This is a genomic window from Streptomyces sp. ISL-36, assembly GCF_018614205.1.
Taxonomy (GTDB): domain Bacteria; phylum Actinomycetota; class Actinomycetes; order Streptomycetales; family Streptomycetaceae; genus Streptomyces.
Genome location: NZ_JAGGOS010000047.1, coordinates 1 through 57,671, shown reverse-complemented (window position 1 = coordinate 57,671; position 57,671 = coordinate 1). Strand labels below are relative to the sequence as shown.

The 57,671-nt window shown below is 69.4% G+C and carries 47 protein-coding genes, 1 tRNA gene and 2 pseudogenes (1 of these 50 running past the window's edge); 25 read left to right on the top strand and 25 right to left on the bottom strand.

Going from position 1 to position 57,671, the window contains the following annotated elements:
- The 3 genes in view from J7E93_RS13020 to J7E93_RS13010 are tightly spaced (at most 17 nt apart) and all read right to left on the bottom strand, a layout consistent with a single transcriptional unit that may run on beyond the window.
- Positions 1–215 carry the 5' end (the start) of a restriction endonuclease subunit S gene (locus J7E93_RS13020; protein ID WP_215068703.1) on the bottom strand. It extends 1,000 nt beyond the left edge of the window, so the window shows 215 of its 1,215 coding nt (coding positions 1–215); it begins with the start codon at positions 213–215; the stop codon falls past the left edge of the window.
- Complete coding sequence (locus tag J7E93_RS13015; protein WP_215068701.1) at positions 208–1,830, bottom strand: class I SAM-dependent DNA methyltransferase; 1,623 nt, start codon at positions 1,828–1,830, stop codon at positions 208–210. Before J7E93_RS13015 ends, J7E93_RS13020 begins: the two co-directional genes overlap by 8 nt.
- Positions 1,831–1,847: 17 nt before the next feature.
- Positions 1,848–3,989, bottom strand: coding sequence for a hypothetical protein (locus tag J7E93_RS13010; protein WP_215068699.1), 2,142 nt, complete (start codon positions 3,987–3,989; stop codon positions 1,848–1,850).
- A gap of 233 nt (positions 3,990–4,222) precedes the next feature.
- Between J7E93_RS13010 and J7E93_RS13005 the strand changes: the two genes are divergently transcribed.
- The 7 genes from J7E93_RS13005 to J7E93_RS12980 all read left to right on the top strand — a co-directional run bounded on the left by J7E93_RS13005 (position 4,223) and on the right by J7E93_RS12980 (position 12,935).
- Entirely contained in the window at positions 4,223–4,855 is a 633-nt protein-coding gene (locus J7E93_RS13005) for a hypothetical protein (protein ID WP_251066467.1), read from the top strand.
- A gap of 310 nt (positions 4,856–5,165) precedes the next feature.
- Positions 5,166–7,625: an AAA family ATPase gene (locus tag J7E93_RS13000; protein WP_215068697.1), complete on the top strand. Its 2,460-nt coding sequence runs from the start codon at positions 5,166–5,168 to the stop codon at positions 7,623–7,625.
- Positions 7,622–7,996 carry a hypothetical protein gene (locus J7E93_RS12995; RefSeq protein ID WP_215068695.1) on the top strand — a complete coding sequence of 125 codons (375 nt, stop codon included), beginning with the start codon at positions 7,622–7,624 and terminating at the stop codon, positions 7,994–7,996. Before J7E93_RS13000 ends, J7E93_RS12995 begins: the two co-directional genes overlap by 4 nt.
- Positions 7,997–8,103: 107 nt before the next feature.
- Positions 8,104–9,195, top strand: a complete 1,092-nt coding sequence (locus tag J7E93_RS38345; RefSeq protein ID WP_374105380.1) for a hypothetical protein — start codon at positions 8,104–8,106, stop codon at positions 9,193–9,195.
- Positions 9,093–11,273, top strand: coding sequence for an ATP-binding domain-containing protein (locus tag J7E93_RS12990; protein ID WP_374105379.1), 2,181 nt, complete (start codon positions 9,093–9,095; stop codon positions 11,271–11,273). The genes J7E93_RS38345 and J7E93_RS12990 overlap by 103 nt, the downstream gene beginning before the upstream one ends.
- 133 nt (positions 11,274–11,406) lie before the next feature.
- Entirely contained in the window at positions 11,407–12,081 is a 675-nt protein-coding gene (locus J7E93_RS12985; RefSeq protein ID WP_215068693.1) for an HAD family hydrolase, read from the top strand.
- Positions 12,078–12,935, top strand: a complete 858-nt coding sequence (locus tag J7E93_RS12980; RefSeq protein ID WP_215068692.1) for an NAD(P)-dependent oxidoreductase — start codon at positions 12,078–12,080, stop codon at positions 12,933–12,935. Before J7E93_RS12985 ends, J7E93_RS12980 begins: the two co-directional genes overlap by 4 nt.
- A 37-nt stretch (positions 12,936–12,972) precedes the next feature.
- Here J7E93_RS12980 and J7E93_RS12975 read toward each other — a convergent pair whose 3' ends face one another.
- The gene (locus J7E93_RS12975; RefSeq protein ID WP_215068690.1) at positions 12,973–13,536 is read right to left on the bottom strand and encodes a guanylate kinase; all 564 of its coding nucleotides are present in this window, start codon (positions 13,534–13,536) and stop codon (positions 12,973–12,975) included.
- The gene (locus J7E93_RS12970) at positions 13,533–14,573 is read right to left on the bottom strand and encodes an AAA family ATPase (protein WP_031037661.1); all 1,041 of its coding nucleotides are present in this window, start codon (positions 14,571–14,573) and stop codon (positions 13,533–13,535) included. Before J7E93_RS12970 ends, J7E93_RS12975 begins: the two co-directional genes overlap by 4 nt.
- 212 nt (positions 14,574–14,785) lie before the next feature.
- On the opposite strand from J7E93_RS12970, the gene J7E93_RS12965 reads away from it, so the two are divergent.
- The 10 genes from J7E93_RS12965 to tyrS all read left to right on the top strand — a co-directional run bounded on the left by J7E93_RS12965 (position 14,786) and on the right by tyrS (position 24,392).
- Complete coding sequence (locus J7E93_RS12965) at positions 14,786–14,983, top strand: hypothetical protein (RefSeq protein ID WP_215068688.1); 198 nt, start codon at positions 14,786–14,788, stop codon at positions 14,981–14,983.
- A gap of 174 nt (positions 14,984–15,157) precedes the next feature.
- Positions 15,158–15,967, top strand: coding sequence for an HAD family hydrolase (locus tag J7E93_RS12960; protein ID WP_215068687.1), 810 nt, complete (start codon positions 15,158–15,160; stop codon positions 15,965–15,967).
- Entirely contained in the window at positions 15,952–16,965 is a 1,014-nt protein-coding gene (locus J7E93_RS12955; protein ID WP_308368463.1) for an alcohol dehydrogenase catalytic domain-containing protein, read from the top strand. Before J7E93_RS12960 ends, J7E93_RS12955 begins: the two co-directional genes overlap by 16 nt.
- Positions 16,966–16,982: 17 nt before the next feature.
- Positions 16,983–18,134, top strand: a complete 1,152-nt coding sequence (locus tag J7E93_RS12950) for a hypothetical protein (RefSeq protein WP_215068683.1) — start codon at positions 16,983–16,985, stop codon at positions 18,132–18,134.
- The gene (locus J7E93_RS12945) at positions 18,128–19,024 is read left to right on the top strand and encodes a radical SAM protein (RefSeq protein ID WP_215068681.1); all 897 of its coding nucleotides are present in this window, start codon (positions 18,128–18,130) and stop codon (positions 19,022–19,024) included. Before J7E93_RS12950 ends, J7E93_RS12945 begins: the two co-directional genes overlap by 7 nt.
- Positions 19,021–20,037 carry a hypothetical protein gene (locus tag J7E93_RS12940; RefSeq protein ID WP_215068680.1) on the top strand — a complete coding sequence of 339 codons (1,017 nt, stop codon included), beginning with the start codon at positions 19,021–19,023 and terminating at the stop codon, positions 20,035–20,037. Before J7E93_RS12945 ends, J7E93_RS12940 begins: the two co-directional genes overlap by 4 nt.
- Before the next feature lie 93 nt (positions 20,038–20,130).
- On the top strand, positions 20,131–20,895 hold the full coding sequence (locus tag J7E93_RS12935) for a methyltransferase domain-containing protein (protein ID WP_308368460.1): 765 nt from the start codon (positions 20,131–20,133) through the stop codon (positions 20,893–20,895).
- Between the two features lie 125 nt (positions 20,896–21,020).
- The gene (locus J7E93_RS12930) at positions 21,021–21,983 is read left to right on the top strand and encodes a hypothetical protein (RefSeq protein WP_308368458.1); all 963 of its coding nucleotides are present in this window, start codon (positions 21,021–21,023) and stop codon (positions 21,981–21,983) included.
- The gene (locus J7E93_RS12925) at positions 21,980–22,891 is read left to right on the top strand and encodes a glycosyltransferase family 2 protein (protein WP_215068678.1); all 912 of its coding nucleotides are present in this window, start codon (positions 21,980–21,982) and stop codon (positions 22,889–22,891) included. Before J7E93_RS12930 ends, J7E93_RS12925 begins: the two co-directional genes overlap by 4 nt.
- A gap of 97 nt (positions 22,892–22,988) precedes the next feature.
- Complete coding sequence (gene tyrS, locus J7E93_RS12920; RefSeq protein WP_215068676.1) at positions 22,989–24,392, top strand: tyrosine--tRNA ligase; 1,404 nt, start codon at positions 22,989–22,991, stop codon at positions 24,390–24,392.
- 267 nt (positions 24,393–24,659) lie between these two features.
- On the opposite strand, the gene J7E93_RS38340 is transcribed toward tyrS, so the two are convergent.
- From J7E93_RS38340 to J7E93_RS12910, 3 genes are all read right to left on the bottom strand, one after another.
- On the bottom strand, positions 24,660–25,010 hold the full coding sequence (locus J7E93_RS38340) for a DUF6527 family protein (protein ID WP_354006237.1): 351 nt from the start codon (positions 25,008–25,010) through the stop codon (positions 24,660–24,662).
- 74 nt (positions 25,011–25,084) lie between these two features.
- Positions 25,085–26,356 (bottom strand): ThiF family adenylyltransferase, encoded by a 1,272-nt coding sequence (locus tag J7E93_RS12915; RefSeq protein WP_215068675.1) that lies wholly within the window; start codon positions 26,354–26,356, stop codon positions 25,085–25,087.
- Positions 26,331–26,609, bottom strand: a complete 279-nt coding sequence (locus tag J7E93_RS12910; RefSeq protein ID WP_215068673.1) for a multiubiquitin domain-containing protein — start codon at positions 26,607–26,609, stop codon at positions 26,331–26,333. Before J7E93_RS12910 ends, J7E93_RS12915 begins: the two co-directional genes overlap by 26 nt.
- 187 nt (positions 26,610–26,796) lie before the next feature.
- Between J7E93_RS12910 and J7E93_RS12905 the strand changes: the two genes are divergently transcribed.
- The gene (locus J7E93_RS12905; RefSeq protein ID WP_031037699.1) at positions 26,797–27,108 is read left to right on the top strand and encodes a hypothetical protein; all 312 of its coding nucleotides are present in this window, start codon (positions 26,797–26,799) and stop codon (positions 27,106–27,108) included.
- Positions 27,105–28,205 carry a hypothetical protein gene (locus tag J7E93_RS12900; protein ID WP_215068671.1) on the top strand — a complete coding sequence of 367 codons (1,101 nt, stop codon included), beginning with the start codon at positions 27,105–27,107 and terminating at the stop codon, positions 28,203–28,205. The genes J7E93_RS12905 and J7E93_RS12900 overlap by 4 nt, the downstream gene beginning before the upstream one ends.
- Positions 28,206–28,215: 10 nt before the next feature.
- Here J7E93_RS12900 and J7E93_RS12895 read toward each other — a convergent pair.
- Both J7E93_RS12895 and J7E93_RS12890 read right to left on the bottom strand, forming a co-directional pair.
- Positions 28,216–28,419, bottom strand: a pseudogene (locus J7E93_RS12895) (IS1380 family transposase); the annotation flags it as partial.
- 40 nt (positions 28,420–28,459) lie between these two features.
- Positions 28,460–28,930, bottom strand: coding sequence for a hypothetical protein (locus tag J7E93_RS12890; protein ID WP_215068669.1), 471 nt, complete (start codon positions 28,928–28,930; stop codon positions 28,460–28,462).
- Positions 28,931–29,288: 358 nt separating this feature from the next.
- Between J7E93_RS12890 and J7E93_RS12885 the strand changes: the two genes are divergently transcribed.
- From J7E93_RS12885 to J7E93_RS12875, 3 genes are all read left to right on the top strand, one after another.
- On the top strand, positions 29,289–29,975 hold the full coding sequence (locus tag J7E93_RS12885) for a DUF317 domain-containing protein (RefSeq protein WP_215068668.1): 687 nt from the start codon (positions 29,289–29,291) through the stop codon (positions 29,973–29,975).
- A gap of 122 nt (positions 29,976–30,097) precedes the next feature.
- Positions 30,098–30,541: a hypothetical protein gene (locus J7E93_RS12880; protein WP_251066466.1), complete on the top strand. Its 444-nt coding sequence runs from the start codon at positions 30,098–30,100 to the stop codon at positions 30,539–30,541.
- A 103-nt stretch (positions 30,542–30,644) separates the two neighbouring features.
- Positions 30,645–31,343, top strand: coding sequence for a hypothetical protein (locus J7E93_RS12875; RefSeq protein ID WP_215068666.1), 699 nt, complete (start codon positions 30,645–30,647; stop codon positions 31,341–31,343).
- Between the two features lie 255 nt (positions 31,344–31,598).
- Here J7E93_RS12875 and J7E93_RS12870 read toward each other — a convergent pair whose 3' ends face one another.
- The 4 genes and pseudogenes from J7E93_RS12870 to J7E93_RS12855 form a co-directional block, all read right to left on the bottom strand.
- Positions 31,599–33,317 (bottom strand): relaxase/mobilization nuclease domain-containing protein, encoded by a 1,719-nt coding sequence (locus tag J7E93_RS12870; RefSeq protein ID WP_215068664.1) that lies wholly within the window; start codon positions 33,315–33,317, stop codon positions 31,599–31,601.
- The gene (gene mobC / locus J7E93_RS12865; RefSeq protein WP_215068769.1) at positions 33,314–33,967 is read right to left on the bottom strand and encodes a plasmid mobilization relaxosome protein MobC; all 654 of its coding nucleotides are present in this window, start codon (positions 33,965–33,967) and stop codon (positions 33,314–33,316) included. Before mobC ends, J7E93_RS12870 begins: the two co-directional genes overlap by 4 nt.
- Before the next feature lie 187 nt (positions 33,968–34,154).
- The gene (locus J7E93_RS12860) at positions 34,155–35,021 is read right to left on the bottom strand and encodes a DUF2637 domain-containing protein (protein ID WP_215068662.1); all 867 of its coding nucleotides are present in this window, start codon (positions 35,019–35,021) and stop codon (positions 34,155–34,157) included.
- A gap of 397 nt (positions 35,022–35,418) precedes the next feature.
- Positions 35,419–36,018 (bottom strand): annotated as a pseudogene (locus J7E93_RS12855) (DUF3631 domain-containing protein); the annotation flags it as partial.
- Positions 36,019–36,107: 89 nt separating this feature from the next.
- Between J7E93_RS12855 and J7E93_RS37015 the strand changes: the two are divergent.
- Positions 36,108–36,245, top strand: a complete 138-nt coding sequence (locus J7E93_RS37015) for a hypothetical protein (protein ID WP_251066464.1) — start codon at positions 36,108–36,110, stop codon at positions 36,243–36,245.
- The gene (locus tag J7E93_RS12845) at positions 36,242–37,846 is read left to right on the top strand and encodes a site-specific integrase (protein WP_215068660.1); all 1,605 of its coding nucleotides are present in this window, start codon (positions 36,242–36,244) and stop codon (positions 37,844–37,846) included. The genes J7E93_RS37015 and J7E93_RS12845 overlap by 4 nt, the downstream gene beginning before the upstream one ends.
- Before the next feature lie 128 nt (positions 37,847–37,974).
- Here the strand turns inward: J7E93_RS12845 and J7E93_RS12840 are convergent.
- The 11 genes from J7E93_RS12840 to J7E93_RS12790 form a co-directional block, all read right to left on the bottom strand.
- A tRNA-Thr gene (locus tag J7E93_RS12840) sits at positions 37,975–38,048 on the bottom strand.
- Between the two features lie 97 nt (positions 38,049–38,145).
- Positions 38,146–39,699: an alpha/beta hydrolase gene (locus tag J7E93_RS12835; protein WP_215068659.1), complete on the bottom strand. Its 1,554-nt coding sequence runs from the start codon at positions 39,697–39,699 to the stop codon at positions 38,146–38,148.
- Between the two features lie 85 nt (positions 39,700–39,784).
- Positions 39,785–40,987 carry a DNA polymerase III subunit delta' gene (locus J7E93_RS12830; protein WP_215068657.1) on the bottom strand — a complete coding sequence of 401 codons (1,203 nt, stop codon included), beginning with the start codon at positions 40,985–40,987 and terminating at the stop codon, positions 39,785–39,787.
- Positions 40,988–41,287: 300 nt separating this feature from the next.
- The gene (gene tmk / locus J7E93_RS12825; protein ID WP_215068656.1) at positions 41,288–44,539 is read right to left on the bottom strand and encodes a dTMP kinase; all 3,252 of its coding nucleotides are present in this window, start codon (positions 44,537–44,539) and stop codon (positions 41,288–41,290) included.
- 217 nt (positions 44,540–44,756) lie between these two features.
- Positions 44,757–47,609 (bottom strand): type I DNA topoisomerase, encoded by a 2,853-nt coding sequence (topA, locus tag J7E93_RS12820; RefSeq protein WP_215068654.1) that lies wholly within the window; start codon positions 47,607–47,609, stop codon positions 44,757–44,759.
- A gap of 226 nt (positions 47,610–47,835) precedes the next feature.
- Entirely contained in the window at positions 47,836–48,033 is a 198-nt protein-coding gene (locus J7E93_RS12815) for a hypothetical protein (protein ID WP_215068652.1), read from the bottom strand.
- A 734-nt stretch (positions 48,034–48,767) separates the two neighbouring features.
- Positions 48,768–50,306 (bottom strand): class I SAM-dependent methyltransferase, encoded by a 1,539-nt coding sequence (locus J7E93_RS12810; RefSeq protein WP_215068650.1) that lies wholly within the window; start codon positions 50,304–50,306, stop codon positions 48,768–48,770.
- Positions 50,307–50,419: 113 nt separating this feature from the next.
- Positions 50,420–51,121 (bottom strand): small secreted protein, encoded by a 702-nt coding sequence (locus J7E93_RS12805; protein WP_215068647.1) that lies wholly within the window; start codon positions 51,119–51,121, stop codon positions 50,420–50,422.
- Between the two features lie 198 nt (positions 51,122–51,319).
- On the bottom strand, positions 51,320–53,779 hold the full coding sequence (locus J7E93_RS12800; protein WP_215068645.1) for a sodium-translocating pyrophosphatase: 2,460 nt from the start codon (positions 53,777–53,779) through the stop codon (positions 51,320–51,322).
- A 231-nt stretch (positions 53,780–54,010) separates the two neighbouring features.
- The gene (locus J7E93_RS12795) at positions 54,011–54,469 is read right to left on the bottom strand and encodes an ATP-binding protein (RefSeq protein ID WP_215068643.1); all 459 of its coding nucleotides are present in this window, start codon (positions 54,467–54,469) and stop codon (positions 54,011–54,013) included.
- 108 nt (positions 54,470–54,577) lie between these two features.
- A complete protein-coding gene (locus J7E93_RS12790) occupies positions 54,578–54,931 on the bottom strand; it encodes an STAS domain-containing protein (RefSeq protein WP_158988316.1) in 354 nt (117 codons plus the stop codon).
- Between the two features lie 79 nt (positions 54,932–55,010).
- Here J7E93_RS12790 and J7E93_RS12785 point away from each other — a divergent pair, with 79 nt between their 5' ends.
- On the top strand, positions 55,011–57,524 hold the full coding sequence (locus J7E93_RS12785) for a DEAD/DEAH box helicase (RefSeq protein ID WP_215068641.1): 2,514 nt from the start codon (positions 55,011–55,013) through the stop codon (positions 57,522–57,524).
- Positions 57,525–57,671: the final 147 nt, after the last annotated feature.

Below are 57,671 nucleotides of genomic sequence, written 5' to 3'. Positions count from 1 at the left end.
GGGAATTCATCGGCCTTCTGCTCATCCACGAACACGATGCCCTCATCGATGAGGCGCTCGCCTACTTTGAGACTGAGGTTGCTGCCGCGGATTACAGGAACGCCTTGGTCGCGAAAGAAACGTGAGCCGATTGAGGAGCCGAACGGGCCAGTTGCAAGGGCGTTCTTACTCGGCGCCGCCAGATCTTCGAGCTTTGTGCTGGGCCACTCAGACATCGATCCTCCCCAACTGCTCCTGAACCGTCTTCTCCAGCTCCGCCGACTTCTCGAAGAGTCCGTACAGCTCCTCCGTCAGGCTAGCGATCCTCTCCGCCACAGCCTCCGCCCCCTCTTCCTCCGCCTCGACAGCCCCCACATACCGCCCGGGCGTCAGCACATACCCGTGCCCCCGCACGGTCTCCAGGTCGGCCGAGAAGCAGAATCCGGCCTCGTCCGCGTACGTCAGCCCCGCCTCATGCGCCGACGCTGTACCCCGCCACGCGTGATACGTCCCGGCGATCTTCGCGAGGTCAGCCTCCGTCAGTACGCGCTCCGTCCGGTCCACCATCTCGCCCATGTTCCGGGCGTCGATGAACAGGATCTCTCCGCGTCGGTCGTCCAGGCGCTTCGCGCCCTGCGGGGTCTTGTCCTTGGCCAGGAACCACAGGCAAGCCGAGATCTGTGTCGTGCGGAACAGCTGGGAGGGCATGGCGACCATGCAGGCCACCAGGTCGGCCTCCACCAGCGCCTGGCGGATCTCGCCCTCGCCGCTCTGCTGGGAGCTCATGGAGCCGTTGGCCAGGACGATGCCAGCGGTGCCCCGCTCGCCCAACTTAGAGATCATGTGCTGGAGCCAGGCGTAGTTGGCGTTGCTCTTCGGCGGTACCCCGTACCTCCACCTCGGGTCGCTCTCGTCCCTCGCCCAGTCTTTGATGTTGAAGGGCGGGTTGGCCATGACGAAATCGGCCTTGAGGTCGGGGTGCTTGTCGTCCGCGAAGGTGTCACCCCAGCGGGGGGCGAGGTTACCGTCAATGCCGTGGATGGCGAGGTTCATCTTGCCCAGGCGCCAGGTGCGCTCGTTGAGCTCCTGGCCGAACACCGAGATGTCGGCCTTGTGGGCGCGCCCGGCGTGCGCCTCGATGAACTTGGCCGCCTGGACGAACATGCCGCCCGAGCCGCACGCCGGGTCGTAGACCCGTCCCTCGTACGGCTCCAGGATCTCCACGATCAGCCGGACAACGGACTGCGGGGTGTAGAATTCGCCGCCCCGCTTGCCCTCGGCCCGCGCGAAGTTGCCGAGGAAGTACTCGTACACCTCACCCAGCACATCCTGCGCGAGCTTGTCTCCGCTGCCGCCGAAGCGGGCGTCGCTGATGAGGTCGACGAGTTCGCCGAGGCGCTTCTGGTCCACGTTGTCGCGGTTGAAAATTTTCGGCAGGACGCCCGTGAGCGAGGCGTTCTCGCGCATGACGGCGTCCATCGCGTCGTCGAGGAGCTTGCCGACGCCCTGGCTCTTGGCGTGGGTGGCGATCCACGTCCATCGGGCGGTCTCCGGTACCCAGAAGACGTGGGCACCGGTGTACTCGTCCCGGTCCTCCAAGAAGTCGTCCATCCGGTCCTCGGTGATGCCGTCATCGGCGAGTTCCGCGGCGAGCTCGGAACGGCGCTCGTCGAAGGCGTCGGAGACGTACTTCAGGAAGATCAAACCAAGGACGAACTCCTTGTACTGCGCGGCGTCGATAGAGCCGCGCAGCTTGTCAGCGGCCTTCCACAGGATCGCCTGGATCTCCTTGGCGGTGGAGGCGCTGAACAACTCCGCCTGTTCGGTGGGTTTCTTCGCAGCGGTAGCCATGGGGCAGACCGTCTCCTTCAGTCGTCGGTTCCGGGGAGGTTCTGGAGGGTGAGCGTGCCGTCGGCGATGCCGGCGGCGGTGAGGCGGACCAGGTCGTCGAGAGCGGCGGACTGCTCCCGCAGGAGGTGCGCGCGGATCTCGATCTCCGCGAGCACGGAGTCGAAGCGCTCGGCCTCGCGCCTGCTCAGGTCGGGGATGAGGAGGTCTTCGATACCTCGGGAGGCCCGCACCGCGCCACTGGTACGCGCGTACTCAGCGGCGGCCGCCCGCAGCAGTGCTGCGAGTACCCGTGGCAGCACCGGAGGGTCGGCGTCGGGGGGGACACGGAGGATACGGGCCGGGGCAGCCACCAGGGACAGGCCCGCTTCGTCGACGTAGGTGCCGAAGCGGGGGCTCGTGGTGACGACGATGTCGCCCGGCTCGGTGAACAGGGCGTGTTCGTAGCCGGTGAGGAGGACTCCGCGGTCGATGCGGCGTCCGCCCGGGCGTGCGATGCCGAGGACCTCGTCGGGGGTGAGCACGGTGTAGTGGCCGTCTGCCGTGAGGTGTTCGTCGGCGAAACGGTGCCCGGGGCGTCGGCGCAGGCGCCGATCGTCGAGGAGCCGGCGGACGGTGGTACGCCGCACCGGCTGGTCATCGGGGCGCAGCACGGCCTGAGTGCTCAGTGCCGTGCGCAGGTCGGCGCGCTGCCGGGCCTGCTCGTGCAACTCCGTCACGCGCTGCTCCAGGGCGCTGATGCGGACCGGACGCTCGATGATCCCCCGGGAGTAGCGGGCCATGGGCGGGCGGTGCTGGGTGGTGAAGGCGGCGCCCGGCCGGTCGTCGAGGTCCTTCGCGGGGACGATCACCGCGTGGCGGGGTTCGTGGCGGCGGTCGCCACGCCAGGGGGCGGCGCGCCAGATGGCGATGTCCTCGGCGAGCACGTCAAGGACCGTGTCGGTGAGCGGCTGCGCAGAGTAATCGGCGAGGAGGACCAGGCCCGTGCGGTGTTCCGCCGAGGTGCGGGCCAGCACCCAGAGGGCGGTGCGGTAGCCGGGACGGTAGGGGAACGCGCCGTCGGGCAGGCTCACCGCGGCCTTGAGTAAACCGTCCCGGAGGAAGGACCGGCGCAGACGGTCGGCCTCGCTGTGCCGGGGGAACGGGCGTACGAGCACGTCGGCGGGGCCGAGAACGACGGCTGTCGAGCCTTCGTCGAGGTAGTCGGTGAGTGCCTGTACCTGTTCCAGGACGACCTGTGGGCTGCGGTTCTCCCCCGACTCGTAGGGGAGGACGGAGACCAGCAGATGGGGATATCCCCAGTCGTCGACGGGCAGGTCCTCCCCTTCGGTGACGCCGAGGTCGAACTCGTTCACGCCTCGGACGAGCATCCGGCGGCGGACCAGGCGGGCCCGCACCGGGTCGGGGTCGGCCGCGAGGTAGGTGTGGCCGGAGTCCTCGGCGGCCCGGGCGTGCAGGGCGGCGAGCAGGTCGCCGGAGCGCGCGTGCGGGGTGGCGACGACGGAGCCTTCGTCAAGGGTGTCGACGCCGGACAGGGCAGCGAGGGCGCGTACCACGGCCGGGGTGGGCTCGTCGGCGGCCAGGTCGTGGGAGCCGAGGCGGCGGCGGGCCTCCAGGACCCAGTCGAAAGCCTCGGCGGGGGTGTAGGCGGCCTCGGTCAGCTCGTCGGCCAACGCGGCCAGCTCGGGACCGAGGCGGTCCGACTCCGGGACGGCCTTCAACTCGGCCGACATGTACGTGTCCTCGGGATCGAGCTCGTCGGCCTGGGTGAGGACCGCGTCCCAGCTCTGGCCCGAGAGAGGAACGTCAAGTTGTTGGCGCAGGCAGATCAGCGCGGTCAGCGCCCCCACCAGAACGGAGGCGCAAAGGGCAGGCGTCCGCCAGGCGGCGAGGGTGTACAGGGCCAGTTCGGCCTGCAGGCGGCGGGGTTCGGCGTTGCCGCGACCCGTCGTCGTCAGCCAGTCGACGACCGCGCGCGCGTCGAACAGGGGCCGCCCTTCTTCGTGGGCGACGGGAGCGGGAAAGTCCGGGTGCCTGCGGCTCCAGGTGGTGGGGACGGGCCGACGCACCTGGGCGAGGGTGGCGATTTCCGCATATGTGATCCGCCAGGTCCGCGGCTCGGGCACGATGGGCGACACGGCCCCTTCGCGTGTGCTGGTCACTCGCTCCACTCCCCCTTCCGTCCCGGTCCTGTTCGGGCATCCTCACCGGCCGATCAGCGGCCACCGAGGCAGGCAGAACCCTACAGCGAAGGGGAAAGGAGTAAGAGGGGAAAGTTGATAACCCCGGTTATCAGCATCTCCAACAAATTTCTGAGCCTTCCGGTCCCACTCTGGTGCTCGTTCGGCGCACCGACACCCGGTGCTCGCCGCAGTCGCGATCCGGAGGTCTCCCCATGACTGACATGTCCTCGATGCCGCCCGCCCACCAGCCGTCGGAAGGCATGGGCGCCGGCCCCGGCTGGGCAACGGTGCCTCCGCAAGCGACGCCGCACACGTTCACCCAGCCGCCCGTGCCGGGCCTGCCGCCCGCCGGGCGCACGCCTTCGCGCCGCAAGGTCTGGCTCACCCACGGCGCGACGGCGCTCGTCGCGCTGATCCTCGGTGCCTCGATAGGTGGCGGCGGAGAGTCCGGCGCTACGGCGGGCTCCTCGGGTCCCGCCCCGGCCGTCACGGTCACCAAGGCCGCCGCGGGCGAACCGAAGCCAGCCGTGACTGTCACCGAGACGGTCAAGGCGACGGTCACCGCCAAACCGAAGCCGGTGAAGGAGTCCGGCCCCCCGAGCGGCTTCTCGGGCGAAGGCCAGTACCTCGTGGGCGAGGACATCCAGGCCGGCACTTACCGGACCTCTGGCCCGGAGAAGGACAGCATCATCCCCAACTGCTACTGGGCGCGCCTGAAGAACGCCTCCGGCGAGTTCGACGCGATCATCGCCAACGACAACATCCAGGGCCAGGGCCGCGTCACCGTCAACAAGGGCGAGTACTTCAAGACCAGCGGCTGCCAGGACTGGCAGAAGGTCGGCTGACGTCGAGGAGTCTCCCTCCCCGGCCGCCTGAGAGGTGTCCCGAGACGGCGCTCTCACGCGGAGGCCGCCCTTCGAGCAGACGGCCTCGAGTACACCCTCGGCGGCTGACCGCTGACGGGGAACCGCCCACCGGCGTACGTGCGACGCGCGCACGCCATCGGCGACCGACCGCCGCCCCTGTCGACTTCGTCATCTCCGACATCTCTGGGTGTCGAGCTCATCGGAACCGACGCACGCGGATAACCCGACGCCCCCGCAGCACAGCTGTTGCGCCACCTCCCAGTCAAGTACCGGATCAAGGAGCTTCCCAATGACCAGTTCGGAACAGAACGAGCCTGCCGCGTCCCCTTCCGCGCCCCTCGCCCAACAGGCCCCTGCCACCGAGTCCGTGCCGCTCGCAGACCTGGTGGAGACACGTCTGGCTGCCGCGCCCCTCGGCGAGCCCGTGAAGGCACTCCTGACCGAGGCACTCGGCAGCGCGCAGACCCCGGGGAACTCGCCCATGGGCCGGATCTTTCTCGACTCCGTCTCTGTGGAAGGTTTCCGCGGCATCGGCCCCCGGGCCTGGCTGAACCTCAGCCCCCGCCCGGGTGTCACGCTCGTCGTGGGCCGCAACGGCTCGGGGAAGTCCAGCATCGCCGAAGCCATCGAGACGGCGTTCACCGGCACGAACATGCGTTGGCTCGGGCAGGACGCGACGCGCACCAGCAACTGGCGCAACCTTCACGACGGGGCCAAGACGGAGATCGAGGTCAAGCTCGCCGTAGAGGGCGACTCCGGCCGGAGCACGCTCACTCGCGCCTGGACCGGCCACGACATCACGGACTGCGTGGGCACGTTCCGGCGTCCGGGACACGGCGCAGTCCCCCTCGACCAGGCGGCGTGGAAGCAGGCCCTGACGGACTACCGTCCCTTTCTGTCGTACGTCGACCTCGGCCGGATGATCAGCGGCAAGCCCTCCCAGATGTATGACTCCATCGCCACGATCCTCGGACTCGGGCACCTGAGCGCCGCGTACAACCACCTTGGGCTGCAGGAGAAGGCGCTGGGCGACGCGGTCAAGGCGGCGAAGAACGAGCTGCCGGAAATCACGGCCGCGCTGTACGCACTCGAGGACGACGAGCGTGCGGTCCAGGCGCTCGTCGCCATTGAGACGAAGGGCCGGCCTGACTTCGAGGCGCTGGACGGACTCGTGGCGGGCCTGCCCTCCGACGATGACGGTCTCCTCACCGAACTGCGTGCCGCGGTCGACATGCGGGGCCCTGACCTGGAGCAGGTCGGAGCAGCGGTGGACCGGCTGCGCGAGGCACTCGCCGGAGTCGAGGACGTGCGCCTGAGCGGGGCCGAGGACGCGTTGCAGCGCGCCGGCCTGCTGGAGAAGGCCCTGGCCCACAGCAACCGTCATCCCGACGAAGGGTCCTGCCCGGTCTGTGGCACGGAACGGGTCCTCGACGCCGCGTGGGCCGCCGACGCCGGTGCCCAGATCGCCCTGCTCCGGAAGGAGGCGAAGACCGCCGAGGACGCGCGCAGCGAACTGCGGTCGGCGGCACGGGCGGCTCAGAACCTCATCGAGACGCCTCAGCGGATCCCGGCCGCCCTGACCGATCCCTGGAACGAATGGCTTGCCTGCCGTGCGATCAGCGATCCGGCTCAGCTCGTGCAGCGCTTCCACGACACCGCCTTGACCCTGGCCGCCGCCTGCGCCGCCGTGAAGGACAACGCCGTCCGGGAGCTGGAGAAGCGGGACGAACGGTGGCGTCAGCTCGTCACGCGCCTGGCGAGCTGGACGGAAATGGCCCGCACCGCGGCAGACGCCGAGCCCCGACTCGGCCTTGTAAGGAAGGCCCGCACCTGGGTCAAGACGCTCACCGCGGAGCTGCGGGAGAGGCGTATGGAGGGCTTCACCGGCCACTCCCAGCGCATCTGGGAGAAGCTTCGCCAGGAGAGCGACATTGACCTCCAGTCGGTGAGCCTCCAGGGCAGCGAAAGGGCCAACGTCCGCAAGCTTGTCATGGACGTCACCGTCGACGGGGAGGAGGCTTCGGCGCTGAGCGTCATGAGCCAGGGAGAGCAGCACTCTCTCGCGCTGTCCTTGTTCCTGCCCCGTGCGGCCACCGCCGACAGCCCGTTCGGCTTCATCGTCATTGATGACCCCGTGCAGTCCATGGACCCGGCCAAGGTCAACGGGCTCGCCCAGGTCCTGCACGAGCTCGGCGAGCACCGGCAGGTGGTCGTGTTCACCCACGACACCCGGCTTCAGCGCGCTTTCACGACCCAGGAGCTGCCGGTCACGGTGTTCGAGGTCGAGCGGGGCAAGGCGTCCAAGGTGAACGTCAAGGCGGTGACCGATCCGGTCCGCCAGGCGATCGCGGATGCCAGGGCTCTCGCCAGTACCGAGAGTCTTCCGGAGGCGGCCCGCACCCACGTGCTCCCCGCACTGTGCAGGATCGCGCTGGAGAACGCCTTCGTCGAGGCGGCCTGGGTGCAGCACCTCCGCTCCGGGGGCTCCGAGCACGATCTGCAGTCCGCCATGGCCGACGCGGACAAGCTCATGAAGATGGCCGCGCTGGCCTTCTTCGGCGACATCGGCCGCACCGGCGATGTCTACCGGGAGCTCCGCACCCGTTGCGGCCCGCGTGCGGTGGACCTCCTCAAGCAGTGTCAGAGCGGTGCCCACGCCACGGGAACCCGCATCGTCGACGCGCACCGCTTCGTGACCGAGATCAGCGAGCTCGCGCAGAAGGTGCGCAAGACGGAGGTGGCAAAGTGACCGGCGCCGCAAGTACTTCGATCGACGAGCTGCTGCTGACAGCCGACCAGTTGCTCTCCGACCCCAGCGTCGAAGCCTCGGCGGCCGGTCGGCACCGTGGAGCCTCCCTAGCGCTGCGGACCGCCCTGGAGATCGCGGTCGACCGCACGCTCGACGCCGCGATGCCGGGACTGGCCGGCATCACCACGCGGGCGAAGATGCTCTGCCTGCGCTGCTACACCGCCGCGACCATCGCCCGCAGGGCCAACGCCGTCTGGTCGCACCTCTGCCTCGGGTGCCACTACCACCAGTACGAGATCGGTCCTACCCGAGACCAGGTCCACTCATGGCGTGCGGAAGTCAGCGAACTAGTACGGGAATTGCCTCGTTGACCGAATATTCACAGCTGGCCCATGCGTCTGATAAGTCTTTTGCCGGGGGCCGGGCATATGCCCGGCGCGCGGCGTCTCTTGGAGCGCCGCAGGGGGAGGGGACGTACATGAGCACCACCACGCGCGACGAGATCATCGCCGAAGAGCAGAAGGCGGTGGACCGCGCCTACGACTGCTATGAGAAGCGACTGGCCGAACTGAGCGGCGGCTCGATCGCCGCGGCCTCCGCCAGCGGCAAGGACAGCGTCGCCAACCGGAAGGACGCCGAGCAGAAGGCCGCAGAATACGCCGGCCTCGGGGACGCGTCGCTGGTCGTCAGCCGCGTCAAGGTCCAGCCGGGCGAAGAGTCGGACACCTTCTACATCGGCCGCCGTGCCGTTTCCGACGTCGAGACCCGCGAGACCGTCGTAGTGCTGTGGACCGCCCCGGTGGCGGAGAAGTGGGCGAAGGCCCTGCCCGAGGCGCCAGGTGAAGTGCTCCTGCGGAGACAGTTGCGCTGCGCGAAGAACGTCGTCGAAGCGTACGTCGATGAAATCTCCGTCGTTTCTCCCACCACGCCGTCTGTCATCGATGGCACCGAGCCCCAAGCGGGGGTCCAGGACGATTCCAAGGTCGCGGCGTCCGAGACGCCAGCGGTCCCGTCGGCTCCTACCCCGTCCGATGTCGCCCAGCTCCATCGGCAGAGACAACAGCCGCCCGATGACTTCCTCCTGCGAGAGCTCCAGCGCTCCCGCAGTGGCAGCATGCGGGACATCGTCGAGACCATCCGCCGCGATCAGATGGATCTCGTCACCGGTTCTCCCGCCGACATCCTTGTCGTGCAGGGCGGCCCGGGCACCGGAAAGTCCGCGGTCGGCCTGCACCGCGTGACGTGGCTCGTCAACAACGACCACTTCAAGGCGCAGGATGTCCTGGTCATCGGCCCGCACGAGCGCTTCCTCGATTACGTCGGCCAGGTCCTCCCGACCCTCGGCACCCGGAACATCAACGCGGTTCAGATGAACCGCCTCTGGGACGGCGATGTGTCCTTCTCCAGGAGGCACGCGAGGGCGACGGCTCCTACCGAGAGCGCCGCAACCGCTTCCGCAGTCTGCTCGTGGACCGCCTGCTGCAGGAACTCGTTGCTCTGGCCCCACGCCGCAGCCAAGGAGACACGATCCGCCGGGACCTGGAACGCAACCGCCAGGTCGAGCGGCTGATCGAACGCGTCTGGCAGTCGCCCGGTGACAGGGAAGCCCTCCGAAGCCTCTACGACTCCCCCGAACTCCTGCGCACCTGCGCCGACGGCGTCCTCGACCCGGAGGAGCAGGCAGCCCTTCACCGTCCGAGGGCAGCCACGGCGGACGCCGACCTCTGGACCCTCGACGACCGCGTCTGCCTGGAAGAGCTGCGCTACCTCATCACTGGAGAGACTCCACAACGCTACGGGCACATCGTCATCGACGAGGCCCAGGACCTGACCCCCATGCAGGCACGCTCACTGCGCCGACGCATCGCGGTCAACGGCTCCATGACCGTACTCGGCGATCTCGCCCAAGCCACGGGTCCGCATGCCTACGCCGACTGGGACCGCCTCGGCACCCTGCTGTCCGACCACGGCGACTGGCACGTCGCCGAACTGAACACCAGTTACCGCGTACCGGCGGAAATCATGGAGTTCGTCGCACCCCTGGCTCGCACAATCGCCCCCTCGCTCCCCTACCCGCAAGCGGTACGCGAAGCAGGCGCCGACAGTGTCCGGACGATGGCAGTCGAACCGTGGACACTGCTCGATGACACCGTCGCCCAGACGACTCAGCTCATTGGCACCAGCGACGGACACACCCTGCGCTCCGTGGCCGTCATCGTCCCCGACGACTCCAGCTGGCTCGACGAGATCAACCGTCATCTGGATCAGACCGCCGGCCTCACCGAAGAGCGCCGCGCGGCCGTGTCGGTTCTCGCCGCCGCCCAGGCGAAGGGCATGGAGTACGACCACGTCCTCGTCGTCGAACCCGCCACCATCGCCGACCGCGGGCCAGCCGGACTGCGCCAGCTCTACGTCGCTCTCACCCGCAGCACCCAGAGCCTGACCGTCCTGCACACCTCCCCGCTCCCGGATGCCCTCATGGACACCACCGATACTCCCGGGCCTGGAACCACCCCCACCGAGCCGTCGATGGCGGCCGCTGACGTCCCCGAGATCGGCACCGACATTCGTGTCCGCGTCCTCGACCGGGGTACAGGCGGCCGCTACAAGGTCAAAGCGCTCTCCCCGCCGGTCAAGGTCCCGCTAATCCTGACCGTCCGCCACGGATCGACTCCGCCCCGCCCCGGCGAGAAGCTGGACTGCTGGGTCTTCGCGCAGGAGAGGAACCACTGCCTGCTCACGACGGACCAGCGTGGACGCCAGCCCATCTCGGCGAAGATGGCCGAGCGCTACCTGGCGGCGCTCGGCGTGTTCGACGAACTGACCGCCGACGGCGTCGCCCTACCGGAGAACGCCCGTGAACGGCTCTCCGAGCTCAAGGGCATGGCCAACCGCGTACTCCGCCGCGACCAGGCGGATTGGGTGGACGTAAGACGAGTGCTCGGCTCACCCGACAGACAGAGTCTGAACCTCTTGCGTGACCTCGCCGCCGAAACCAATCGCGCCCTCAAGGACGACAGCCTGGACGTGAGTCGTCTCCGCGAGAACCTGGCGCGAACGGACTGGTCCCCCTCTCTGGTCCAGGCCCGGGAGACGCTTCAGCACCGCATGACCACCTTGACCGAGCCGACAGCCGAGACCGCACCCACACCCTCCGCACCGCAGCCCGAGCAGGAAGCAGCCGAGCCCATGGCATCCGCCGAGGACACCGCCGTAACGACACCTTCCGCGACGAATCTTCTGCACACGCTGGAGACCACCGCGGCCGCCGACCGCACGTGCAAGAAGCACGAAGCGGTGCGCCACGCCCTGATGTCGGCCTTGTTCGAGGCCGACGAACAGGCGACGTCATCCCAAGTCGTAGATGTCAGCCGCACGGCCGAAGATGGCGACTTCCTATACGAGATCCTCGGCGCCGGTCACTCCGCCTACACCGACCTCCGCTCGGGTGCCGCCCGCCTCCTGGAGATCAACCACACCCTGGCCGCCCCCGCCGACCGTCTCTACCTGGTCCTCACCGAGCCTCCGGCCGAGGACTGGTCCGCCGAAACTCTGCTCGCCGTCTACGGTGTCCACCTCCTCTGGCGCACCCACAACGGCTGGGCCGGCCGGAACAAGGATGCCGCCCTGGGCTCGGCGCAGCCGTAGGCGCATCGGTCTAGATTGATCACTTTGGCAGCATGAAGGAACGATGCGCGGCGCAGAGCGCAGCGGGAAGGGCACTCGACCCGCCCCGCAGCCCCGAGCACACAGCTGACCGCCGCGCATTAAGGTGCGGGATGTGCAGCCGCCTCTCGTTCTCTTCGACCTCGACAACACCCTCGTGGACCGGCGGGGAACGCTCGCCGGCTGGGCCGCAGAGTTCACCGCCCAGCACGGCCTGGAGGACGAAGATCAGGCGAACGTCCTAGACATGGTGGCCGAGCGGGCCTATCCATCCACTTTTGAGGCGATCCGCACTCGGTACCGACTGCCCGTGTCGACTGCGGAGTTGTGGCACACGTACTGCACGGACATCGCGGCCTTGGTGTCGTGCCACGCCGGGATCCTCAACGGCTTGGAGGAGTTGCGTGCGGCCGGCTGGCGGGTGGGGGTGGCGACCAACGGTGCGGCGGATATCCAGCGCGCCAAGCTGCGGGCCACCGGTATCTCCGAGCGCGTGGACGGCGTCTTCATCTCCGAGGAGGCTGACGCGCGCAAGCCGCAGACCCGGCACTTCGCCCTGGCGGCGTCCCGCTGCGGCACCGTGCTGGGCGACGGTGGCTGGATGGTCGGGGACAACCCGGTCAACGACATCGGCGGCGGACGCTCCGCAGGACTGCGCACCGTCTGGATCGGCAACGGCCGCTCCTGGCCGCCGGACGATCCCGAGCCGGACCACGTGGTGCCGCATGCACGCGCCGCCATCGACCTGCTGCTTTTGCACTCCGCCGACCGCACAAGGACCACGGCATGACGAGCACCGTTGGGCTGTTGCACCCCGGCAGCATGGGATCCGCCTTCGGCGCCCAGCTGCGCGCCCGTGGCCACACAGTGCTGTGGTGCCCCGACGGACGTAGCGACGCGACTCGTCGCCGGGCGGAGCGCTCGGGCCTCGAAGGCGCGGCGCTGCCCGAGCTTGTCTCCCGCTCCGATGTGCTGCTCTCCCTGTGCCCTCCCGCCGCAGCGGAGGAGACCGCCGGCCAGGTAGCCGAGCTCGGCATGTCCGAAGCGGGCACGATCTATGTCGACGCGAACGCCGTCTCACCGTCGCGCGTGGTGAGTATCGCCGACCGCCTGGCCCCGATGCCGGTCATGGATGCCGCGGTGGTCGGATCGCCTCCGGTGGGCGGCAAGTCCCCGACGCTCTACCTTTCCGGCGCCGTCGAGCAGGCCGACCGGATCGCCGAACTTTTCGCCGGCACCGATGTGCGGACCCACGTCCTGGGCGACAGCATCGGCAAAGCCTCCGCACTCAAGCTCGCGTACTCCAGCTACCAGAAGGTCTCCCGAGTGCTGGCTGCCGTGGCCTACGGGGCGGCGGACACGTACGGGGTCGCGGACGAACTGCTGGTGATCGCGGCCAAGCGCACCCGCAGCTACCTCGTGGAGACCGACTACATCCCCAAAACCGCTGCCCGCGCCTGGCGTTGGGGCCCAGAGCTTGAGGACGCGGCGGCCCTTCTCGCCGACGCCGGGTTGCCGGACTCCCTTATGCACGCGGCTGCCGCGACGCTTGCCCGGTGGGACGGGAACAGAGACGAGCGGCTGGATATCGCTGAGGCCCTGGAAGCTCTGCGCCTTGAGCGGGACCTGGACAACCCGAGTTGAGCAGGGCGCATCCGCTGGGGCGCTGACGTCCTGACCGTCAGGAGCGAGGTGGCGTGGTGCGGACGATGTCGTCGATCCTCTGTGCGGTTTCATGGGGTGCCGTCGCGTCCGTCTCCACGCGCAGTTCCCACTGAGCCCGCGGATGAGCCGCAAGATCGGCCAGAGTGGCGTCCCACGCGGCTAGTCGGGCCGCCGTGTCGGTGTCACCGCGCTGTGGTGAGCGGCGAGCGGTGGTCTCCTTGGAGCACCACAGCAGAACGCGCACCCAGCGCGCGGGGTAGAGGGCGGTCACCTTCTCGATCCCCGCCATCTGGCCGAGGTGGACGACGGGGGTCTTGCCGCCCTCCATGGCCGCCTGGTCGAGGCCGGGGCGGTCGACGACGTAAATGTTGCCGTACCGGTCGTTGCGGTAGATGACATCGCCGCGTGCCTCTAAGGCGGTCAGCTGCTCTGGCGTACCCATCCGGTAGCCCCTGGTCTTCCCGGTCCCGATCTTCAGCCGGGTGAACAGTACGTACCGCTCGTCGAGTTCGGTGAGCGCCGCCGTGATCGTGTCCTTGCCCGCCGCCGGCGGCCCGTACAGCAGGATGCCCTGCCTCACTGGAACACCGTCCCGAAGACCTGGCGCACCTGGTCTGTGAGCGATATCGCGGAGCCGAGCCGGTTATCGACAACCAAGTGCGGCACGACGGGCCGCAGCTCAAGATCGATCCCGGCGGCGTACGTGTCCCAGTTCTGGAGTTTCCAGCTGTCCCGGGCGGCGGACCGGAAGCTGATGTACTCGTGCATCGTGTCGAGGTCGCACTGAATCCAGACGACAGCCACGGTGACGCCACGGGCTTCGCAGCGGTTGATCAGGCGCCGCATCCACCGAGGGTCTGTGGTCTCGGCGATGAAGGGTGCGGAGAGGACGGTGCTAATCGCGCAGTCGACGTTCGCGTACGCGGTCTCCAGCAGGCACTGGTACTCCAGCGGGCGGACCTTCTCCCGGTAGAGGTCGGTGTGCCGGTCGTTGGGCTCGCTGCCCATTTCAACAAGGAGCCGCTCCACGAGCGGGCGCGTGATCGGGTCCTTATCGAGGACAGGCCATCCAGTGAGTTGCGATACGAAGCGGGCGAACTCCGACTTCCCGCTGCCCGCGTAGCCTCCGACCATCATCAGTGTCGGCCGGTTCGGATCACCGCCGGTATGACGCCGCTTCCAAGCGTCGAGGATTCGCTGCTGGACGCCCAAGCCGTCGGCGTCCTCCGCACTCGGCGCCAGCTGGTGCAACGCCCGTTCCACGGCCAGGACGTGGGCGCCGTTCTGCGGTTCGCTCGACGCGGTGAACTTGAGCTTCGTGGCCTCGTCGGGCAGAGCGTTACGGAAACCGAGCTCGGGCTCGGTCGCGCGGTACAGAAGGCAGTACGCGCGACGGTAGTGCGGTCCGGGATAGACCTCTCCCTGCTCGTGCTGCCACAGCGTCTGAAAGTTGGCCGCCGGCACCGTGAGCCCCGCGGCCCGGGCCACCTCGCGCAGCTGCTCGCCCGCGCCTTCGAGCGTCAGGCCGTGAGCTTCGCGTTGTTGTCTCAACTTGTCCGGGCGCCACCCCGGGCGACTCTTACCCACCGCGCCTACCGCCTGCCCATCCCTGGTCATGATCCGGAGCCTAAGTCTGCCTGTCATGAACCCGTGTGTAAGCGGATGTTGAAAAGTCAGGTCGGCCAGCCATGAGCTGCTGATGAGCAGCTTCAGGAACGGCTTGTGATACTCCGCACAGCTCCGAGCCGCTGTCATGGTCACACCGACGCGGTCGTCCCAGTACCCGCCTCGGTCTCCACTATTCGTCCGAGATCGAAGGGGGCTCCACGGTGGCTGTCGATGTTGCTGTCCTGCTGCTCCTCGGCATCGTGATCGTCTTCTTGTGCCGCGGAGGTGGGCTCAAGGCGGGTCACGCCGTTGTGTGCTCGGTTTTCGGTCTGTATCTCGCCGGGACCCACACCGTCGGCCCGTTCGTGAAGGACGTCACGGCGTCGGTCGCCAGCTTGCTGTCAGGGCTACGGCTGTGAGCGCGCCGGCGGCATCACCGGGCCCTGGCGACCCAGCGCGGCCTCGACCTGGTGGCAGCCAAGTCCACCTTCCTCGTCTGTCGGACGCCCGAGAAGGCGTCATCTGGCCGCAGCCCAGCCAGCCGGAGAGTTCGGTTCTGCACGAGATCACCGATCTACCGATGGAGCCTCACCATGCGCTATCCGCCGACGGGCACCTCCATGTCGACGAGCCTGTCCGCGCCCGCCACACATCCAGTGGGCGACGTACTGCTTGGCCCTTCACCGCAGCGGAGTTCTGCTGCTCCGGCTCCACGCCCGACCGCAGTGATACTCGATCTATTCGGCACGCTCGTCGCAGCCCCGATTGTGGTCGAGCGGAGGGCTGCCGCTGCCCAGTTCGCCGCGATACTGCGCGTGTCCCCGGCGGTCGCCGAGTCGGTGCTGTCCGACAGTTGGCAGGCGAGGCACGACGGGCAGATGGCGTCCACCACCGAGGTGGCGGTTCACCTCGTCGCCCGCTGCGACGCCTCTGCGGCCTGTGTGAATGAGCTGGAAGTGCTCCTGACCCGGCTCGCCCATGTCCGTCTCCAGGCCGATGCCTCTCTCCTGCGGGCGCTGGAGCAGCTTCGGCGCGGTGGCACCAGGCTGGCCGTCCTCAGCGACGCGTCACCGGACATCGCCGAAGCGTGGAGCGCAAGCGACCTCGCGCCACACTTCGACGCTGTCGTGTTCAGCTGCCGGGCGGGGGCGGTGAAGCCCGACCGTCTGCTCTTCCGCACGGTCCTCCGAGACCTCGGTGTCGCCCCGCAGCAGGCCCTCTACTGCGGCGACGGCGGCGGTGACGAGCTTGCCGGCGCAGAGCGGGCCGGCATGCGTGCCGTGCGCGTGGAACGTCGGGGCGGGCCGAGTGGCCTCGCGTTCGGCGAGACCGCTTGGTCCGGCAGAGCGATACCCGACGTGGAAGCTCTCCCCACCTTGCTGGACAGATGGGGGCAGCGATGACCGGCCCGTACTCGTGGGCAGTTGAGAACGGAGTCCTCTGCCGACTCCCCGCTCCGGTCGCCATGTCCTCGGCACGCGACACGACGCTCGTCGAGACACGCTTCTCAGGATTGTGCGGAAGCGACGTCGCGAAGCTCAATCACCCTTGGCAAGGACAGTTGCCGGAACCGTGGTACCCCGGGCACGAGATCGTCGGTGTCGACACGGAGACGGGTGACTGGGTCGCAATCGACCCGCTAATCTCCTGCCGCTCGTGCCACTACTGCGACCGCGGCCATGTCCACCTCTGCCCACGACTCCAGCGCATCGGGTGGGATCTTCCCGGAGGTCTCGCCGACTGCGTACGGGCGCCCCGCGACAGCATCGTCCCGCTTCGCCACCTGCACGATCCCGCGCACGGAGTCCTCGCCGATCCGATGGCGGTCGCCCTGCACGGAGTCCGCTGCGGGCTACGTGTGCCCATGGGGCGGCTCGGCATCATCGGGGGCGGCGTCCTTGCGGTGTGTACGGCCATCTGCGCGGCAGAGGCGGGGTGGGACGTGCACATGCTGGTCAGGGAACCTTCGCGATCGCATCAACTGCGCTACGTCCTCGACCGGCACATCACTCTCCACTCTGCCGAGCTGCCGGCGTGCGACGCCGTCGTGGACGCCGCGTCTGGTCACAGCGACGCCCCCATACGCCAGGCGCTGAAGGCTGTTCGTGACGGGGGAACGGTTCTCGTCCAGAACGCCTACGCGCCCCGTGTCGTTCTCTCGGTCCCCCTGCGGGATGTCTTCCGTCGCTCGATCACCCTGCGCGGCTCCTTCTCGTACTGCCGCGCGGACGGCGATGACGACTTCCGAGACGCCATCGACGTCATCGCCAAGGGCGGCGACTGGGCCGCCCTCATGACCCGAGATCGATTTCCCCTCGGCGAACTGCCGCAGGGACTGGAGGCCCTGAACAACGAAGCCCGTCATCGCCCCTTCAAGGTCCTGCTCACATCCGACACGTGACGGAAGGAGCCCGCACCATGGCGGTCACAACGCCATTGCTGGCCCACAAGATCAACTCACCTGCCGACATTTCACCCCAGGACGTCCACGACGGGATCACGCGCATCCTCGCCTTACCGGAGGGCCACACGCGCGACGTGATGCTGGGAAGCGTCCTGACGGGACTGCTCCTGCGGGGGCCACGGTTGGAGGAGGTCGAGGCCGCTGTCCAGGCCGCGACATCCCTGGACCGAAGCAACTGGGACTTCCACCAGCCGCCGGGGGGCATGCGGTTCGTCGGCTACACGGGCAGCGGGAAGAAGACCTTCAAGACGATCAACCTCAGTACCGCCGCCGCGCTGGTGGCGGCCACAGGGGGAGCACACGTCGCGAAGCTCGGATCGCGAAGTGCGTCGTCGAAGACCGGGTCCCGCGACTTCATCGACCTCGTGGGGGCGACGAGCGACACGGTGCCGCACCAGGAGATGGTCGACATCACGGCGGAGACCGGCTTCGGGTTCTTCTCCATCGAGAACCGCGTGCCTGAGTTCGACCGTCGCTACGGCGGCAGGTTCCAGGCCGTGCACGCCCTCAGCCTGGCGTTCCCCGCCCTCCTCAGCCCGGTCACCTGCCCCGCCTACGTGTACGGCCTCTCGCACCCCGCGGTCGGCGCTTCCGCCCGGCTGCTCTCCAGACTCGGCCTGCCCGACGTGACGGTCATCAACTCCAGCCTCGGCAAAGCGGTCCAGGTCGACGAACTGATCCCCGGAAGCACCGTGCGAGCCTGCCGCATCAACGCCGGCGACGAGGACCTGACCTTCAACGACGAAGTACGCAAGGGCGCGTCCTCGATGCCGCAGGACCTGATGTCCGTCACCCAGCACGAGGACCCTCGGGAGAACGTCGCCGCGGCAATACGCGTACTGGCAGGCCATGACACCAGTCAGGCGCGGAACGCGGTCGCCCTCAACGCGGCTTTGCTCATGGTGATGTCGGAGACGGTGCCCACCGTCCGATCCGGCATCGACACGGCACTCACGATCATCGACGCCGGCGCGGGTCTGGACACGTTACAGCAGTTCGTACGCCTCACCGGCGGTGCCCCGGACAAGCTCCGCTCGCTCCTGCGGCCCGTCTCCCCGACAGCCCTCCTGGTCAGCCCTGGCAACAAGGAGAAGGCCCCATGCTGACGCACGACGAACTCGCGATCGTTCACCTGGTCCTCAACACCGACTGCAACGCCTGGGACCTGGCACCGACCAGCAATTCACCGGGTGTATGCCGGTTCTGCTACCGGGAGCGCAACCGGGTCAAGACGGACGCGGACACCGTACGGAGGGTCATCGACCAGGTCCGCGCCGAGTCCGAAGCCCACCGGGTCGTGTTCACCGGCGGCGACCCCGTGATGCCCTACGACAACCACCTGGAGGTCGCCCTCCGGCACGCACGGGAAGCCGGCTTCGAAACCAATCTCCACACCAACGGGCTGCTCCTGAGCGACCGTTATGCGGGGGTGCGCGACCACGTGACCCTCTACTCCCTGGCCATCGATGGTCCGGAGGCGGACTCGGCCGACTGGTTCCGCGGGCAGGGCTACTTCGAACGGTTCCGGTCCAACGTCGAGTTCCTCGTCGCCGACCGGCGCCGACTCGCCTTCAACACGTTCACCACGGCCGCGTCCGCGCGGGAGCTGCCGCGGCTCGCGGAGTTCGTCGCCGGCATCGCTGACCGCACGGAGGTCGAGTACTGGCTGATCTCCCAGTACAGGCCCATCGGCCGTGCCAGCGCGGGCAAGGCGGAGCTCTACGGCTTCGAGCGGGATGACTTCGTCCGAGCCGTGGACGGGGTGCGCGGTGCCGTCGCCCCGGTGGAGATCTTCGCCCAACCCACACGGGCGCCCGAGGACCCGTACCCGTTCCGCGTCTGGGTCCTCGCCGACGGAACGGTCACTGCGGACCTCGGCAGCGTGGCCGCGCCCCGCAACGCCGTGATCGGGGACCTGCTGGCCGACGGCTTCGAGCCACTGGTCCGCCGAGCCTTCGCCATACGAGAGCAGCCTCAGTTGGAGGGGATGGCATGAAGTTCGACACCGCTTACTACGAGAGCGTCATCGACCAGCACCAGTACGAGCACCTTGGCCTCGGCACCATCGACTTCGCCCTCGCGGGGATGAGCCCTGGCGACCTGCACACGAAGTGGGTGTGCCACACCGGTGCGCGGGAGTTCGCGGACGCCGTCTCGGCGGGTCGGCCGACGATCGTCACCACTGGCGTCGGGCTCGGCGGGCCGCCGCACGCCGGCACTCTGTTCCAGCTGCTGCGCGCAGTCAAGCTCCAGCAGTGCGGGCTCGACGTGCAGATCGTGCTCGGCGACCTCGACTCCTACAACGCGCGTCGCACGCCGCTGGACGCGGTGCGCCGCCTGGCCGACCAGTACGAGGAGTTCGCGCTTGGGCTCGGCTTCGACCCAGGGCGCGGTGTACTGCGCCGGCAGGAGGGCGAGACCGACGTCATGGCCACAGCGTTCCTGCTCTCGCGCCATCTGGACGACGACGACTTCCACTGGGCGGAGGAGGACCTCGCCGGCCTCTACCGCAACCACGGCGTCTTCGACCACCTCAACTACGGCATGAAGCAGGCCACGTTGCTGATGGCCGCTGACTTCGTGCACCTGCTGCGCGAAGGACGGCACCTGCTGGTGTCCCTGGGCGTCGACGAGCACAAGTACGTCGCCCTCGCCCGGCGCGGGGCGGAACGCTGGGGTCTGCCCGCAGACCGGCTGGCCGGCATCTACACCAAGATGATCCCGGGCCTCGGGGGCCTGCCGAAGATGAGTAAGAGCATCCCCGGCTCCGGAATCGACGGCTCCATGCCCGCCGAGGACATCAGGGCCCTGCTGGCGGCGGACACCGACTCGGCACCCTCCGACGACGGGTCGGCCCTGCTCCAGATGTACGCGTGTCTGCCCGAGGTCGGCCAGGCGGAGTACGACCGCGCCTCCGCCGCGCGGCGCGCCGGAGACCGGGAGTGGCGTGTGATCCGCGAGGAGCTCGTCGAACGCCTGATCACGCTGTTCTCCTGCTGGCCGAAGTAGCAGGCCCCCTCCGGGGGAGCGCCGAACTCGCGGCTGTAGCAGGCCGTGTGCCCTCTGCCGCACCACACACCCGAGCAAGCAAGGAGTCTGACTGTGCACGCGGACACCACGACCACATCACAGCCCCTGACCGGCCCCGATGCCCCGCAGCTCCCGGCCCTCTCCGAGTCCTCGCAGCCGATAGGCGGCCCCGAGACCTTCTTCATTCGCCGCGGCTACCGCAGCCGGAGCGAGGTCGAGTACTTCCTTGACGAGACGGACGACACCGTCACCTGGCAGCCCGACGTGTACCCCTACGCCGCCGAGCGGGCCAAGGAGCTCGGCCGTGACGTCGTGATCGACATCGGCTGCGGGCAGGCGGGCAAGTTGGCCTCGCTCGCCGTCGCGCACCCCGACTGGACCTTCGTCGGCGTGGACTTCGGGGACAACCTGCGCTGGTGCCACGACAACCACCCCTTCGGACAGTGGGTGGAGGCGGACCTCGAATCGGCAGAGCGGCTGCCGCTCGACCCGGACCTCGTTCGCCGGTCGGTGGTGATCTGCTCCGACGTGATCGAGCACCTGGTGGACCCGGCCCCGGCCCTGTCCCTCATCCTGGCCCTGCTGCGGGAGGGCAGCGCTGCTGCCGTCCTGTCGACACCGGCCCGTGAGTGCCGCAGCGGCTACGACACCCCTGGACCGCCGCGCAACCCCAGCCATGTGCGGGAGTGGGCAAGCGACGAGTTCCAGGCGCTGCTGCGGGAATCCGGATTCGAGATCCACTACGCGGGCCTCACCCGAAGCGACGACGCCTCCAACGGTCTGTCCACCCAGCTGCTCCTCGTCGGCGTGGGAGGGACGGAGGTGGGAGAGCAGTGACGGCGGTTCCCCGGTCCAGGGGCCTGCGTGTCGTTCACCTGCCGGCTCGTACCCCGTACGCGTGGAAGCTCCAGAGCCCTGACTTCCACATCCTGAACGGGACGGAGATTCCCACGGGCGAGACTGTGCCAGAGGCGGTCAGCGCCGCATGGCTCCTCGAACACGGCCCTCTCACGTGGCTCGACGTCCTGCACCTGCACCACATCGACTTCGAGGACATCGCCACCCTGGAGCGCCTGCTGGACGCGTGCCTGGGCTACGGGGTCAACGTGGTCTTCACCGCCCATGACACCCGGCCCATGGTCGGCAACGCCGAAGGCTTCGTCGAGCGGCTGCGGCTGCTCCGATCTGCAGAGGTCAGCTGGGTCTGTCTCACTGAGGGATCCGTCACGAAGCTGACGGAGGTCCTCGGCGAGCGGGTCCCTGCAACGGTCATCCCCCACGGATACGTCGCTGCCCCGGAGTCGCTGGCTGACCTGGAGCGCGAGGCGAGGGGCCCGGGGACCAGGTACCTCATGTTCGGTGCCTCCCGGGCCAGCCGGGACCAGTTGTCCACCATGGCCAACTGGAGCCTGGGGATCACGGATCCCCACAGCACGCTCCACGTCCTCCTGCGCGCGCTCAGCCCTGCGGACTTCGCTGACGCCGGCCGCGCCCCGCTGCTCCTGGAGACGGCCCGGCACGATCCGCGTATCCGCCTCACCATGCGCCCGTATCCCACGGACGACGAAGTGGTCAGAGCCGGGCTGGCTTCGGACTCCCTGCTGCTGCCGTACCTCTGGGGGAGTCACTCCGGGCAGCTGGAACTGGCCTTCGACCTGAACCTGCTTCCGGTCTGCTCCCTCACAGGGCACTTGCCCGAGCAGTACGAGCGGCACAAGGGATTCGTCGAGGAACCCGAATGGTTCGATTGGTCGCAGGGGCATCCCAACCTCTTCGGAGAGAAGTTCCTGACCGCGCTGGAGAACGCGGCAGCACGGCTCGGCTCCAGGCCCCGCCGCCTCGACCGCGAGTTCCTCGACTACAGGACCCAGGAACACAGGACGATCCTGGACGACTACGCCCGCGTGTACGGGGGTGACCGGTGAGCGCCATTCCGCGTATTTCGTGCGTGATCCTGTGCCACAACTACGGCCGATATCTCGACCAGGCCATAACAAGCTGTCTGGAACAGGAGCCTGGAAACTTCGTCCTTCACGAAATCATCGTCATCGACGACGGATCCAACGACAAAACTGAGGAGGTATGCCGTCGCCACGAAAAGAACGTCAAGGTCATCCGGAGGAGCCAGCAAGGTTTCGGCCAAACCTTGACCGACGCCTTTCTCCTCAGCACAGGCGACTGGGTGGCTCCGCTCGACGCCGATGACTGGTTCCACCCATCGAAGCTCCGTACATGCGCCGAGGCGATGACGGGTGAAACGCTGTTCATCGAGCACTGGGAGAACGTCGTCGACTCCAACGGAAACCCCAAGCTGAAAGGCCCACACCCGGGCGGAAACACGAGCACGTTGGTGGTCCATCGCGAGGCTGCCCTCAGCCTCCTGCCGGTGACCAACGAGATCTTCTTCCACGCGCTGCGCGAGGCTGGCCGCGGTGCCGTCCTCCAGGACCCGTTGACCTTCTATCGGGTCCACTCGCACAGCATGACCGACCGAAGTACGCCCGGCCTGTCGCAGGATTATCGGGCCGAGGTGTGTCTGGGACTCTCGGATCGGCTCCGCATGATGGATGGGAACCCTCCCACCTGGGCGACCACTCGCCAGCTCAGGGGGATCTCCCAGCATTTCCGCGTACTCGCTTCCGGGCACAGAGTGGAATCCGCGCTGCAGCGAAAGAAGCACCTCCCCGCCATGATCTTCCTTCCGGGGATGCTCATCGCCACGCTCCGAGCCCGAGACCCAATAGCCCCGTGGCTCCGCTCCCTCTCCAGTGCGATCGTGGGCCGGCCGCTGGTACAGCTCTCGACGACCCAGGGAGAGCGGGCTGAACCGTGATCATTTCGGTGATTCGACGGGGGTGGCGATGATAAAATCGCCGCTTCCAATCCCTACTGGTCCGGCCAGTTGTCCGACCCAGGAGCGTATAAGCGCCATGAGCCGTTTGAGTGAGTCTGTCACCCGTGTCATGCACATCCTCGATGGGGCGGACCTGGGCGCGGACTATACGGCCGCGCAGCTGCTCAGCGAGACAACGGCACGGCGCTCCCTGGACCTCTCCGACCTCTCCCCCGAGGAGCAGGCCGCACTGGTCGAGGGGCGTGCGAACCACCTGATCCCCTCGGCCGCGGTGCTCGCCGAGAAGATCGAAGCCGCGCAGGCCGCCGGACGCCCGTTCGTCGTCAAGTACGGCATCGACCCGACCTCGCCCGACGTCCACCTGGGCCACGCGGTACCGATCATCATCGCCAGCCGGTTCCAGCGGATGGGCCACCACGTCGTCTTCATCATCGGTGACGTGACGGCCAAGATCGGTGACCCGTCGGGACGGTCCTCGGATCGACCGCCCCTCACCGACGAGGACATCGCCCGCAACCTGAGCGGCTACCAGCAACAGGTCACGCCGTTCATCGACTTCGAGCGTGCCGACCTGCGCTTCAACGGCGAGTGGCTGAACAAGGTCACTCTGCCGGAGCTCGTCGGGGTTCTTGCCCGGGTGCCGGTCTCCATGTCGCTCCAGCGCGAGGACTTCCGCACCCGGCTGGCCGATGGCCATGGGCTGTCCGTCGCCGAGTTCGTCTACTCCGTCGTCATGGCATGGGACTCCGTGGCCATCGACGCCGACGTCGAACTCGGCGGTGTAGACCAGCTGTTGAACCTCCAGATGTGCCGCAAGGTCATGGAGATCTCGGAGCAGGACCCCGAGGTCGTCATCACCACCCCGCTCATCGAGGGCACCGACGGCACGGGCACCAAGATGAGCAAGAGCAAGGGCAACTACGTGGGCCTGACGGCGTCGCCTGATGACGTCTACGGCCGGCTGATGTCCATCCCCGACCACCTGACCGAGCCGTACCTCCAGCTGCTCACCGAGTGGACGGACGACGAGATCCGCGTGGTCACCAAGCGCCTGGAGGAAGGGACCGCGCACCCGATGGCGATCAAGCGCATCCTCGCCGGCGAGGTGGTGGCCGCCCTCCACGGCCTGGACGCTGCTGCCGCCGCTCGCGCGGAGTTCACGGCGCGCTTCTCCAAGCGCTCTTTCGCGGGCACCCAGAACCTCCCCGTCATCTCCCTGAAGGACCACGGCCAGGACACACTCGGGGCGCTGATCAGCCGCACGCTGGACTTCGCTCCCAGCATCTCCGCCGTGCGCCGTGTGGCTCAGCAGAAGGGTCTTCGTCTGATCCTTGAGGCGGACGGAGAGCAGGCACCTACGCCGCTCACCGAGGCGTCCGTGCAGCAGACGCTCGGTGAGGTCGTGAGCGAGGTTGGGGCACTCGAAGGTGCCGAGCTGTACCTGAAGGTCGGCCGTAAGGTCGCCCGCATCGACGTCTGAGATCAGGCGCGGCGCCGACTCACCATCGTGAGTCGGCGCCGTTCTGTTTGCACTCGATGCGACCCGCCAGCCGCGCGATCCTGGAGAGGCGCTGATGGCGGGCGATGCCGTGGAGGAGTGTTGCTTTCGGAGGTGTGGGCGGCCAGGGCACACCCGGAGAGACGGTGTGCTGTTATGCAAGACCGTCTGGTGCTGAAAGCTCCTGGTCGTTGCAACGACGTGCTTGGCATCGATTCTTCAGACGTTATCCCAGCTCGCTGGGACGATTTATTCATCCCGTTTGCTACGGCTGGTGCCAAAGGAGCGTCGCATTCGGTTCCAAATCCGGCGCCACCAAGACGCTTGTCCCGCCAGAGGTTGAGGGATGGCCTCGATGTGCGCGGCGCGGTCGCGGGAGCTAGCGACTCGAGTGGCTGCCGCTGAGATTCGCGGCAACCAGTCGATACGGTCGCTGCGGACGTAGTAGTGCGACCTACACCGCTGTTGTCCGTTTCCAACGGACGGTCGCAGGGACACGGTGCCATCGAAGGTCAGGGTCCAGTCGTGCGGTCCGAATGGTGTGACGACCTTCGCACCACATCCGCACGCGCACAGATGGACTGCGGTTTCGAACTGCATCGAGATGTACAGCTTACCCGGCTCGGGTTCGGCCGGGATGTGCTCGATGAACACCGGCATCAAGGATCGAGCTCTCACGCGGCGGCCTCCGACCCGTCCCCAGCATCAGCGCTGGCCGGGACCGGCTCGGCGCCCAGTCCGATGCCCTCGTCTTGGTTGGTAGAGGTGCCGTAGCGGTTGTAGAGATCATTCGAGCCGACCGCATACACGGTGTGCAGCTCGTTCTCAGTGTCAGCATAAAAACCGAGGTACTTCTTATACCGGAAGATTGCCAAGTTCGCAGTGGAGGAGTTCAGCTCGGCTACCTGCAAGTTGGTGTCGTACTCGGCGCCCTCCCCGGCGAAGTACGAGATGAGCCCATCTCGCTCAATATGCTCCACGCGACCCGGAAGAGACGTCGTGATGCGAATTTGCCCGTCGATGCATTCGGCATCCTTGCTGACCCCAACACCAGTATCGATGAATGGGATACCGTTGACGGTCAGCGCCTCGATGATGGCCTTTTTGTCCGGGCCCGTGTCCATCGCAAGGAACACAAAATCGGCGTCGAGGAGTTCGCCGACGTTTTCAGAGGTGACGTTCACCGGGTGAGCCTCGATGTGACGACGCATCTGCGAATACATCCGTGTGAAGTACTCGACCTTCTTCAGGCCCTCCTGTAGGTCCGCAAGGCTCGCGGCACCGGGGGCCCGGAAGGCGTTATGCGTGCGGAGGACGTCGCCGTCGTAGAGATGAAGCGCGTGTATCGGGGTCTTGGCGAGCAGGTCGAGCAGGTATGCGCCAGTACCCCCGAGACCGACGATCACAACCTTCTTCAGCGCGAGGCGCGCGTTGACCTCGGTGATGCCAGCCCTGCTGGAGAATGTGTCGAGGTAGCGGAACACACCATCGTCTTCGTCGGTCTCGACAGGCTTGAAGGTCAGCGGGGTCGCCTCGGGGTCGATGGCCTGGGCTGGCCCGATGACCATCGCGGCGTACTGGGTGACCTTTTCGTAATAATCTGGATAGCCGCCCGCGGGTTTCTGGGAGAAGCCGCAGCTCGCGGTGAGCTCCGGGCTGGCAGACCACTTCTGAACGCCATCGTTTACGAGCCCGTCGATGGGCTCGCCATTCTTGTTGCGGGGTACGCCGCCAACGAAACACATAACGTGGCTACTCGGAGCCGTCGCGGTGTCGCCGCTCAGATCCAGCGGGCAGATGAAGGATCCCCACTGAACCTGGGCGGCATCGTCCACGAACGGAATGTCGTCGATTACGAGGAACCCGTTGACGACGCGGACGGAGTACCCGTCTTGCACCAGACGGGCCAGGTCGGCGCTACTACGAACGAGTCGTGAGCCGGACATGGAAGTACGTGCCCTTCTTCTTGACCTTCACGGACTCGCCGGCGACCAGGATGCCGTCCCCGCCATGGGGTGCAATGGCGTTCTTGTAGGTGACGGTGAACATCGCCTGCGGGTCGTGGCCGGGGTACGCGAGCTGCCCAAGTTCGTCATAGGTCACGGTGTCGTGGTCGAGGGTGACCATTGTGCCGTTGATGATCACTTCGAACCCTTTATCCCTCTTGTCATGCTCCTGCTCGTTACTGGGTGCAGTCATGACAGTCCCCTTCCATGGCGCCCTCCGCTGATCGACGGGCTCGGATGCGAGTGTAGCATCAACATCATCACCCCATGGGTGATGGGGTAGATGCGAGGTTGGCGGCCCAGAAATTCGGTGATGCCTGTAGAATCCGCGCGAAGTAGGTAGAAGCGTCATCAGCCGATGGGTGATGGAGAACAGGCACGTGGACCGGGAGTACATGGATGAGGAGTTGTATCGCCTCGCTACGGACCCCGGATTCCGGCCGCAAGGCTGGAGCGCCCGGGAGGTCTCGGACTTTCGCGTCCTCGTTCAGTGCGCGCGTGCAGCTCGGCTCGACGCCGACCTGCGGAACTCGCGCATGTTGCGCATCCACCCCGGTGACACCCATGACCTGAACAAGGCGCGGGCGAAGTTGAGTTCAGGCCGCGTTATCAACTTGACGTTCAAGAGCACAGAGAGCCACAGTGCCGTGATCTTCGAGCTATTGACTCCAGAGATGGAAGCCTCGCGATGAGCACCCCTCCACACGACCCGCTGCCGATCGCCCAGGTGCCGGTTGGCGAACTCCTCGGGAGGGAGCTCGAGGCCAGGGACTGGTCTCAGGCTGATTTCGCTGCGGTTCTGGATCGCCCGACTCAGTTCGTCTCCGAGATCGTCACCGGCAAAAAGGAGATCACCAGGGAGTCGGCGGCGCAGATCGGCGCGGCCCTTGGTCATACAGCTGAGTACTGGCTCAACCTTCAGGACCAGTACCTACTCGCCGAGCAGTTCAAGAATGAGAACGCCCAGGTAAAGTTGGACGAGGTGCGTCGGCGTGCCCGCCTAAACGACAAGGGGCCAATCCAGCTATTGAAGAGGCGCGGCTTTCTCACCGGCGCCACCTTGGATGCCCTCGAGGCCGAGGTGAAGGAACTTTTCGAGCTGGATTCCCTTGATGACGAGCCCGGATTCGCAGCGGCTGCTAGACGAGCCAACCGTAGCGAAGATATCAGCTCGCTGCAGCGAGCATGGGTCGCGTGTATTAGAAGGGAAGCACGTAAGCTTCCGCCTCAGGAGAGATACTGCGCGAAACGTCTGAGGGAGCTTGCAGGCACTCTTTCGCGCACACTCAAGTCGGCCGCTGACTTCGAGGACCTACCTGACCTTTTTAGTGCAGTTGGTGTGCGTCTGGTATATGTCGAATCGCTTCCGGGCGCCAAGATTGACGGGTGCTCGATGCTGGTCGACGGATATCCAGTTATTGGCTTGTCTGGTCGTGGCAAAAGACTCGACAAGATCCTATTTACTCTTTTGCATGAGATTGCGCATATCTTGCTTGACCACGTCGACGCTGAACACCTCATCGTCGAGGGGCTCGATGAGACTCAAGGCAATGAAACGAAATGGGAGAAGGACGCAGACGCGGAGGCGGCGGAGTGGGTTTTCCCGCACGGCATTCCTGACGTCCCAGATCGTATCGGTGCGCGTTGGGTCAATCAGATGGCCGTTGAGCTTGGCGTGGCGCGCATCGTTATCGTCGGTCACCTTCAGCACCGCGGTCACCTTGACTGGCGGACGACCCTGGCGAAGAACGCTCCTTCGGTAAACGATGCTCTGGCATCGTGGGATTAGCTATCTGGCGGGCGGCCAGCTGGCCGATCAGGCGGGAGACCGTCGGGGCGGAGGCCACCGGCCCGAACACGGCCGGCTCCGCCCGTAGCATGCCCACATCGGCAAGGCAGTCCCGCCCAGCGCTACCGCGAGGGCGACCGTCCAGGAGGACCTTCCCCGGGTCGTGGACGGCCCGGTGCCCGCATCCAGGCGGACGCCATTGAACCGATGCGGCGATGCAGGCCGGTATCGGAAAAGGCACGCTGAACAGCGGGTCAGCTGGTTTCTGCCGCCTCCGCTATGAGGCGGGCCCGCTTCTCGGCACGCGGTTCGGCTTTCCAGTCGGGCAGGAACGCCGACAGACCTGGGTCGCTTTCGATCTTCTGTTGAGTGGACCGCGTGCCTTCGTCGATGAGCGCGTCCCACTTCTCCGTGGCGAGCTCGACGCGGCAGGGCAAGTCCTTGATGATCTTCTCGTCCAGGGTCAGGTAGTTCGACGCACGCCCCCTGGCGCCACGGGCCGCAGGCACGTACGCGTCGGTGCCGGCTTGGTCGGGAAGCAGGGAGATGAGGACCGCGTCCCCGTCCTCGGCGATCCTTCGGGCCGCCTTGTTGGCTGCCGAGATCTCTGCCTTGGAGGGATCCCGTTCCAGCATCTCGATCAGGGTGCTGCGGATGCTCACCGTCTTCCGGCTGGCCAGCGCAGTCTGCAGGCCCTGGCGGAAGGTCTGCGTCATCGACGTCATAGCGGCGATTGTTGCGAATGGCTGCCCCAAGGCCACGCGTTTGAGGGCGGCGCTCGGTGTGTGTTCCCCCGTACGGCAGACGCACGGGGCGTGGTCCCAGCGTGCTCACGCCTCACGAATAGGTTCGCTGTCACAAAGGACGAAACTGCTGGGTTCACTGTCAGTCGCATCGATCGAATGGCCCAGGGAGAGCAAGTTCGCCGGGGGCAGACAGGAAAGATCCCGCAAGGGCTGGTGTGCTGCTGCAAACCATGCCAACGTACAACGCCCTGAGGAAGACCTTCCCTCTGATCCCACGGAGGCGCCCCTGCACCCGCACCACCCCAGCGAACCCTCCCATCCCAACTCGCCAGACCCGGTGTACTGGGTCACCCCGCGCCATCTGGCGGGTGACGACGGGGCCCTCGCCGAACGGATCGGCGACACCCTGGCTGGCCTCGGCTGGCGCATGTGGCCTACCTCCCGCCACACCCTGCTGTACGTCAGCCCAGATGAGCTGCGCGGTGCCGAATGGACCCTCGCGGCCTACCCGTTCGAACTGGGCGGCCTCCCGGTTGCCTGGCAGCTGAGCGCCCGCCAGGATGCCACCTCCGTGGTGCCTGCGTGGAACGCGTATTTCACGGCCGGCGTCCCGTACGAAGCGCTCGCCGATCTCCTCGTGGCGATCGACACCCGCGAGGCGCCCGACGTCGGCTTCGAGGCGCCGGGGACGGTTCTCAACGCACTGAGTGCCCGAGGCTGGATCCGCGACGTGGACCGCCCCCGCACCACCGCCACGGACCCCGGATTCTCCTGCAGCGTCTCCTTGGAGATGCTGCCGCCACTCATCCAAGACGCCGACCCGCGCCCCGACCTGGTGGGCTGGCAGGCATGGGCGGAACCCGTCGTCAGCGCCCCCTATCTGTGGTGTGCCAGCTTCAGCGCCAGCGTCCCCCACGAGCTGGTGGCGGCATTCGCCTCCTCGCTCGCGTCACCGGTCCCGGTGCCCCGCCGAACCGTCCCTGCGAGCGCCGAAGGGCGGCTCACCGTCCTCCGCTGCAGCTGACGGTGCCTGCCCAGAGGAGCCGCTGTCGTAAGCGGCTCGTTGCCGATCTCCCGAGTGGCAACAGCTCAGACGAGGCGCGCCACCGCGCCCGCCAGATGACAGAGAAGGAGAGTGCCTTGTTCTTGTTCCGACGCGCTCGCGAGGACCGCGAGTTCCGTGAAGCCCAGCGTGCGGGTCACGCGCTGCTCCTGCAGCTGCAGGCCACGATGCCGTGGCCCGACTTCCCCGAGCCGACCCCACAAGCCCCCGCCCCAGGGGAAGAGGTTGTGCCCGACTTCCTGCCGCCGGAACTGCGGGTGCCGTCGCGCCAGGAGGTGGCCGGGGTGATGATGCGCTGGCTGCAGCCGCTCGTCGTCGACGGCGAGGTCCGTACGTGCCCCGAGTGCGGCGCGTACCGGGACTGGATCGTCTTCTGCACGCGGGACGACTCGATATGGCTGCGCTGCCGGGCGAGCCACGAGACGAAGGAGCCCGGCCTGGATGCGGTCTGGTTCAACCGCCACTCCGGTCCCGTCGACCAGTTCCACTCCACTCTCGAAGAGGGCCTGCGCCACCTCGGCCATTGACCTCCCGAAACCCCCACTCCCCTTCGCACCGCCGGCGCCCGGAGGGCCGGCCTGGTCAGACCGTCCGCTACGCAGGCCACAACAGGCCAAAAAGGGGTTTCCGATGCGCCTTCACGCCACGACCGTCCTCAGCCTCAGCGCCCTCGCTATCTTGGCCCTGGCGGGCTGTTCCGACGGCAGCGCCGCCGCTTCCGGTCCGATGTCCTCCCCGACCGTCCCGGTGCACCCGGACGGCGAGAGTGCCCCGGCGCTCGCCTCACTGTCCTCGACCGCGCTGGCCAAGCTCCTCTTGGACGAGAGCGACCTCGGCGGGGGCTACACCCGCACGCCACAGCGCCCCGCGGCGCACGACGACGTGGCTGTGGTGGGCTGCCCGGCCATGGAGAAACTCGGCGGCGACACCGCGACCGGCACAAGCCTCGCCTTCCCCCGCAAGGCGAAGGCGTCCTTCGCCTACGCCGGCGGCAGCAACTCCGAGCTGGCCGAGGAGCTGTACAGCGACAGCGCGGCGAAGCTGTCCAAGGGCATTGGGGAGATCTTCGATGCGATGGTCTCCTGCCCCACGTACCAGGTGGTGTCGGGCAACACCGTCGTCACGGTGGGCACGCAGGTGACGCCCGCCCCCGACCTGGGCAACGAGCAGTGGAGCCAGCTGCTCACCTATTCGATCGGTGGGCAGCGCAGCGTCGTCAAGCAGACGGCGATCCGAATCGGCAACGTCCTTGTGCTCGTCTCGGGCGCGCCGGGACTTGTGGACGCCAACCTGGAGAAGGCGCTCGACAAGGCGCAGGCAGCCTTGTGACCTCCCTGTCGGCGTCGTGCGGCGCCGGCGCGCATGACTTTGTCGCCGTGTTCGCCGATTCCCTCAGTTCCAGTGCACCGGTGCTGCGCCGGGTGCTGTCGGAGGGCACATTCGACCGACTCCTGGACGCTCCAGCAGTTCCAGGGCCTCCCACGCGGTGAAGCCGGGCCTCCCAGTTGGGGGAGCCCGGCTTCGTGCTGCGGTGCCTTGTTCTGGCGTCTCCCAGCGCGTCACCGCACGCATCTGAGATCGAGATCAGCGCCGTCGTGCCTGTGACGGCTGCGGGGCCGGGGCGGCTGCTGCCGTGTGCTCTGGAGCGTCGGGGCGCCGTGCCGCGCTGTCGGCCCAGGCTGGGCTGTGGGCTTGTGCTGCGCGGGCCTGTGCGCTGGGTGCCGGCCTTTCGCTGAGGCGTTGGATGCGCCAGGCCAGGACCCGGGCGGGGCGGCGCGCGTCGTTCAGGGCGCGCTGGTCGGTGACCTGCTGGAGGAGCTGTTCCGGGTCGTGTCCGGCTGCTTCTGCCTCGGAGAGGGCGGTGGTGAGAGCCGCGAAAGCGGGGTCTTCGATGATCTGCTCCGCGTGCTCGGGCACGACTTGGCGTAGGCGGCGGATCTGCCGTTCCACGGCCTGCTGGGGTGGCTGGCGCTGCGCGAGGGAGGCCAGGGGTGCGGCTGCGGCTTGGTCGTAGGCGGCCTGGAGGTGGAGCAGGGTCTGGTGGGCGGCGGCGACCTGCTGGTCGTGGTGGCGGAGCTGGTGCCAGCGGGCAGCGGCAACGACCACGAGGATCGCCGCGTCTAGGAACATCGCCAGGGCGGCGCCGTCCTTGGGGGCGGGCTCGCGGAGCATGGCGCGTACGGCGCCGCGTAGGGCGCGGGCGTGGTGGTGTTCGGCCCGGATGCGAGAGCGGGTGGCGCGCTCGAACTCGGTCGCTGCCTCTCGGAGTTGGGGGCGTAGGGGCTGGGGGGCGAGGAGGGGGAGGGCGTCGAGGGCTTCACCGAAGGCGGCGAGGTGGGCCTGGGAGGCTTCGTCGTCCGTCTGGTCGAGGTGGTGGGGGATGCGTTCGGCGGCGGCGGTGGCCTGGTGCCAGGGGTTGAGCCTGCGCCGGCCTGGCTTGTCAGCGGATTGTGGGTCAATGCTCTCCAGGCGCTTTTGGATCTTTGGGAAGGAGAGGTCCGGGGCGAGTTCGGAGCCGGAGAACCAGACGGGCTCATTGTCGGCGGTGGTGGTGTCTTCTCTGGCGACCTTGTAGCCGCGCACGTCACCCGAGGGGAAGTGGACGACCTCCACGAGCACGCCGTCGAGGTGGTTGAGCAGGTGGACGAACTCCTCCACGCTGGTGGCGGCGGCCACAGCGGTGCGCACGGTGGCGCGCAGACGTTCGCGGGCAGGCTTCTCCTGGCCGGCGCGGCGGGCCTTCTCCTGCTCGGCACGGGTGGTCCGCTTCGCGGCGGTGCGGTCACCGCGTACGACTTGGAGCAGGCCGTATTCCTTCTCGATGGCGGCGAGTTCGCGGTCGGCGGTGTGGTAGTCGTTCCAGTGGCGTGCGGTGCGTAGATCCGCCCGGACCTTGGTGGCGGCGATGTGGATGTGGTCGGGGGCGTGGCGGACGGCGACCCAGCGGCATCCGTCCGAATCGCCTTGCGGTGCTATGCCGGTGGCCGTCACAACGCGGCGGGCGATGTCGGCCCACTCCTCGTCGCTGAGGATGCGGTCACTCTCGGCGGCTCGGATCGAGCAGTGCCACACGTGCTGCTCGGGCGCGCGGCCGAGCCTCCGGGCCTGCTTGACGTGCAGGTCCAGGTCGGCCACGAGGAGCTTCCTGGTGGCGTCGAAGTCGTCGGCGTGGCCGGGGTCGGGGGCGAAGCCGTCCCAGGAGGCGACCAGATGGGGGTCGGTGTGATCCTTGGCCTTCTTCGTGTCGAACAGGTACCGGATCAGTCCGGCGGTTTCCTTGCCGCTGCGGATCTTCGCGATCATCGGGCGGCCTTCTTGGTGACGGCCTGGTTCGCGGCTGCCGCGATGTGGCGGACGGTGGCGCCGACCGCGGTTAGGGTGCGTTCGGCCTGGGTCAGGAGCGCGGTATCCCCAGGTTGTGGACGGCCGCCGGAGTTGAGCTTCTTGGCGATCTGGTTGATGTTGTGGCCGATCTTGGCAACCTCGCCCCGCAGGGCGGTCAGCTCGTCGATGTAATCGTCGAGCAGGGTGCGCTGGCCTGGCAGGGCGAGGTCGCCCTGAACGTGGGCCATGACGACAGCGCCGACATAGTGGGCGCCGGCGATGTTCAGCGACCGCGCCATGGCGAGGATCTCGGTCTTCTCGTCGACGCTGTAGCGGGCATCGACACGCTCCTTGCGCTGGCCGTTCGGGTCAGGCTTGCGGCGTCGGGCGACACGGTGCAGTGCGGCGGCTTCGGCGGCGCGCGGCAGCTGGGCGGCGACGGTGTCGGCGATCTGTTCCTCCTCGGGTGCCCCCTGGCGCCCGAGGTCCTCCGCCACCCCCGGGGCGGAGGCTTCCCCATTGCGGCCGTCCTTGGACGGTCCAGCGGGATACCTTGCTGGCGCACTGGTGGCTGGGGTAGTGGTCATCTCCTTCTGGTGCGATGGGGGTTCGTGGTGCTGGTTGTGCATGAGGTGGTTCTCCATGGGGTGTTGATGGCTGGTCAGTGACCGGTCGACCTCGTCCCATACCTGTCAGGGCGAGGACGGGTGGAGCGGCGGTGTCGGGTTGACTCGTTGCGGTGCGGTCGCTCGTCCCCGCGGACCTGCGCGGGGACGAGCGATGCGAGTTGCACCGGAGCGATGGGAGCGCGGGGGCTCAGGGAGCGCCGGCGGGGGTCATGTCGAGGTCGTCCTGCCGCTGAGAGGCGGCCTCATCGAGTTCGGCTTGCAGGACGTCCTTGAGCTTTTCCGCGTCGGCCCTGCCGATCGGGAGGCCCTTGCCGCGGATCGTCGCTTCGATGTGGCGGCGCGAGGCACGGTCTCCGCGTCCCAGTGGCGCGGTACGGGCAATCGCGAGGTACTCGTCGGACACAGCGCGGGGCTTCTGGTCTTCCGGCTCGGCGGAAGACTGCGGGGTTTCCGTCATAGTGGCGGGGCCCTGCGCCACCTCGGCAGCACCCCGAGCCACGTCGGCCTGACCGTCCGCCACGTCGAGACCGGCTGGCTGCGGGAGACCGTTGTGGCGTTCGGTGGCGTCGGGTGGGTCGGCGACGAGCTGGTGGATCTGCCGCATCAGGACGCCGAAGGCCAGAAGCGCGGCTGTCGGGGGAACCGCGGCGACCACGTAGTCGAGGAAAGGCACGGCGCTGGCGTTGCCTGTGCCGCTGACCCCGGCCACGTTGAGGGCGATGGAACCGATCGATCCGGTGGCGGTGAGGGCGATGGCCCAGCCGTCGGCAACGCGGCGCAGACCCGCGCGGAGCATGAGGAGTTCGCCCGCGACGATGAAGGCGTCCAGGGTCGCGGGCCAGGCCCACTGGCGGACCGGGGAGTTCTTGAGGCCGTGCTGTCCGGCGACCTCTGCGAGGTGCGCGTACGACAGCCAGAATCCGCCGGCGGTGAGCGCCACGATGACAACGCCCGCCGCGACGAGCGCGTACCGCTCAGCAGCCTGCTTGCTCGTCATCGGCCGTCCTTCGCCAGGGCGACGGTCCCGGTGGGTGGGTGTGGAGAGGGTGGTCAAGCGGGGTTCTCCTGGGGTGGTGTGGCGTGGTCCGTCTTTGCCGTCCCGGCCGTTGCAAGCGCAGGTCAGGGCCGGTACGGCAGGGGGGGCGGTGTTCCGTCTTGGCCGACGGCGGCGCGTCCTGGGGGCACGCACGCGCGGCGAGTGCTGCGCTTCGGTGGCCGCGGACGGATCGCATCCGTCTTGCCGTCCCGGCCGCATGTGCTGTGACCTGCGGTGATACGGCGGGGACGTCCGGGACGGCACAAGACGGATGTGGGCGGCGTCCCGGCGGGCGGCAACGTCGGTCGTGATCGTGTTGCCGTCCTGGCCCCGGTTGCCGTCTTGCCTGCATATCGTTTGACCTGCGGGATTACGGCAGGGACGGCAAGGACGGCAACCGGGGACTGGGTGGGTCTCAGCCCTCGCTGCGCCCGGGGCCGGTGTCGACCGGGTGGACGGTCGGGCAGTAGCGCCGCCATGCGTCGAGGAACTTGTTGCGCGTGTAGCCCTTGCGCTGGGTGCCGTCGGCGAGGCGGACGTTGCCGGGCCTGATGTCGAAGGCGCGCAGCAGCGAGCCGAGCTCACGCGGGCCCAGTCCCTTGCGCCCCCACTCCGCCCACGGGCCTTCCAGGTCCTGGCGCAGGTGGTGCAGGAGTTCGTCGGTGGAGAGGCTGTCGACCTCGCGCTGGGCTACGAAGACCCGGCGGATGTCGGCCAGGATCCGCGCTGAGCTGGGGTGGTCCTCCTCGGCCTCCGCTTCGGCCGTCACCATCTGCGCGCACGCCGCGCGGGCGAGGCGTGGCCAGGGGCCGGCGGCGAGGTCGGCGACGATCACCAGGGGTTCCCAGGTGTCGGCGGCGCGGTCCTCCACCGGCATCGCCGGTTCCAGGTCGGCGGCCTCGTCGAGCTGCGGCCGGGCCCATGCGGCGATGCGGTCGCGCAGGTCGTGAGGGGCCGGGGTGTCGCGGCGGGAGCGGAAGGGCTTCACGCTCTCGCCCTCGGCCCGGCGGCGCAGAGAAACACGAGCGCTGGAAGGCCGAGACGGCACCCAACCAGGCCGAACGCGAGGAAGCCGCACTCGCCCAAGCCGACTACGCCGAAAGGGTGTTGGAAGCCAAGTACCGGCTCCGCAGCGCCCGCGCCTTCATCCACGAAGACGGCGGCACACCACCGCACCTGCCACCAGAACTCGCCGACGTCGACCCACCCGTCGGCAACACCGATGAGGAGAATGATCTTTGAAGGGTTCCACCCACCGCCGCTGCTACTGCCGCGACCCACACACTGGGAAGCCGCTCGGTAAGCAGTGCCCGAAGCTCTCCAGCCGCAAGCACGGCTCGTACTCCATACGCCAGGAACTCCCGCCCCGCGAAGACGGCACCCGCCGCTCCTTCAGCCGCGCCGGCTACGAGAGCCTCAAGGCGGCCCAGGCCGACCTCGACCACATACGCGCGCTGCTCGGCCTCGCCGACACCGACGACCCCGAGGGCATGGCGCTGATCGCCGCCATGCTGGAAGAGGTCGGCGACGAGAAGTCGCCGCTGCCGGATGTCGAGGAGACCCGGCGGCGCCTGAAGTCCGGTCAGGACCTGATCGGCCGCCTGACCGTCGGCGAGTGGCTCGACCGGTGGCTCGACGGCAAGCGCATCCGCAAGTCGGGACTCAGCCGCTACGAGACCGATATCCGGTTCCATTTGAAGCCTCGGATCGGCCACCACCGCCTCGATCGGCTGCGCGTGAGCCATCTCAGCGAGATGTTCACGGCCATCTCCGACGGCAATGCCGAGATCCTGGAGCAGAACGCCCAGCGCCGTGCCGCGGTCGAGGAGCTGGCCACCGTGCCGTGGAAGGGCCTGGACAACCGCGCCCGCCGCAAGGTGATGAAGACAGCGATCGATGCCATGCCGCCGTTCCGGCGTGTGACCGGCCCGGCCACCCGGCTGCGCATCAAGGCCACGCTCCGGTCTGCGTTGAACGACGCGATCGGCCAGCAGATCCTCACCTTCAACCCGGCGGCGCATGTCGAGCTCGATCCTGTGCGCAAGCCGAAGGCCCTGGTGTGGACCGACGCGCGGGTCGCCAGGTGGGAGCAGACGGGCGAGAAGCCCTCCCCCGTCATGGTCTGGACGCCCGAACAGACCGGAGCGTTCCTCGACTTCCTTGCGGAGGACCGGCTGTACGCGATGTGGCACCTGATCGCCTTCCGCGGCCTGCGGCGGGGCGAGGCATGCGCGCAGCCCTGGTCGGAGACCAACCTCGATGACCACTCCCTGACCGTCTCCGCCCAGCTCGTCCAGGACGGGTGGGAGGTCGAGACCTCCGAGCCCAAGACGGACAGCGGCTTCCGCGTGGTCGCGCTCGACGACGACACCGTCAACGTCCTGAAGCGGCACCGCGAACAGCAGGACGCGGACCGCGAGGAGTGGGGATCAGCCTGGGTCGAGACCGGCATGGTCTTCACCCAGGAAGACGGCTCCTGGCTCCATCCGGGCAAGGTGACCGACCTCTTCGAGCGCCTCGTCGCCGCCTCCGGACTCCCGCCGATCCGGCTGCACGACCTCCGGCACGGGGCGGCCACGCTCATGCTCGCCGCCGGCATCGACGTGAAGATCGTGTCGGACACACTCGGGCACAGCGACACCCGCATTACGCGGGACATTTACCAGAGCGTTCTGCCGCAGGTCGGCAAGAACGCGGCCGAGGCCACCGCCAGGCTGGTCCCGCTTCAGCGGAAGACCGAGGCGGAGGAGGCCGCCCGTAAGGCCGCCAAGAAGGCGGCGGCCAAGGCGAAAGCCGAGGCTAGGGCCAAGAAGAAGGCCAAGCGGAAGAAGCCCAAGAAGTAGGGCACCGGACCGCTCCGCTCACGCATCGCTCACGCAAGCCATCTCGCGGCACCCCGGCCGCGTAACGCGTCATACCCCGAGCAACACAAAAGGCCAGGTCACGGGCTATGTGACCTGGCCTTTGCCGGAGCCGCCTTCGGGATTCGAACCCGAGACCTACGCATTACGAGTGCGTTGCTCTGGCCAACTGAGCTAAGGCGGCATGCCATGCGGTCCCATGGTGGGCGCAGCGGCGTCGCCAAGTCTACACAGTTTCCGAGGGTGCTCCTGACCACCCTCCCGAGGGCCCGCGCCACCCCTCACGTGCAGCGCTTGCCGTCCTTGGGGGCGGTGCCCTCCAGGAGGTAGGTGTTGATCGCGGTGTCGATGCAGTCGCTGCCCCTGCCGTACGCCGTGTGGCCGTCGCCCTCGTAGGTCAGCAGCGTGCCGGAGGCCAGCTGGTCGGCCAGGGACTGGGCCCACTTGTACGGGGTGGCCGGGTCGCGGGTGGTGCCGACCACGACGATCGGGGCGGCGCCCTCGGCGGTGATGCGGTGGGGGCGGCCGGTCGCGGGGGTCGGCCAGTAGGTGCAGTTCAAGGCGGCCCAGGCCAGGCCGGCGCCGAAGACCGGGGACGCCTTCTCGAAGGAGGGCACCGCCTTCTCCGCATCGGCGGGGCTCGCGAAGGAGGCCGGGGAGTCCAGGCAGTTCACGGCGGCGTTGGCGGACATCAGGTTCGCGTACGTGCCGTCCGGCTCGCGTTCGTAGTAGCTGTCGGCCAGGGCGAGCAGGCCCGAGCCCTCGCCTCCGATCGCCCGCGTCAGCGCCTCACGCAGCTGGGGCCAGGCCCCCTCGTCGTACATGGCGGCGATCACCCCGGTCGTGGCCAGGGACTCCCCCAGGTCGCGGCTCTCGCCGGTCGGCACCGGCTTGGCGTCGACGTCCCGGAAGAAGGTCTTCAGGTTCTCGGTGGCCGCGGCGACCGACTCCGTACCGAGCGGGCAGTCGGTCTTCTTCACACAGTCCGCCGCGAAGGCCCGGAAGGCCGTCTCGAAGCCGGCGGTCTGGTCGCGGTTGAGGTCGACCGCCGGCAGCGACGGGTCCATCGCCCCGTCCAGGACCAGCCGCCCGACACGGCCGGGGAACAGCTCGGCGTACGTGGCGCCGAGGAAGGTCCCGTACGACGCCCCCACGTAGTTTAGCTTCTCGTCGCCGAGCACCGCCCGCAGGACGTCCATGTCACGGGCCGTCTCCACCGTCGAGACGTGCGGAAGGATCTTCCCGGAGCGCTTCTCGCAGCCGGCCGCGAACTGCTGGAAGGAGGCCCTGAGCAGCGCCGTCTCCCGCTGGTCGTCCGGGGTCTGGTCGACCTGGGTGTACGCGTCCATCTGCGGGCCTGTCAGGCACTCGACGGGCTCGCTGCGGGCCACTCCGCGCGGGTCGACGGCCACCACGTCGTACCGGGCGCGGATGGGGGCCGGGTAGCCGATGCCCGCGTACCCCTGGAGGTAGCCGACGGCGGAGCCGCCGGGACCGCCGGGGTTGACCAGGAGCGAGCCGATGCGCTTGCCCGGACCCGTGGCCTTGGCCCGGGAGACGGCCAGCCGGATCTCCCCGGCGTCCGGCTTCGCGTAGTCGAGCGGCACGCGGAGGGTGGCGCACTGGAACGTGGGGACACCGCAGTCGCGCCAGGTGAGCTTCTGCGCGTAGTAGCCGCGCAGGGCGGGGTCGGGCGTCGGGGCCGTCGCCGGTTTCGCCTTCGTGGACGACGCCGGGGTCCCTGCGGCGTCGCTGCCGCTCGTGCAGCCGGAGAGGATCAGACCGGCAGCGGCGAGGGCCGTGGCGGACGTACGGAGCAAGCGCCTGGAGTCCATTCCGGGAGGGTATCCGGAGGGGTACATAAGGTGTCCAATCCGGCCCCGTCCCTGTGGACGGCCAGGAGACCTGCCGGGCGCGGCCTCAGTCGCGGAGGGACATCGTCATCGCCTCCACCGCCAGCAGCGGGGCGACGTTGCGGTCCAGTGCCTCGCGGCAGGCGAGCACCGCCTCGATCCGGCGCAGGGTCCGCTCGGGGGTGGTTTCCCGGGCGATCCGCTCCACCGAGTCCCGCACGTCCTCGTTGGCCAGCGGCGTCCGCGCCCGCAGCTGGAGGGTCAGTACATCGCGGTAGAAGCCGGTCAGGTCGGTCAGCGCGAGGTCGAGACTGTCGCGCTGGGTACGTGTCTTACGTCGCTTCTGCCGCTCCTCCAGCTCCTTCATGGCCCCTGCCGTGCCGCGCGGCATCCGCCCGCCCTGGCCCCCGCCGAGTGCGGCCTTCAGCTCGTCGGTCTCCTTGACGTCGATCTCGTCGGCGACCTGCTTGGCGTCCTCGCCGGCCGCGTCGATCAGCTCCTGGGCCGCCTTGAGGCAGCCGCCGACGTCGCCGACCCGCAGCGGCAGCTTGAGCACGACGGACCGGCGGGCACGGGCCCGCTCGTCGGTGGCCAGCCGACGGGCCCGGTCGATGTGGCCCTGGGTGGCGCGGGCGGCCGCCGCGGCGACCTGGGGCTCGATGCCGTCCCGGCGTACGAGCAGGTCGGCGACCGCGTCCACGGGGGGCGTCCGCAGGGTCAGGAGGCGGCAGCGGGAGCGGATGGTGGGCAGCACGTCCTCCAGGGAGGGCGCGCAGAGCAGCCAGACCGTTCGCGGAGCGGGCTCTTCCACCGCCTTCAGCAGGACGTTGCCCGCGCCCTCGGTGAGCCGGTCGGCGTCCTCTAGGACGATCACCTGCCAGCGGCCGACCGCGGGAGAGAGCTGGGCGCGCCGGACGAGCTCGCGGGTCTCCTTCACACCGATGGAGAGCAGGTCCGTGCGGATGACATCCACATCGGCGTGCGTCCCGACGAGGGCGGTGTGACAACCGTCGCAGAACCCGCATCCCGGCGCTCCGCCCAGCGCCCGGTCGGGGCTCACGCACTGCAGCGCGGCGGCGAAGGCACGCGCGGCGGTCGCCCGGCCGGAGCCCGGAGGGCCGGTAAAGAGCCAGGCGTGGGTCATCTTGGACGCCTCGGGGGCGGGGCCGCCGGCGGCGTGGGCGGTCACGAGCGCGTCGGCATCACGCGCGGCGGCGGCGAGCTGCTCCTGAACGCGCTCCTGTCCGACCAGGTCGTCCCATACGGCCATGTGCCCTCCTCAGGTACGCCCTCCATTGTGGAGCACCTGACTGACACCCCCGACTGCCCTCACCGGCCGACCCTTCGAGCCGGCACCCCGACCGTCAGCGCTGACCGGCAACGCCGACCGGCAGGGTTGACCGGCAGGGCTGACGGGCGTGTGACGCCACGCCACCGGCGCCGGACCGGCGGGCGGGCGGCCGGGCGAGGCAGCCAGGCCGGCGGATGGGCAGCCGGACCGGCGGGCCGGCGGGCGGCCAAAGCGTCCTCCCCAGGCCGCCGCGCCCCCAGCAGGCCTCGCCGCGCAGGCCTAGCCGCGACGGCGGCGGCGGTCGTCCTCGTCGTCGTGCGGGCCGAGCAGTTCGTCCGCCAGGGTCGGGAGGTCGTCGAGCGGGGTCTCCTCCGCCCAGTCGGAGCGGCGTCGCGGGCGGCCCTGCTCGTCGAGCTGGGGCAGCTCCCGCGTCCGGTCGCCGGAGCCGTCGGGCGCCTCGTCGCGGAAGAAGCCCGGAGGCACCCGGTCGACCGGATCGGCGCCCCGTACGGGCGGCAGCACCGCGGTCTCGTCGGCGTCCCGCACCGGCGGCAGAACCGCCGTCTCCTCCTCGGGCCGGAGGTCCTGCGGCCTGACGATCGGCGTGGGGACGGTGATCTCGTTCGGCGAGACCATCGGGACGGTCTGCGTCACGTCGTCGGGCGCCGCGCCCGACCCGTCCACACCCGACCCGTCCGCGCCCGACTTCACCGCGCCGGGCCTCGCCGTCGCGGGCCGCCCGTCCTCCGGCTTCACGATCGGCGTCGCGACGGTGACCTCGTTCGCCGACTCCTCCACGGCCTTCGCCACCTCAGCGGCCCTCGCGGCCTCCGCGGCCTCAGCGGCCCTGGTGGCCTCCGCGGCCCGCGCGGCTTCGGCCGCCCTGGCCGCAGCTGCGGCCTTCGCGGCGGCAGCCTCCTGAGCGGCCTTCTCCGCAGCCTCCGCCGCGGCCTTCCGCGCAGCCTCCTCCGCCGCCTTCGCCGCCGCGGCCTCGGCCAGCCGTCGCGCCTCCTCGGCACGCAGCAGCGCCTCCTCGGCCTTGCGCTGCTTCTCGCGGCGGCGCTCCTCCGCCTCCGCGCGCAGCCGGGCCTCCTCCTCGGCCTGCTTGCGGCGCCGTTCCTCTTCCTCGCGGCGGGCCTTCTCCTCGGCCTCGCGCCGCTTGCGCTCCTCCTCGGCGGCCAGCCGGGCCTCCTCGGCCCGCCGACGCGCCTCCTCCGCCTGCCGTTCGGCCTCGCGCTGCCGCGCCTCTTCCTCCTCGCGGCGCCTGCGCTCCTCCTCCTCGGCACGGAGCTTGGCGAGCTGCTCCTGGCGCTCGCGCTCCAGCCGCTCCTCCTCGGCCTTGCGCGCGGCCTCTTCCTCGGCGCGTCGCCGCGCCTCCTCCTCGGCCTTGCGCCGCGCCTCCTCCTGGGCCTTCACCTCGGCCTCGGACAGCGGCAGCATCCGGTCGAGCCGGTGGCGTACGACGGTGGTGACCGCCTCGGGCTCCTGGCCGGCGTCGACGACCAGGTAGCGGCCCGGGTCACCGGCGGCCAGGGCGAGGAAACCGGCCCGCACGCGCGCGTGGAACTCCGGCGGCTCCGACTCCAGCCGGTCCGGGGCCTCGGTGAACCGTTCCCTCGCGGTCTCCGGCGCGACGTCGAGCAGCACGGTCAGGTGCGGGACGAGCCCGCCCGTGGCCCAGCGGTTGATCCGGGCGATCTCGGTCGGGGAGAGGTCGCGTCCGGCGCCCTGGTAGGCCACGGACGAGTCGATGTACCGGTCCGAGATCACCACCGCGCCCCGCTCCAGGGCCGGCTTGACCAGGGAGTCGACGTGCTCGGCGCGGTCGGCGGCGTACAGCAGCGCCTCGGCGCGGTTCGAGAGCCCGGCCGACGACACGTCGAGCAGGATCGAACGCAGCCGCTTGCCGACCGGGGTCGCGCCCGGCTCGCGAGTGACGACGACCTCGTGGCCCTTGGCGCGGATCCACTCCGCGAGCGCCTCGACCTGGGTGGACTTGCCGGCGCCGTCGCCGCCCTCCAGGGCGATGAAGAAGCCGGTCGCGGAGGGCGCCTGGACGGGGTCGGCGCCCCGCAGCGCGTCCCGCAGATCACGGCGCAGCGGTACGCCGGCGCGGTCGTCCGTCTTGGCGAGGACGAGGGCGGCGACCGGCAGCAGCAGCGCGCCGACGAGCATCAGGGTGAAGGCGGCGCCGCCGTGGGCGAAGACGAAGCTGCCGGAGGCGAGGCGGTGCGGACCGATGGCGGCGGCGAGCAGCGGCGCGCCGAGCGCGCCCAGCGCCATGGCGACCCGGGCGACGGCCTGGAGATGCGCGGTGACGCGGGGGCGGCGGGCCTCCTCGGTCTCCTGGTCGATGAGGGTGTGCCCGGTGTTGGCGGCGACACCGCCCGCGTATCCGGCGAGTACGGCGAGGAACAGGACCGTCGCCGTGTCCGGCACCAGGCCCATCGCGAGCAGCGCGAGGCCGGTGAGGGTGATCGCGAGGGCGAGGAGCCGGCGTCGGGAGAGCGCGGTGAGCACGGAGCCGGCCGTGCGGATGCCGACGCCGGTGGCGCCGCTGAGCGCGAGGATCAGCAGCGCGAAGGCGACGGGGCCGCCACCGAGGTCGTGGGCGTGCAGGACGGCGACCGCCGCGGCGGCGGTGACGGCTCCGGCGACGGTGGCGCAGGCGAGGACGAGCAGCGGGACGACGCCCGTGCGGCCCTTCTCCCTCGTGGGGCGGCGCAGGCCCTCCAGGGGGGAACGCGGCCTCGGCGTCTGCCCGCCGGGCAGCTCGACGGCGTACAGGACGGAGAGGGACGCGGCGAACAGGCCGGCGGCGACGTAGGCGCCGAGGGCGGCCTGGTGCAGCGAGAACCAGTCGATGCCCGTACCGAGGAGGTTGCCGATCAGCGTGGCGACGAGGAGCACGGCGGCGGCGGCCGGGACCGCGAGGAATCCCGTGCGCAGGGACAGCCGGCGCAGCGCGTCCAGATGGTCCGGCAGGGGCCGCACGGTGGCGCCCTCCAGCGGTGGCGCGGGCAGCAGCGCGGGGGCCGCGCCCTCGCGGGCGACGGTCCACAGCCGCTCCGCCGCGCCCGTCACGAAGACGGTGCCGAGCAGGAACCACAGGGCCTTGTCCGGGGTCCAGTCGATCCACAGCGGCGCGACGACGAGCAGCGCGATCCGCAGGCCGTCGGCTCCGATCATGGTCCAGCGCCGGTCGAGCGGTCCGCCGGGCGCGGTCAGCGCGGTGAGCGGGCCGAGGAGTACGGCGCCGAAGAGCACGGAGGCCAGCAGTCGCGCGCCGACCACGGAGGCGACGGCGAACGCCGCTCCCCGGTAACCGCCGCCGAGGGCTCCCTCAGACACGGCGACCTGGTACCCCAGCAGCACCAGGACCAGGAGGGCGAGGGCGTCGCCGGCCCCCCCGACGAACTGCGCGCTCCACAACCGTCGAAGCGGCTGGTGGCGCAGAAGCGCGCGGACGGCACGCTCCCGGGAGTCTGCGACAAGGGCGGCATCGGAATCTGGCTGCTCTGCTCGCGTCATCCGTCCACCCTATCCGGACCCCCTCACTCCCCGTGGCCTCCACCCGAACAAACGTCGGGGGGGCGGAGACAACTGCCTCCGCCCCCCCACTCCGTGACTGGTGCTGCCGGTGGTGCGGCCCGCGCCACCGGTACCGGTACCGGCACGGCGACAGGGGCCGCGCTACCAGTACCGCCGGTGCTCCGACTCGTACTACCCAGCTACTCCGGCGACTCGGCTACTCCGGCTTCGACGCCGTCGCCGTCTTCTTCGCGGCGGTCTTCTTCGCCGTGGCGGTCGTGGCCGTCGTCGTCTTCTTCGCAGCCGTCTTCTTGGCCGCCGTCTTCTTCGCCGGCGCCGCCTTCTTGGCGGTCGTCTTCTTCGCCGCCGTCTTCTTCGCGGGCGCCTTCTTGGCCGTCTTCTTCGCCGGCGCCTTCGCCCGCTTCTCGGCCAGCAGCTCGAAGCCGCGCTCCGGCGTGATGGTCTCCACGCTGTCCCCGGTGCGCAGGGTCGCGTTCGTCTCGCCGTCGGTCACGTACGGGCCGAAGCGGCCGTCCTTCACGACCACCGGGCTCTCGCTGACCGGGTCGACGCCCAGCTCCTTCAGCGGCGGCTTGGCGGCCGCCCGCCCACGCTGCTTGGGCTGCGCGTAGATCGCGAGCGCCTCCTCCAGCGTGATCGTGAAGAGCTGCTCCTCGTCGGTGAGCGACCGCGAGTCCGTGCCCTTCTTCAGGTACGGGCCGTAGCGGCCGTTCTGCGCGGTGATCTCGACGCCCTCCGCGTCGGTGCCCACCACGCGCGGCAGGGACATCAGCTTGAGCGCGTCCTCCAGGGTCACCGTGTCGAGCGCCATCGACTTGAAGAGGGAGGCCGTCCGCGGCTTCACCGCGTTCTTGCCGGTCTTCGGGGTGTCCTCGGGCAGGATCTCGGTGACGTACGGGCCGTACCGGCCGTCCTTGGCCACGATCTGGTTCCCGCTGACGGGGTCCACGCCCAGCTCGAAGTCGCCGCTCGGCTTGGCCAGCAGCTCCTCGGCGTACGCGACGGTCAGCTCGTCGGGAGCGAGGTCCTCGGGGACGTCGGCGCGCTGATGCCCCTCGGAGTCCTTCTCGCCGCGCTCGACGTACGGGCCGTAGCGGCCGACGCGCAGCATGATGCCGTCGCCGACGGGGAAGGAGGAGATCTCCCGGGCGTCGATCGCGCCGAGGTCGGTCACCAGCTCCTTGAGACCGCCGAGGTGGTCGCCGTCACCGTTCCCGGCGTCGGCGGCGCCACCGGACGCGGCCTCCTCGCCGCGCTTGCCGAAGTAGAAGCGCTTCAGCCACGGCACGGCCTGCGCCTCGCCCCGCGCGATGCGGTCGAGGTCGTCCTCCATCTTGGCCGTGAAGTCGTAGTCGACGAGCCGGCCGAAGTGCTTCTCCAGCAGGTTGACGACGGCGAAGGAGAGGAAGGACGGAACGAGCGCCGTCCCCTTCTTGAAGACGTAGCCGCGGTCCAGGATCGTGCCGATGATCGACGCGTACGTCGACGGGCGGCCGATCTCGCGCTCTTCCAGCTCCTTGACCAGCGAGGCCTCGGTGTAGCGGGCCGGCGGCTTGGTCGCGTGGCCGTCGACGGTGATCTCTTCGGCGGACAGCGCGTCGCCCTCGGCGACCTGCGGCAGCCGGCGCTCACGGTCGTCGAGCTCGGCGTTGGGGTCGTCGGCCCCCTCCACGTACGCCTTCATGAAGCCGTGGAAGGTGATCGTCTTGCCGGACGCGCTGAACTCCACGTCCCGGCCGTCCGCCGCCGCGCCGGCGATCTTCACGGTGACCGAGTTACCGGTCGCGTCCTTCATCTGGGAGGCGACGGTCCGCTTCCAGATCAGCTCGTAGAGCCGGAACTGGTCGCCGGTGAGGCCGGTCTCGGCAGGGGTGCGGAAACGATCACCCGAAGGACGAATCGCCTCGTGCGCCTCCTGGGCGTTCTTGACCTTGCCGGCGTAGACGCGCGGCTTCTCCGGCAGGTAGTCGGCGCCGTACAGCTGCGTGACCTGCGCCCGGGCCGCCGCGACGGCGGTGTCGGACAGGATCGTCGAGTCCGTACGCATGTACGTGATGAAGCCGTTCTCGTACAGCTTCTGGGCGACCTGCATGGTCGCCTTCGCGCCGAAGCCCAGCTTCCGGCTCGCCTCCTGCTGGAGGGTGGTGGTCCGGAAGGGGGCGTACGGGGAACGGCGGTACGGCTTCGACTCGACGGACCGGACGCTGAACGAGGTGTCGGCGAGCGAGGCGGCGAGCGCCCGGGCCTTCTCCTCGTCCAGGTGGAGCACGTTCTGGGTCTTCAGCTGCCCGTCCGACCCGAAGTCACGGCCCTGGGCGACCCGGCTGCCGTCGACCGTCGCGAGCCGGGCGACCAGCGACGACGGGTCGCTCGGGTCACCGGCGCGGCCGGTGGAGAAGGTGCCGGTCAGGTCCCAGTACTCGGCGGAGCGGAAGGCGATGCGCTCGCGCTCGCGCTCGACGACGAGCCGGGTGGCGACGGACTGGACACGGCCTGCGGAGAGGCCGCGCATGACCTTCTTCCACAGGACCGGCGAGACCTCGTAGCCGTACAGACGGTCGAGGATGCGGCGGGTCTCCTGCGCGTCGACCATCCGCTTGTTCAGCTCGCGCGGGTTGGCGACGGCGGCCTGGATCGCGTCCTTGGTGATCTCGTGGAAGACCATCCGGTGGACCGGGACCTTGGGCTTCAGAACCTCCAGGAGGTGCCACGCGATGGCCTCGCCCTCGCGGTCCTCATCGGTGGCGAGGAAGAGCTCGTCGACCCCGGCCAGCTGCTCCTTGAGCTTCCTGACCTGCGCCTTCTTGTCGGCATTGACGACATAGATGGGCTGGAAGTCGTGCTCGACGTCGACACCGAGACGGCGCACCTCGCCGGTGTACTTCTCGGGCACTTCGGCGGCGCCGCTGGGGAGGTCGCGGATGTGCCCGACGCTCGCCTCGACGACATAGCCGGGGCCGAGGTAGCCCTTGATCGTCTTCGCCTTGGCAGGCGACTCGACGATGACGAGTCGGCGGCCGCCCTGTGCGGTCTCGCTGGTCGGGGACAACTTCGCTCTTCTCTCCGGTCGACGCTCGGTGGCACGTACGGTGCTGGCACGTATGGCAGCGGCACGTGCGGTGTCGCTGTCGTCGCTGCGGAGTGTGACGGTACAACCCGCCCCCGTGTCAAACGGCAAAAGCCCGCAACGGCCACTCGAACGGTAACCCGAGTCCTGGCCTTCCTGCCGCCCGGACTCCCGGTCCGGCGGGGCGAGGGGATGCGCAGGGCCCTCGTCAGAGCCGTCCGAAGCACCAGACTCCGAGAAGAAGGAAGACGGCGCCGAAGATCGTCGTCAGCGCGACCGCCGCCGACGCCGCGACTCCGTACGCGACGGGCTCGCGCTGCGAGACCCGCACCCCGGTCCACAGCAGCAGCGCGGCCCCGAACAGCGCGAACGCCGTCCCGGCGAAGATCGCAGGCCCGCTCTCCATGTCCGTACCCCGTTCCTTCGCGTGCCGCCGCGGCGTCGTCGCCGCGCCGCCGCGGTGTCGTCGCGGCGCGTCGGCGGGTCGCCGGGGCCGGCCCCGGTCGGCCGACGGTCGGCCCCAGGACCGAGGCTGACACCTCCCGGCGTCCTGAGCGCGAATTCCCGGTGAACGGCGCGGACACTCCCCCACGGGTTCACGAAGATGGCCGGTACTGACCCCGACCTCGTCACATCAGTCGCATTCGTCACATCGCATGGAGGGCGGCCCGACGCCTGCCGCCTCGCCGGGGTGCCGTGTCCACGCCGGAGGCGGAAGCCCTCGGCGTGGCGCCGCCGCCCTACGGAACCGGTGGTCGGCGGCAGCGGGTTCCGGCCCGGGCGGTGCGAGGAGGAAGACCTGCGGCAATGGCCCGACCAGCGGTTTTCCGATGCGCAGGGGCGGGATCGCCCAGGGCGAGCAGGGCCCGGCGGGAGAGGGCTCCGCCGGCCAGGAGCGGCCGGGCGGAAGCAGCGAAACGGAACACTCCGTGACCTCGCAGGCACGAACGAGGGCACGAGCTATGAAGCGAGCTAAGAAGCGAGCGATGAAACGAGCGATGAAACGAGCGAGCGCGATGGGGACGCGATCGGGGCGGGATGCGTCCCTCGTCGCCTCAGCATGTCGTCGCCTCAGCACGTCAACCCGGCCGGTCGAGGCCCCGACCGGTCCGGGCTGGGCCTCCTGCCGCTCGCTCCGTCTCAGCCCTCGCGGGCCTCTCCGGCCGGGAGCAGGAAGCCCTCCTCGACGAGGAGCCGGATCGCCTGCGGGGTACGGTCCCGCAGCAGCACCGGGTCCTCGCCCATCAACTGCCCGATCGCGTCGAGGATCCGCCCCGCGCTGAGCGACCCGTCGCACACGCCCGCGAAGCCGGCCCCGACGTGGTCCACCTTGGTGGCGCGCCGCATGCCCCGGTTCTGCCGCAGCACCACATGCTCGGGGTCCTCCGCGCCCGGCAGGCCGACCTGCTCCTGCATCACCTCGGGGGCGAGGGTGAAGTGCTCGGTGAGCAGGGCCGCGTCGTCGTGCGCCCGCAGGTAGTCCTGGCGCTCGAAGTGGGCCCGTACGGTGTCGCCCAGCGGCTGCTCGACCGGGTGCGGCCACTCCTCGATCACGATCGACGGCTCGACCGCGCCGGCGACGACGGCCGGGTTCCTGCGCAGCGTGATCCAGCCGAAGCCGACCGCCCTGGTCTTGCGGGCCTCGAACTCGTCGAGCCACGCCGCGTACCGCTCTGCGTACCGCTGCGGGTCCTCGCGGTGGTCGCCGCTGTCCCGCAGCCACAACTCGGCGTACTGCGTGATGTCCTGGACCTCGCGCTGCACGATCCAGGCGTCGCAGCCGCGCGGTACCCAGGAGCGGAGCCGGTCCTGCCACTCCTCGCCCTCGACGTGCTGCCAGTTGGCCAGGAACTGGGCGTACCCGCCGTCGTTGAGCCGCTCCCCGGCCTCCTGCACGAGCGTGCGGCACAGGTCGTCGCCGCCCATCCCGCCGTCGCGGTACGTGAGCCGGGCGCCGGGGGAGATGACGAACGGCGGGTTGGAGACGATCAGGTCGTACGTGTCGCCGTCGACCGGTTCGAAGAGGGAGCCCTGGAGCAGCTCGGCCTCGCCGGCCCCCGAGAGGGCGAGCGTGAGCCGGGTGAAGTCCAGTGCGCGCGGGTTGAGGTCCGTCGCGGTCACCAGGGTGGCGTGCTGGGCGGCGTGCAGGGCCTGGATCCCGGAGCCGGTGCCGAGGTCGAGCGCGGAGGAGACGGGCGTACGGACCGTGATGCCGGCGAGCGTCGTGGACGCCCCGCCGACTCCCAGGACGACGCCTTCGTCCTTGCGGCCGATGCCGCTGGCGCCTCCGACCGCGCAGCCGAGGTCGGAGGCGATGAACCAGTCCTCGCCGTCCGGCCCGCCGTACGGCCGGATGTCCACCGTGGCCCGGACCGTGTCGTCCTCGCGGACCACCCAGCCGTCGGCAAGGGCCTCCTCCAGCGGCAGGGCGGCGGCGACCCGCCCGTACTCCACGGCCTCTTGGAGCAGGAAGAGCCGCACCAGGGTCTCCAGCGGGGAGTCCCCCCGGGTGGCCCGCAGGGCGGGCACGGTCTCGCTGCGCGCGAGGGCGGCGTAGGCGGGGGCACCGAGCAGGTCGAGCAGGCCGTCGGCGGTGAAGTCGGCGGCGAGCAGGGCCTCGCGGAGGCGGGCGGCGTGCGCGGGCGCCGGAAGGCTGGGGGTCGGACTGGTCGTACTCACCACTCCATTGTGACCGCCGCCACCGACATTGCCCCGCCCGCCCCGCCCGCCTCCGCGAAGCCCTGCTCGTCGGTTCCGCTCGGCTTCCCCGCTCGACGTGCCTACCGGACCTTCTACTCGGCCTTCTTGCTCGCTGAGGCGGAGGGCTTGTTCGAGGACCGGGACGACGGCTGGGTCGACGGCTGGGGCGACGGCTTGTCCGACGACTTGTCCGACGACTGGGTCGATGCCGTCGAGCCGGCCTTCGGCGAGGCCGAGCCGCTCGGTGCGACCGAAGGCGTCGCCTTCTGGCACCCGGGCTGCTTCGCCATCGCCTGGCCCACCTCGCCCGACTGCAGCTTGGCCAGCGCGTCCTGATCCATCTTCTCGATCTTCTTCAGACCGTCGGCGACGCCCTGCAGACCGTCCGCGAACTTCTGCTGGTTGCCCGGGTCGAGCGCGTCGACCTGCTTCTTCAGCCCCTCGTACGCCACGGCGGTCGCGTTGAGCTCTTTGACCGCGTCCTGCTGGAGCTTCTCGCCGTTGTCGACGGGCGGCGCTCCGGCGCCCTGGATGGCCTCGGCGAGCGCCCGGTCCGCGTCGGCGATGTCCTGGAACGCCTTCGAGTCCGCGGCCTGGATGTCGGCCGGTTTCCCGTCCGCCGCCGTGGAGATGATGAGCTGCTGGGCGTTGGCCCGCTTCTGGATCTGCGGCTTCGCCTGGTCGCAGACCGTCTTGGCCCAGTCGTTTACCTTGTCGCCGTCGTCGCTGCACCCGGACAGCGCGAGCACGAGTACCGCGCCGCCGGACAGTGCGGCCGCAAGCTTCTTGTTCACCGGATCGGTCCCTTCCAAGGCTCTCGGCCCCGGAACATACACGCCGAGCGGGCGACATCCACCTTTCGTGCGACCGGTTCCTCCCTTATTGCAGCCATTCGCACCAGGGAGACACGCCTCACGCTTCTTGGGGAGCGGGACGGACGACGGGCGAACGGCATGTCAGTTCATGCCGTCCGCCCGCTCTCTGATCGTGCGTTACGAGATCGCCGGCGCGTCCGGGGAGGCGGCCGCCGAGCGTTTCGCGGCACCGCCCTGGGCGTCACCCTGGGAACCGCCCTGAGAACCGCCCGCGGAACCGCCCTGAGAGCCGTCCCCGTCGCCCACGGCCACCGAACGGCGCTTGGAGGCATAGACCGCGCCGACGACGACCACGATCGCGAGGACGGCGATCGACGCCCGTAGCCCGGGGCTCGCGTCGTCGCCGAAGCTGAACTGCACCACGGCGGGCGCGATCAGCAGGGCGACCAGGTTCATCACCTTCAGCAGCGGGTTGATGGCCGGTCCGGCGGTGTCCTTGAACGGGTCGCCGACGGTGTCGCCGATGACGGTCGCGGCATGGGCGTCGCTGCCCTTGCCGCCGTGGTGGCCGTCCTCGACGAGTTTCTTGGCGTTGTCCCACGCCCCTCCGGAGTTGGCGAGGAAGACCGCCATCAACGCGCCCGTACCGATGGCTCCCGCGAGGTACGCGCCGAGCGCACCCACGCCGAGCGAGAAGCCGACCGCGATCGGCGCCATCACGGCGAGCAGCCCGGGCGTGGCGAGTTCGCGCAGCGCGTCCTTGGTGCAGATGTCGACGACGCGCCCGTACTCGGGTTTCTCGGTGTAGTCCATGATCCCGGGGTGCTCGCGGAACTGCCGCCGCACCTCGTAGACCACCGCTCCCGCCGAGCGCGACACCGCGTTGATGGCCAGCCCCGAGAAGAGGAAGACGACCGACGCGCCCAGGATCAGCCCGAAGAGGTTGTTGGGCTGGGAGATGTCCATCGCGAGGTTCGTCTCGGTGGCCCTCGCCCCCACGTCGGCGACCGCCGTGGCGATCGCGTCGCGGTACGAGCCGAAGAGCGCCGCAGCCGCGAGGACGGCGGTGGCGATGGCGATGCCCTTGGTGATGGCCTTGGTGGTGTTGCCGACGGCGTCGAGGTCGGTGAGGACCTGGGCGCCCGCACCCTGGACGTCGCCGGACATCTCGGCGATGCCCTGGGCGTTGTCGGAGACCGGTCCGAAGGTGTCCATGGCGACGATCACACCGACGGTGGTGAGCAGCCCGGTGCCGGCCAGGGCGACCGCGAAGAGCGCCAGCATGATGGAGGCGCCGCCGAGCAGGAACGCCCCGTAGACGGCGAGGCCGATCAGCAGGGCGGTGTAGACGGCGGACTCCAGGCCGATGGAGATGCCCGCGAGGACGACGGTGGCCGGACCGGTGAGCGAGGACTTGCCGATGTCCCTGACCGGGCGCCGGCTGGTCTCGGTGAAGTAGCCGGTGAGCTGCTGGATCAGCGCGGCCAGGACGATGCCGATGGCGACGGCCACCAGGGCGAGGATGCGCGGGTCGCCTGCGTGCGCCTGGACGCCGGGCTCGGTGACGCCCTTGAGGTCGGCGTAGGAGGACGGCAGGTAGGTGAAGACGGCGACGGCGACCAGGGCGAGCGAGATCACCGCGGAGATGAAGAAGCCGCGGTTGATGGCGGTCATTCCGCTGCGGTCGGCGCGCCGCGGGGCGACCGCGAAGATACCGATCATCGCGGTGACCACGCCGATCGCCGGAACGATCAGGGGAAAGGCGAGGCCCAGGTCGCCGAAGGCGGCCTTGCCGAGGATGAGCGCGGCGACGAGCGTGACGGCGTACGACTCGAAGAGGTCGGCGGCCATGCCCGCGCAGTCGCCGACGTTGTCGCCCACGTTGTCGGCGATGGTGGCCGCGTTGCGCGGGTCGTCCTCGGGGATGCCCTGCTCCACCTTGCCGACGAGGTCGGCGCCGACGTCGGCGGCCTTGGTGAAGATGCCGCCGCCGACTCGCATGAACATCGCGATCAGCGCGGCACCCAGACCGAAGCCCTCGAGGACCTTGGGCGCGTCGGCGGCGTAGACGAGGACGACGCACGAGGCACCGAGCAGGCCGAGGCCCACGGTGATCATGCCGACGACCCCGCCCGTACGGAAAGCGATCTTCATGGCCTTGTGCGAGACGGAGGTCAGATCCTTTTCCGGTTCCCCCGGCCCCGGTGTCGCCTCACGCGCGGCGGCGGCCACCCGCACATTCGCCCGAACGGCGAGCCGCATGCCGATGTATCCGGTGGCCGCCGAGAAAAGCGCACCCACCAGGAAGAACAGAGAACGCCCCGCGCGCTGCGACCAGTTGTCGGCCGGCAACAGCATCAGCAGGACGAACACGACGACGGCGAAGATCCCGAGGGTCCGCAACTGGCGTGCGAGATAGGCGTTCGCGCCCTCCTGCACGGCGGCGGCGATCTTCTTCATCGCATCGGTGCCCTCACCGGCCGCGAGCACCTGACGCACCAGCAGCTGGGCGACGAACAGGGCCGCGAGCGCGACGGCCGCGATGACGATCACGATGGTTCGGTTCTCGTCGGTGAGTACCGCCGCGGCGAGAGAAGTGGGGTGTCCGGTCAGTTCTGGGTTGAAGAGCCCCGCCATTCGTCCTCCTTGACGTTGCGAGCTCAAGATGTGGACGGATTGTAGGGAGCGGAACCTGATCAAAACAGGGCGCCGCAAATGGAATTCCCCATTGTCTCACTTTTCCCACCGGAAGAAGTACCGGAAGCGGTGCGGAAGCAGTAATGGGGCAAAAGCATTGACGGATGATCCATGATCTAGAGAAATGAAAAGAGGCCCTGCTCGGCAGGGCCTCTCTCGGTTCTCTTCGCGTCAGGGGAGGATGGCCGCCGTGGTCGTCGGCCAGCTCATGCGGATGACTCCGCCCTCCTCGCCGGCTCTCACCTCGACGTCGTCGACGAGCCCGCGGATCACCGCGAGGCCCATCTCGTCCTCGCCGTCCGCGTCGTCGAACTCCTCGGCCGGCGCCTCGCCGCGGGCTCCGGGGACACCGACGGCATCGGCCGCCGCCACCCCCGCGCCCGGCACCTCGTCGCCGACCTCGATGGAGAAGGACTTCTCCTCCTCGGTCAGCACGACCCGGACGGGGGTGGTGACCCCGTTGCTGCGATGCAGCCCGACCGCGCGGGAGCACGCCTCGCCGACGGCGAGTCTGACCTCGTCGAGGACCGCCTCGTCGACCCCGGCCCGGCGCGCCACCGCGGCCGCCACCAGGCGGGCCGTGCGGACGTGCTCGGGCTGGGCGCTGAAGCGGAGTTCAACGGTGGCCATGCGGTCCCCCTAGGAACGTATGGGCGGGCAGCTCGGAGAACCGGGCGTCACGGCCCGGCCCTCCTGGCCCCTTCTTCCGACACCGGCGGCTTCCCGCGCGGCCGGTCGTCAGTCGGTGGCGTTGACGGCCTCGTCGACCGAGGTGTGGATGGGGAACACCTTGGTCAGACCGGTGATACGGAAAATCTTGAGAATGCGCTCCTGGTTGCAGACCAGGCGCAACGAGCCCTCGTGCGCGCGCACGCGCTTCAGGCCACCCACCAGCACACCGAGGCCGGTCGAGTCGAGGAAGTCCACGCCCTCCATGTCGACAACCAGGTGGTAGCTGCCGTCGTTCACCAACTCGACCAACTGCTCGCGCAGCTTGGGCGCGGTATACACATCAATCTCGCCACCGACCTCGACGACCGTACGGTCGCCACTCGGGCCGGACACATTGCGAGTCGACAGGGACAGGTCCACGGATCCTCCAGCACCTTGCTATCGAGCGGTCGCCCCTCGGGTCTCCCCGGCGGAGTCGGGGGACGGAACGCCAGCCGCGATGGCATTCAATCACTTACCAGCAGCCATGCACGACGCCTTGGGAGCATTGTCCGTCACGCCAGTGACACACTCGGTGCCGATGGCCAAGAATCACCGCCCCAGTCGACCTGCCGGGGAGACGGGCAACCGCCCCTCCCCCGCCATGGTTCTCGACCGGCTCTCGTCGGGCGAGAGCCGGGCCGCGCGCATCACTCATACGGAGCACTTGCCCGCCCGGGCGGGTCGGCATGCCGTCTGGCCGCATCGCATCCGGCCGGAAGTGATCGGCGCGATCCAGTCGGCCGGCATCGAGCACCCGTGGGCCCACCAGGCGGAGGCCGCCGAGCGCGCCCTGGACGGGGAATCCGTGGTGATCGCCACCGGTACCGCCTCGGGCAAGTCGCTGGCCTACCTCGCCCCGGTCCTGTCCACGCTCCTGGACGGCTCGGAGGCCGCGAACGGCCGGGGCACCACCGCCCTGTATCTGGCCCCCACCAAGGCCCTGGCCGCCGACCAGCGCCGCGCGGTGCGCGAGCTGGCCGCGCCGCTCGGGAACCGGATCCGGCCCGCCGTCTACGACGGCGACACGCCGGTCGAGGAACGCGAATGGGTGCGCCAGTACGCGAACTACGTGCTCACCAACCCCGACATGCTGCACCGGGGCATACTCCCCTCCCACCCCAGGTGGTCCTCCTTCCTGCGCTCCCTGCGCTACGTCGTGATCGACGAGTGCCACACCTACCGGGGCGTCTTCGGCTCCCATGTCGCCCAGGTGCTGCGGCGGCTTCGCCGCGTCTGCGCCCGCTACGGCGCGGATCCGGTCTTCCTCCTCGCCTCGGCCACCTCGGCCGAGCCCGCCCTCGCCGCGGGCCGCCTGACCGGCCTGCCGGTCTCGGAGGTCTCCGACGACGCCTCCCCACGCGGCGAGCTGGTCTTCGCCCTCTGGGAACCGCCGCTGACCGAGCTCCACGGCGAGCAGGGCGCCCCGGTGCGCCGGACGGCCACCGCGGAGACCGCCGACCTGCTCACGGACCTGACCGTCCAGGGCGTCCGCTCGGTCGCCTTCGTCCGCTCCCGGCGCGGCGCCGAGCTGATCGCGGTCATCGCGCAGGAACGCCTCGCCGAGGTCGACCGCTCCCTGGCCCGCCGGGTCGCCGCCTACCGCGGCGGCTACCTGCCCGAGGAGCGCCGGGCCCTGGAGCGTGCCCTGCACTCGGGCGAGCTGCTCGGCCTGGCCGCCACGACGGCCCTGGAGCTGGGCGTGGACGTGTCGGGCCTGGACGCCGTCGTGATCGCCGGCTACCCGGGCACCCGGGCCTCCCTGTGGCAGCAGGCGGGCCGGGCGGGTCGCTCCGGCGAGGGCGCCCTGGCGATCCTCGTCGCCCGCGACGACCCCCTGGACACCTTCCTGGTGCACCACCCCGAGGCTCTCTTCCAGCAGCCGGTCGAGTCGACGGTCCTGGACCCCGACAACCCCTACGTCCTCGCCCCCCATCTGTGCGCCGCGGCCGCCGAGCTCCCGCTGACCGATTCCGACCTGGCGCTCTTCGGCCCTGCCGTCCCCGAGCTGCTGCCTCAGCTGGAGGCCGCCGGGCTTCTGCGCCGGCGCTCCACCGGCTGGTACTGGACCCGGCGTGAGCGGGCCGCCGACCTGACCGACATCCGGGGCGGGGGCGGCAGCCCGGTCCAGATCGTCGAGGCCGCCACCGGCCGCCTCCTCGGCACGGTGGACGAGGCCGCCTCCCACACCGCCGTCCACGATGGGGCCGTCCACCTCCACCAGGGCCGGACCTATCTGGTCAGGAACCTGGACCTGAAGGAGTCGGTCGCCCTGGTCGAGGAGGCCAGTCCGCCGTACTCCACCACCGCCCGCGACACCACCTCCATCTCCGTTCTGGAGACCGACACCGAGATCCCCTGGGGCGCCGGCCGGCTCTGCTACGGCTCCGTCGAGGTCACCAACCAGGTCGTCTCCTTCCTGCGCCGTCGTCTGATCACCGGTGAGGTGCTCGGCGAGACCAAGCTCGACCTTCCGCCCCGCACCCTGCGCACCCGGGCCGTGTGGTGGACGGTCACCGAGGACCAGCTGGACGCCGCCCGGATCAACCCGGAGATCCTCGGGGGCGCCCTGCACGCCGCCGAACACGCCTCGATCGGCATGCTGCCGCTCTTCGCCACCTGTGACCGCTGGGACATCGGCGGGGTCTCCGTCCCGCTCCACCCCGACACGCTGCTGCCGACGGTGTTCGTCTACGACGGCCATCCGGGTGGCGCGGGCTTCGCCGAGCGCGCCTTCCACACGGCCCGCGCGTGGCTGACGGCCACCCGGGAGGCCATCGCCTCCTGCGAGTGCGAGGCGGGCTGCCCCTCCTGCATCCAGTCCCCCAAGTGCGGCAACGGCAACGACCCGCTCCACAAGCGCGGTGCCGTACGCCTCCTCACGGAGCTGCTGCGGGAAGCCCCGACAGGCCCCCTGGAGGCACCAGCGGCCCCTCGGACCCCTGAGGGGCCGGAGGCCCCGCCCGCGCCCTGACGGCCGGCCTGTACGGCCCCAGGCCCGCCGTCACGGTCACGTCCGCGATGTCGCCGCGCACCGAGCAGCGCACCACGGCGGCCCCCTGGGCGCCCGCCACGCGAGCCGCAGCCGCGCAGGCGCTCTCCTGACCCCACAGGGCCCGGT

Bases quoted from the DNA above. Each gene is read 5' to 3' on its own strand.
- J7E93_RS12910 (WP_215068673.1), bottom strand. From the start codon at position 26,609: ATGACTGCACCCAGTAACGAGCAGGAGCATGACAAGAGGGATAAAGGG.
- J7E93_RS12900 (WP_215068671.1), top strand. From the start codon at position 27,105: ATGAGCACCCCTCCACACGACCCGCTGCCGATCGCCCAGGTGCCGGTT.
- J7E93_RS12875 (WP_215068666.1), top strand. From the start codon at position 30,645: ATGCGCCTTCACGCCACGACCGTCCTCAGCCTCAGCGCCCTCGCTATC.
- J7E93_RS12970 (WP_031037661.1), bottom strand. From the start codon at position 14,573: ATGACCAGGGATGGGCAGGCGGTAGGCGCGGTGGGTAAGAGTCGCCCG.
- J7E93_RS12960 (WP_215068687.1), top strand. From the start codon at position 15,158: ATGCGCTATCCGCCGACGGGCACCTCCATGTCGACGAGCCTGTCCGCG.
- J7E93_RS13005 (WP_251066467.1), top strand. From the start codon at position 4,223: ATGACTGACATGTCCTCGATGCCGCCCGCCCACCAGCCGTCGGAAGGC.
- J7E93_RS12815 (WP_215068652.1), bottom strand. From the start codon at position 48,033: ATGGAGAGCGGGCCTGCGATCTTCGCCGGGACGGCGTTCGCGCTGTTC.
- J7E93_RS12835 (WP_215068659.1), bottom strand. From the start codon at position 39,699: ATGGACTCCAGGCGCTTGCTCCGTACGTCCGCCACGGCCCTCGCCGCT.
- tmk (WP_215068656.1), bottom strand. From the start codon at position 44,539: ATGACGCGAGCAGAGCAGCCAGATTCCGATGCCGCCCTTGTCGCAGAC.
- J7E93_RS12950 (WP_215068683.1), top strand. From the start codon at position 16,983: ATGGCGGTCACAACGCCATTGCTGGCCCACAAGATCAACTCACCTGCC.
- tyrS (WP_215068676.1), top strand. From the start codon at position 22,989: ATGAGCCGTTTGAGTGAGTCTGTCACCCGTGTCATGCACATCCTCGAT.
- J7E93_RS12800 (WP_215068645.1), bottom strand. From the start codon at position 53,779: ATGGCGGGGCTCTTCAACCCAGAACTGACCGGACACCCCACTTCTCTC.
- J7E93_RS38340 (WP_354006237.1), bottom strand. From the start codon at position 25,010: ATGCAGTTCGAAACCGCAGTCCATCTGTGCGCGTGCGGATGTGGTGCG.
- J7E93_RS12955 (WP_308368463.1), top strand. From the start codon at position 15,952: ATGGGGGCAGCGATGACCGGCCCGTACTCGTGGGCAGTTGAGAACGGA.
- J7E93_RS12940 (WP_215068680.1), top strand. From the start codon at position 19,021: ATGAAGTTCGACACCGCTTACTACGAGAGCGTCATCGACCAGCACCAG.
- mobC (WP_215068769.1), bottom strand. From the start codon at position 33,967: ATGCACAACCAGCACCACGAACCCCCATCGCACCAGAAGGAGATGACC.
- J7E93_RS12830 (WP_215068657.1), bottom strand. From the start codon at position 40,987: ATGGCCGTATGGGACGACCTGGTCGGACAGGAGCGCGTTCAGGAGCAG.
- J7E93_RS13015 (WP_215068701.1), bottom strand. From the start codon at position 1,830: ATGGCTACCGCTGCGAAGAAACCCACCGAACAGGCGGAGTTGTTCAGC.
- J7E93_RS12795 (WP_215068643.1), bottom strand. From the start codon at position 54,469: ATGGCCACCGTTGAACTCCGCTTCAGCGCCCAGCCCGAGCACGTCCGC.
- J7E93_RS12890 (WP_215068669.1), bottom strand. From the start codon at position 28,930: ATGACGTCGATGACGCAGACCTTCCGCCAGGGCCTGCAGACTGCGCTG.
- J7E93_RS12785 (WP_215068641.1), top strand. From the start codon at position 55,011: ATGGCATTCAATCACTTACCAGCAGCCATGCACGACGCCTTGGGAGCA.
- J7E93_RS38345 (WP_374105380.1), top strand. From the start codon at position 8,104: ATGAGCACCACCACGCGCGACGAGATCATCGCCGAAGAGCAGAAGGCG.
- J7E93_RS12945 (WP_215068681.1), top strand. From the start codon at position 18,128: ATGCTGACGCACGACGAACTCGCGATCGTTCACCTGGTCCTCAACACC.
- J7E93_RS12870 (WP_215068664.1), bottom strand. From the start codon at position 33,317: ATGATCGCGAAGATCCGCAGCGGCAAGGAAACCGCCGGACTGATCCGG.
- J7E93_RS13000 (WP_215068697.1), top strand. From the start codon at position 5,166: ATGACCAGTTCGGAACAGAACGAGCCTGCCGCGTCCCCTTCCGCGCCC.
- J7E93_RS12980 (WP_215068692.1), top strand. From the start codon at position 12,078: ATGACGAGCACCGTTGGGCTGTTGCACCCCGGCAGCATGGGATCCGCC.
- J7E93_RS12915 (WP_215068675.1), bottom strand. From the start codon at position 26,356: ATGTCCGGCTCACGACTCGTTCGTAGTAGCGCCGACCTGGCCCGTCTG.